The organism is Amazonocrinis nigriterrae CENA67 (genome assembly GCF_016056305.1).
GTDB lineage: Bacteria > Cyanobacteriota > Cyanobacteriia > Cyanobacteriales > Nostocaceae > Amazonocrinis > Amazonocrinis nigriterrae.
Genome location: NZ_JAECZC010000034.1, coordinates 1 through 57671 on the forward strand (window position 1 = coordinate 1; position 57671 = coordinate 57671).

The window sequence follows — 57671 nt, forward strand, 5'->3', positions numbered from 1 at the left end:
CCCGCTCCCCCGCTCCCCTACCCCCAAATCCGATACTGCTGGGCAATGTAGTAAAACAATCGGTAATAGTCTTGAAATTCCTGGCTTGAGCTTCGACCTTGCCAGTAATATTTAACTTGACCTTGAGTTAGTGTCAGCGTCATCAAACTGACTTGCTGACCGACTTCTACAAGCATAACTCCAGATATTCCTTGGGCTGTCTGAAAGTTAGGCTTGATCGCTTTTTCAGAATCTTGGTCTTCGGTTATGGATTTTGGTAGCTGATTAACTGCCCATGCTCGAATTTCCACAGAGTTGTTTTGTGGTGGCACAAAGGCAATACCATCATTATTTTCTGGTGCTGTTAAAGCAGTCCAGTTGCTGGGATATGGAAACTCAAAGCCATAACGGGAATTACTATAAGTCTTCCATGTGATATTTGAAGCGTTAAAATTTGGCGCTGAACAACCCGACACAATTGTGAACAAAGCGTAGATGCAAACCAGCTTGACGTTAGGCAGCGCTTTGCTAACACTTGGAAATTTTGTATAAATATTTTTTCCTAAACTACATGTTTTCACAGTTGTCGATATGCTGTAAGTTTTTGCCAAAGTTAATCTATAAGCAGTTTAGAGAAACTCTACCGCGATTTGATTCTATCTGGAACAAAATTAACTGGTAGTTTTCTAAATAACTCAGTTTAGTGACTGTGACATTCAAACAGAAGTCGGCTTTGTAAATGTATGTAACAATAAAGCCGTCAAAACGTCTTGCTGTCTTGACAACTGAAAAGGCAGCCGATAACGTAATATACATACCCGGGTAAGACCGCCAAAGAGTTATATGCAAGCTAAGCAAAAGGTTACTTTGTATTTGTCGCCAGAACTGCACAGGAAACTGAAGATTCGTTCAGCCGTTGATTCTGAACCAATGTCAGACCTTGCTGAACGCGCCCTCGTATTCTACCTGTCCAACTCAGAGCTAGTAGAAGAAGTGGAAGCTTCTTCATTTGGACGAACTCATCGAGTTTATTCATGTCCAAATTGTGAAAGTTCATTAGTTCTGCGCGATGGAGAGCTGGTTGCTTTGGGTAATCAACCAGGAGTTATAGGTCAAGAACATCTTTCCATTGATGAAATGGAAAAAGATGAAACACATCCCAAGGGTGAGGAAGAGTTGGTTCCTTGCTGATACGAATGAATAATGAATGAGTAGCTGATAATTCCGATTGTCGTTACCAGCAAAGCGATGTCTGTACTGTATAAGGTCTCAAGTAGGTCGATTGTATGAAAGAAGAGCTCAATATCCTAATTCAAGCTCAATACCCTCTAATCTACCTTGTGACCTCCGAGGAAGAGCGGGCTGAGCAGTCAATTTCCGCAATCGCCCAAGTATTAAAGCCCCAACGTCGTATATTTGTTTGGACAGTAACTCACGGCATCGTAGAGTATGGTCAACCCCGGAATGTTACCCAACACAATACTGTTTCTCCAGAGGCAGCTATTGAGTGGATCATCCGGCAGAGAGAACCCGGTATATTTATTCTTAAAGATTTACATCCATTTATTGATGCACCTGCGACGGCAAGGTCTTTACGTGATGCGATCGCTAGCTTCAAAGGTATGCAAAAGAACATCATTTTGATGTCACCTGTGCAGCAAGTACCTATTGAACTGGAAAAAGAAGTTGTTGTACTCGACTTCCAATTACCAGATATGGCTGAGTTGAACAAAGTTTTGACTCACCACTTAGATCAAAATCGCGGACGGCGGTTGACAACGGAGGCGCGGGAAAAACTTCTCAGGGCAGCTTTAGGTTTAACTAGAGATGAAGCTGAGAAAGTATATCGTAAAGCCCAAGTAACTACAGGGCGTTTAACGGAAGAAGAAGTAGATATAGTTTTATCTGAGAAAAAGCAACTAATTCGCCGCAATGGTATTTTAGAATACATTGAAGAAGATGAAACCATTGATGCTGTAGGTGGATTAGAAGAACTGAAAAAATGGCTCAAACAGCGCTCTAATGCTTTCACAGAAAGAGCTAGAGAGTATGGTTTGCCTCAGCCAAAGGGAATGTTAATTTTAGGAGTTCCAGGTTGCGGTAAATCCTTAATCGCCAAGACTACATCCCGGTTGTGGGGTTTACCACTGTTACGCTTGGATATGGGGCGAGTCTACGACGGCTCGATGGTAGGGCGAAGTGAAGCCAATCTGCGTAATGCCCTGAAAACAGCAGAATCTATCTCTCCAGCAATTCTGTTTATCGATGAATTGGATAAATCCTTTGCAGGTAGTACAGGTTCATCCGATTCTGATGGAGGAACATCAAGTAGAATCTTCGGTTCTTTCCTGACATGGATGCAAGAAAAGAAATCTCCAGTATTCGTGATGGCAACAGCCAACCGAGTGGAACGTTTGCCTGGAGAATTCTTGCGGAAAGGACGTTTTGATGAAATTTTCTTTGTGGATCTGCCCACAGCTGAAGAAAGGCAGGATATATACAAAATCCACCTCACCAAGCGCCGTGAAGACATCTCTCGCTTCGATTTGGAGCAATTAGCCAAAATGTCTGATGGCTTCTCTGGTGCAGAAATTGAACAAGCGCTAGTTGCGGCAATGTACGAAGCATTTGCTCAAGACCGCGAGTTCACCCAATTAGATATTATTGCTGCGCTTAAGGCGACCCTGCCGCTGTCTCGTACAATGCAAGAACAAGTTACAGCCCTTAGAGATTGGGCCAGACAGAGGGCAAGACCCGCAGCATCCTCCGTTGCTGAATATCAGCGAATGGAGTTCTAAAAGCTTTCCCTTGCTAACCCAGGGGGAAAGGCTAGCAGAAAATGCTAGCAGTTACGAAAAAAGCCGCATTCAGGTTAGCGCGGCTTCGCCGAAGATAAACCGTTGTCGTTTTTTCTCAATCTTCTCATTGGAGGAAACCCAAATGTCTCACTTTAGCACCCTGCGTACCAAAATTACTGATGCTGAAATCCTCAAAGCTTCCTTGCGCGACCTGGGTATCAGCGTAAAGACTGAAGCTGATGTTCGTGGTTATAACGGTCAGCGCGTTCGTTCCGACATCGTAGCTGTTTTGGACGGCGAATATGATTTAGGTTGGTCTCGCAACAGCGATGGTTCTTTTGACCTAATCGCTGACCTGTGGGGTGTTGCTAAAAAGCACAACCAAACCGAGTTGATTAACTCTATCAACCAAAAATACGCTGTTAACAAAACCTTGGCTGAAGTAAAACAGCGCGGTTTGCAAAACGCCAATGTGAAGTTGGTATTGCAATAACAATTTCTCTGCGCGTTCCCAAAGCTGCACGGGTTAACCATGTAATTAGCGGTTAGCCCGCTTTTTTATCAGGACTGAGATTGATTTCTCAGTCCTGATTTTTATGCTTTGTGTTGCTTGAGAAATAGAACTATGTGAATGAGAGTAAATTTTAGTTCACCTAAACTTAATCATTGCTTATTTTTGTTGAGTTTTAGAGATAATTTTATATACAGTCTAATAAATTTAATTTATCAGCACTTGAGTTTAAAGGTTAAAATGACAAACAAACTAAGATAGGGCGTAAATTATGGGGCTTCAAGAAGAAATAGATAACAAAAGGCAAGAAATCAGATCAGACTCCTATTCTATGTCTATTGGTGAGTGGATTAGTCTTTATGAAAATAACGAAATTGACATACATCCAGAGTTTCAAAGATTTTTCCGTTGGACTAATCACCAAAAGACTAGCTTAATAGAATCTTTGTTATTAGGCATACCGATTCCACCTATTTTCGTCTCTCAAAGAACAGATGGAGTTTGGGATGTTGTAGATGGACTTCAAAGGCTGTCTACTATTTATGAATTCGTTGGAAAGTTGAAAGATGAAAATCAAAATCTTATATCACCTTTAGTATTAGGAGAAACTAAATATCTGCCTTCCCTTAAAGGCAAGGTCTGGGAAGATTCAGATGAATCAGATAATGCTTTAAATCAAGCCCAGCGTCTACTAATTAAAAGGTCTAAAATTGATGTAACCATTTTACTGAAAGAGAGTGATACACTGGCGAAGTATGAGCTTTTTCAAAGACTTAATACAGGAGGTTCAATCGCCACACCTCAAGAAGTTAGAAATTGTATTTTGGTTATGTATAACCGAAATATGTTTCATTGGATGAGAAATTTAAGCCAAAATCAAAAGTTTCAAAATTGTCTTTCACTAACAGACCGTTCATTAGAAGAGCAATATGATATGGAATTATTACTGCGTTTTTTAACATTCCGCAATATGGATGAAAACGAAATCAGGAGTATGTCGGATATCGGGACATTTTTAACAGATAAAATGGTAGAGATGGCACAACGCTCAGATTTTAATTATCACAAAGAGGAAGAAGCATTTGATTTAACATTTGAAATTTTAAATAGCCATATAGGTGAAGAAAGCTTCCGAAGGTACGATGATAAAAAAAGTAAATTTTTGGGAGGGTTTCTTGTTACTGCCTATGAAGTAATAGCATTAGGTATTGGTTACAATTACGAGAAATTAATCAACTCAACAGTTGATATAAAAAGCTTAGTTAAAGGTATTTGGAGTAATCCTGATTACACTTCTTGGACTGGCGCTGGTTCAGATACACGTAGAAGAATTCCAAGATTAGTTTCTTTAGGTCGTAGAATATTTGACGTATGACTAAGCGCGACCTAGATAATCTGGAAAATTTAATTGATAGGCTTTCACAAGATTCTGCTTGGCGTAAAAAAGAGCTTTCGGACTTAAAAACATTAATTGAATCTAAAAGCCTTTCATTTGGAAGGCATAATGCAATTCTTCGCAGTGGGGTAACTATTCTCTATGCACATTGGGAAGGCTTTGTTAAAACATCAGCAAGTAGCTATTTGGAGTTTGTGGCAATGCAAAAGCTGAGGTACGAAGAGCTTTCAAGTAACTTTGTTGCATTAGCAATGAAAGCAAAATTAGATCAGGCAATGGAAACAAATAAGCCAACTATATTTACAGAAGTAACAGAATTTATTATGACAAAGATGGCTGAAAGAAGTTCAATTCCATATAAAAATGTAATTAAAACTGGCTCTAATCTTTCATCATCTATCCTTAGAGAAATAATTTGTATTCTTGGTTTGGATTATTCATTTTTTGAGACTAAACAAGTTATTATTGATGAAAAGCTTTTGAAAAACAGAAACACTATTGCTCATGGTGAATATTTACTATTAGATCGTGAAGCTTACCTTGAATTACATTCACAAGTTATAGAAATGATGGATAATTTTCGTACACAAATTGAAAATTGTGCAGCAATGAAAAGTTATTCTCGTAAATAGCTGAATAACCTATATTAAATGAGTATTAAAATAACTATTGGCTTACTTGTTTAAAAAAAAATAAATACATATTTATTATTTACCTTTGAATCTACCAAATTTGACTTAAATCTAAAACAAACCCAGGAAGTAACGGTTCACCATTCAGGGTTTTAGGGTTATCTAATACCTCAACCGCAGTATTAGGACGATAAATAAAAACTTGGCGTTGCTTTCTATCAATTAACCAACCAAGTTGTGTGCCATTATCAATATACTCTTGCATCTTGTCTTGCAAAATTTGCAAACTATCACTGTGAGAACGCAATTCAATCACAAACTCAGGACAAATTGGTGCAAATTTTTTTCGCTGTTTTGGTGGTATTGCTTCCCAGCGTGTGCGTTTTATCCAAGCTGCATCTGGTGATTTAACTGCACCATTTGGCAAAGTAAACCCACCACTGGAACCAAACCCCACACCTGTACCATCTTGCTTTGTCCACGCCTATAACTGTCCAATTAAGTCAAAATTGCGCTCATCAGTTTCGGAACCAGTAGGGGGCATAATGATTAATTCTCCAGCTGCATTACGTTCGATACGAAAATCCCGATTTAATTGACAAAATTCGTAAAACTGATCGTCAGTCATAGCGATCGCAGGCCACAATTGCAAGACAATAGGTACAATTTCAGTAGCTATAGGTAAGTTTGCAGTCATAATTGCTTTTTGGCTATTTCATCTACCTTCACCATATCTATTCACACTCCCAAGTGGAACGTGACCATAAGTGAAAAAGTTACCAATGCCTAATGCCCCAAGCGGCAGGGGAAGCAACCTCAACCACTCACGAGAAGATAGAGTTCCCCGCCGCTTTCAAAGAAATTTCAGTTTTTCTTTCCACCGAAGTACCCAGATTGTGCCATAATAAGCCGGTCGCATACAGTAGTTAGTCATCAATCGTGCCAGATACCGACTCAATCAACGACCTTGCTGCGGCTTTGCAACAGCCAGCAGACTTAACCTTTGAACTGCCAGATCCCGAAGACGAAGAGATTCCAGAGTCAGATTTTCAAGAGCAGCTTGATGTAGCATGGCAAATATGCGATCGCTTTGACCTGCAAACTGAAATTTGGCGGGGGCGAATTTTACGGGCTATCCGCGATAGAGAGAAAAAAGGCGGTGATGGACGCGGTACGGGCTTTCTCAGATGGCTCAAGGAACGAGAAATTAGTAAAAGTCAAGCTTATGCTTGGATTCAACTGGCTAACAGTGCTGATACACTCTTAGAAGAGGGAAAACTTGACCCCAGCGCTGTAAATAACTTTAGCAAACGCGCTTTTGTGGAAACCTCCAAAGCAGCCCCAGAAGTACAACAGATGGTGAGTGAAGCTGCACAAAAAGGCGATCGCATCACTAGGCGCGAAGTGCGTCAACTCACCGACGAATGGACAGCCATGTCTTCGGAGTTGCTACCGGAACCAGTAAAGGAAAAAGCAGCAGATAACACCCTTCCTCCACGCTACATCGCCCCACTGGTGAAGGAAATGGAGAAACTGCCAGAATCGCACCAAAAATTTATTCAAAAAGAAATTGCTGCTAACCCTGATGTTGATACCCTCAAACAGGTGACAACCGAAGCGCGTCAGTTAGCAAAATATCTCAAATCTGCTGCCCAAGTCCAGGCGCTAGCCCAAGAAGATGTTGATATTGAAACAGCTTTAGAAGAAGCCCAAAGAGTTGGCTGTTTAAGCGTAGCCGCTGACTTGGTAAATCAAGCCTCTCAGATAGAACAAACAATTGCCAAGTTGTACATGACTTGGAAACGCATCAGCAACTTAGCAGATCGGCTGTATGTTGATACTGGTGCAAGTACACCAAATTTGCGATCGCTCCTCAGTTGTATAGAACCCCTTGGTGGTGAAGTCATGGAACTACAACTCACTGGCGCCACAGAACACACCATCCGCCTGCAAATTCAGGAAAGTAATTAGTCAGTGGTCAGGGTCAGTTGTCAGTAATTATTCTCCCCTGCTCCCTTTCTCCCCTGCTCCCCTGCTCAATTCACGGGGCAAGATGCAGGATTGAGGGCTGAACTATGCGGTGTTGCGGTAGGTGCTTGAGCCACTAGGACTACGTTACCATTGCTATCCATCACCCACCCTTGGGCTTCGACAATTTGAGTAGCATTATTGACAGAATCAGCTTTTTGTGTATTACCCTGCTTCTGGTTTACTGGTCTATTGTGGACACTAGTAGCAGGATTCTCATCTTGCCCTTCCAGCGCAATCCAATCTGTTAGTACTGCATCACTTATCAATGCGTCCTTGGGACTAGAAGCTATTCCTCCACGTCCTGTGGTAATAAATGAAGCCCTTGCTATTCTTTGTGCAGAATTGCAGCCAGCGACTATTTTATCTTGAGCATCAACTGCATTTACTGGTAGTTCTACTAATCCTTTACTGGGGTCAACATCTGGTGAGTTGATTTCTACTACGCCACTTAATGAAGGGTTTTGCTGAGAAAAGGCGGTGATGTCGTTTGTTTGCAGGTACTTTGGGTCTAGTTTGTCTGGGTCTTCAGTTTGTAACAGCCTCACCAATTCGGCGCGATCGCGCTGCACAAATCCAAAGATACTATCAGCGTTGATTGTAATTTTACCACCAGAGCCAAGGAAGGCGTTGGCAGTGATATCGCTATTTTCTAAGGGAGCGGCGAAGACTAAACCATCAGGTGCATCAATGGTGATATTACCGCCATTTCCATAAGTACCTAAATTACCTGAATTAGTCGATATTTTACTGTTGCGACGCATTGATAATAAGTCCTGCACCTGTAGCGCAATATTCCCACCCTGACCTGACTGACCATTAGATGTTAGTTTTCCATTGTCAAGAAGTATAAAGTTAGCATTGACATTTAGCTCACCTGCTTTTCCTAGAGCTGGTACACCACCTAGATAGACATATCTCTGTGAAGGTTGACTACTCACAGTGATTGCAGCCCCGTCTCGAACGATCAATTTTCCTGTGGAGATTGTCACTTGTCCAGCATCTCCAGAACCTAAAGTTGAAGCTAACAAGCCACTGGGTAAATCAATTCCTGAAGTTCCAATTAGCTCTACGGAATCGAAGGCGTTTACAGTCAAATTTCCTCCTTTTCCTGTAGCTGGTATTAATTTTCGTGAGTTATTATCTAACACTCCACTAGACTCTGCTGATATTTCTGCGCCATCTTGGATACGTAATCTCCTAGTGTTGATTACAATGTCACCTGCCTTTCCAGCAGCACCAGTTGTACTAAACAATGTACTACGCGAAATAAAAGGTGTAGTAGCAGTACCAATCAACTCTAAAGACTCGGAGGCGTTTACAGTCAAATTTCCTGCTGCACCTTCGCCTCTAGTAGAAGTACCTACTTGTGCGCCATCCCGAATAATCAATTTTTGAGTGGTAATATTTAAGTCTCTACCATTTCCCGCACCTGTAGTCTGACTTATCAAGCGCGTAAAATTGCCACTTAGTTCTACTATTTTGCCTTGTATTTGGATATTACCGCCACTTGTGCCACTAGTATCTACTTGAGATGAAATCTTAGTGTTGTTATCAGTTCGCTGGAGCATTTGAATGTTTTGAAAATTCTGGACACCTTCATATCCCAAACTCCAGCCTTGGTTTGTTGGATTCAGGCTAACTAGACTATTGCCAGCGACACTTCCTAGCTCAATTCGCCCCGACGCAGCTGTTAAATTTCCGCCCTCCAGGACTATATCACCGCCTACAAGTGCCAAGGTTTTACCTGATACCACTTGTAACCCAACAGGTTGCCAGAAGATATTCTTTGTATTGCCATCTGGATTACTGGCTCGAGATTGATTGCGGATGGGAGCGGCAGTTGCTTTGAATTGTAAGCCAATGGGTACACTTACTGTCAGCAAGGCTGTGTTTTGGGTATTTGTAGTACTAAACTTAGTACCATCAGCAAAGTTCAGACTACTCGCAGTACTCGCTACGAAAGAACCTCCGATTTGTAAAGACGCATTACGACCAAAAACAATTCCATTGGGATTAATCAAAAATAGGTTAGCTGTGCCGTCTGCTTTCAGGATGCCTTCAATATTAGAAATAGACTTGCCCGTTACCCGACTAATAATATTTTGAACCCCACTATTTTTAAAGTAAGCTGTACTGCCATCAGGTACAGAAAACTGCTCAAAGCTGTGAAAAAGATTGCCTCCAGCTTTTGTTCCACCTTCAATGTTGATAATATTTTCCTGTATTGTAACTTGAGAATTAATAGGTAAAGTGCTATCCTGTATAACTTGGGCAATAGCAGAATTTACAGAAAAAGCTATTACACCTCCTGTTGCAGATCCTAACATTTTGAGCCATCTCAAAAAAATACTCATACTAGATATCGCTCCTAGGAAAATAAGTTTAAACTTATAAATACAGGTCAATTTGCATGACCATGAAAGACAAATTTACATAAAAAATATTATCCTATATGAATCCGATTTGATTTCTGAAATTATTTGTGTAGTTAGGGAACAGGAAACAGGAAACTCTTAACAGGAAGAAAGGGATGTAGAGGTGTACTGAGTTTTTTCATAAACAAAATATGAATCCTATATACCAAGTCAAGCAGGTATAAGAGGATGTTTGAAAAGTGCTTTTGAATATTTCAATCCTGGCTTTAGGGGAGTAGGTAGGGGCGGGTGTAAGCAGTCAGTCTTTGGAAAGATGAAATTCTTAATCAAACCGTCTGTACAGGAGTATGGTAAAATTAAAAATATAGTAGTTTCAGCTTGGTTGAAAGTTTAAATTTTTGTAAAAAAATTTAATCATTATCAGTTGCCAATAATAGATTAAAAGGGAACAACAATGTTGTGCCCCTTATAATGAAAAACTGTATTTCACTTAATTGTAAATAGCTATAGGAATCTGACTTGATTCATGAAATTATTTGCGTAGGCAGTGAGGAGCCACTGCGGTGAGGCAGCCCCCACCTTGGTGAGTCCAGTCCCCGTCTTGGCGGTTTCCGTCGTTAGCGCAGCGGTAGCGTTAGCGAAGCGGTAGCGAGCTTGCGAGCGCCACCCGGAGGGTCTTGGGGTCTCACGCCACTCCCGCGGCTGTCGGGAGACCCGCCTACAGGGGTAGCTCCACAAGTGGAGCATGTGCCGTTGGGGAGTAGGGAGTGGGGAGTAGCTAATCAACCTTTTCGATGTGTACGGAGTTTTTTCATAAATCAAATATGAGTCCTATATTATGGGTCTGGATATTGTCAACTTATCAACAACTGAAACATTTACTACAAGCAAATGAGGATAAAGTTTCATCAAATTAGTATGAAACAAATCAGCTTTTTGGGTAATGTTATTACTTTTATTATCAATAAGTTGACAATACCGTTACAGCTTCTTAACTAACAACAACCTGTTTGACAAAGAATGCATTCCAAGTGTAATATATGCAGTTCCTCTGGAATTGCTGATACAAACCCTTGGGGTTGATTTTCTCCAGCAGGGTTGCTTTGTTGATTATTTGACAGATCAATATGGCACTGAAACTTCAAGACTCTATCTTCTGATATACCATACTTCCCAAACACTTTATTTACGTTAGAGTTCTTTAGGCTTTCACTAATTGCTTGTTTAACTTCTTCTTTTAACTGCTGTAAGGTTTGAGTATCAAGGACTGTTTGCTGTAAAGTTTTAGATTCCATAAATTATTTTGCTTTCCTTGCAGAATGGTAGACGAATGAAATTATTTTGCGTTCTACTACTTAACTAAAGTTTTATGACTCAAATCTGGCAATTAAGAAAACCAGGATATAGGGTCTAGAGGAGTACGATAGAATTCAAATTCTAAAGCTTCCTCAAATTCACACTAATTATTTATTCAGTCTGACTTACGAGAATTATGCAGTGCTTAACACAACTTCATATTTTTTTGCTGAAAATTCTCAAAGCCTTTATGGACTTTATGAAACTGAGTGCTAGCCGTTCTTTACTTCTAAGGATTTTGTAACTGATACCTCCCTAACTCACCTTTTTGAATCCGGTTTGGATGAGCTTATAGGTTAAAGGCTGCTATTACGCAGATATTTGTTGACTTGTTACAAGTATTTGTTACCCGCATTGCCAAGTTGACTATGTATGCAGCAAGTAGTATGTTTGTCGCACTTAGATTGTTTGAGTATTATCTACTGAATTTATACAAATTTACCACAGTAAAAGTTACAAATTATTACTGAGCTTCTTCATTAATTCTTCATACCTGTGGCAGCAATACCCCGGATAAACTGACGCTGACCGATGAGAAATAGTACCATCACTGGCACCGTGGCAATTGTCACCGCTGCCATCATCAAGGGCCAGTTATTGGTAAATTGCTCCTGAAACTCCGCCAAAGCCAGCTGCACTGTTCTCAATTCTGGGCGTGTTGTGAACACTAAAGGCTTAAATAAATCGTTCCATTCCCCGATAAAGGTGAACAAAAACAGCGTCACCAAAGCCGGGCGTGCTAAAGGTAACATTACCCGCCACAAAATTTGTAATCGGTTCGCCCCATCTATGGCTGCGGCTTCTTCTAATTCCACAGGAATTGTTTGGAAATACTGACATAACAAAAAAATACCAAAGCCGTTGACAGCAGTTGGTAAGATTAGTGCGCCGTAGGTATTGATTAAGTGCCCCCACTTCAACACCAAAAAGATGGGAATCACCAATAACTGAAACGGAATGACTAAAGTTGCCAAAATAACTAGTAGCAGCGCTTGCCTACCGCGGAATTTCAGACGTGCTAGGGCGTAACCTGCCAATGCGGAGGTGACTATTTGAAACGCAGTCACAGCGATCGCGACTAAGGTAGAATTAGCAAACGCCAGCAAAAATTTACCTCGCTGCCATGCTTCGCGGTAATTTGCTAAAGACCAGTTATTTTTGGGTAAAACTTCTAAAGCGGCTCCTGGAGGTGCAAAAGAGGTGAGAAAAACTATAAACAGCGGCAGTAAAACAATAAATCCCCCTAGTATTAGCACACCTAGGCTGAAAAAATCGCCTGATTTGAAATTCCAGTTTGATTTAGACATGAGTTGAGCATCAAAGTATTTATTTCTCTGGTACTAGAGCAGCGCCCCCAGCAACAGCTAATCTATAACATAGTGACTTGTTAAGTTAAATTAAATCACAGTGCTTGTTACCCAAAATTCATGAGGTCAATTAAGCGCTGGTATTAAATGATTCAGGCTTACAGGAGTAAACGTACCATGCCGCAGCTTGCAGCCGAACAGGAAGAAATTGATTTTAAGAGTGAAAAATACAAAGATGCTTACAGCCGCATTAATGCGATCGTCATTGAAGGGGAACAAGAAGCCCATGAAAATTACATCACACTGGCCCAACTGCTGCCAGAACATCAAGATGCGCTAATTCGCTTATCCAAGATGGAAAGCCGCCACAAAAAGGGATTTGAAGCTTGCGGACGCAACCTGGAAGTAGTACCCGATCTAGAATTTGCTCAGAAGTTTTTCGCAGGACTACACCAAAATTTCCAAACAGCAGCGGCAGAAGGTAAAGTTGTTACTTGCTTGCTGATTCAATCTTTAATTATTGAATGTTTTGCCATAGCAGCGTACAACATTTATATCCCAGTAGCTGACGATTTTGCTCGTAAAATTACTGAGGGAGTAGTAAAAGATGAATATAGCCACCTCAACTTTGGAGAAGTTTGGCTAAAAGAACACTTTGAGGAATCCAAAGCTGAATTAGAAGAAGCAAATCGCCAAAACCTTCCCCTTGTCTGGAGAATGCTCAACGAAGTAGCAGACGATGCCGAAACGTTGGCAATGGAAAAAGACGCTTTGGTAGAAGACTTCATGATTCAGTACGGTGAAGCATTAAGTAACATCGGTTTCACTACCCGTGACATCATGCGTCTCTCAGCTTACGGTCTTACAGCCGCTTAAAAAAGTTAACAGTTATGAGTTATGAGTTAGGAATAAAACTCATAACTCCTAACTCCCAACTCCTAACTCCTAACTCTATCCATTACACGCTTTTTACAAAGCACACGCCTAGTACATCACTACATGTTTGGTCTAATTGGACATCTGACTAGTTTAGAACACGCTCAAGCGGTAGCTCAAGAATTAGGCTACCCAGAATATGCCGACCAAGGGCTAGATTTTTGGTGCAGCGCCCCGCCGCAGATTGTCGATCATATTACCGTTACCAGTGTTACTGGACAGAAAATTGAAGGACGGTATGTAGAATCTTGTTTTTTGCCTGAAATGCTAGCCAATCGCCGCATTAAGGCAGCAACACGCAAAATTCTCAATGCTATGGCTCACGCTCAAAAGCATGGCATTAATATAACTGCTCTTGGTGGGTTCTCCTCAATTATTTTTGAAAATTTTAATTTGGAGCAGTTTAGCCAAGTCCGCAACATCAAATTAGAGTTTGAACGCTTTACTACAGGAAATACGCATACTGCCTACATTATTTGTCGGCAGGTAGAACAAGCTTCAAAACAATTAGGAATTGAGTTGAGTAACGCAACAGTTGCTATATGTGGGGCAACTGGGGATATTGGCAGTGCAGTCACGCGCTGGCTAGATGCAAGAACAGATGTTAAAGAACTCTTATTGATAGCCCGTAACCAAGAACGTCTCAAAAATCTTCAAGATGAACTGGGGCGGGGAAAAATCCTGGCTTTAGATGAAGCATTGCCCCAAGCTGATATTGTGGTTTGGGTTGCCAGTATGCCCAAAGGTGTGGAAATAGACCCCAATGTTTTGAAAAAACCCTGTTTGTTAATTGATGGTGGCTATCCTAAAAATTTAGCTACTAAAATTCAACATCCTGGGGTATATGTGTTAAATGGTGGCATTGTGGAGCATTCTTTGGATATTGACTGGAAAATTATGAAAATTGTCAATATGGAAGTGCCAGCACGCCAATTATTTGCATGTTTTGCTGAATCAATGCTCCTGGAATTTGAGAAGTTATATACGAACTTTTCTTGGGGGCGCAATCAGATTACCGTAGACAAAATGGAACAGATTGGTCAAGCATCGGTGAAACACGGATTTAGACCATTGTTGGTTTAGGAAATTGAAAATTGGGAATGGGGAATGGGGAATGGGGAATGGGGAATTGGGTCTAGGATATAATTTCGATTGCCACCAATCTGAAATTGATAATCCCTGATTTATAACCCTTCATATCTTGTTCCCAATTCCTTATCCCTAGTAACTCATACCCACCTGATATGCAGTATCCAATCCTCGTTACTTAGATACTTAATCCCTGACAGCCAACACTTATGCCCCATCTCTCACACCAATTCCCAATTCCCAATTCCCCAATCCCTAACTATGGCAAATAGTGAGCGCAAACCGCTACTGTTAGATTTTGAAAAGCCACTGGCAGAACTTGCAACCCGGATCGATCAGATACGGCAGCTTGCAGAAGAAAATGGCGTCGATGTATCTGGTCAAATTCGGCAACTAGAAACACGCGCCATGCAACTGCGTGAGGAAATTTTTAGTAGTTTATCACCGTTCCAACGACTGCAAGTTGCTCGACACCCCCGTCGCCCTAGTACTCTTGATTACATTCAGTTTATCAGTGATGAATGGATGGAATTGCATGGCGATCGCAACGGCAGTGATGACCCAGCTTTAGTTGGTGGCGTGGGTCGTTTGGGTGGTCAACCCGTGGTGATGTTAGGTCAGCAAAAAGGGCGGGACACTAAGGATAACATTGCCCGCAACTTTGGTATGGCTGCCCCTGGTGGCTATCGCAAAGCACTGCGGTTGATGGAACATGCCAATAAATTTGGGATGCCCATTTTAACATTTATTGATACCCCTGGTGCTTTGCCTACAGTCTCAGCAGAACGTCAAGGTCAAGGTGAAGCGATCGCTTACAATTTGCGAGAAATGTTTTGTCTGGATGTGCCTATTATCTGCACAGTCATCGGTGAAGCCAGTTCTGGCGGCGCCCTTGGTATTGGTGTGGGCGATCGCCTGTTGATGTTTGAACATGCCGTTTATACCGTGATTAGCCCGGAAGGCTGTGCCGCTATCTTGTGGAAAGATGCAGCCAAAGCCCCCCAAGCAGCAGTAGCTCTGAAAATTATTTCCTCTGACCTGAAAAATTTGGGAATTATTGACGAAATATTACCCGAACCCATTGGTGGTGCCCATGCCGACCCCCTGAAAGCCGCCACAACTCTCAAACAAGCGCTATTAGACAACTTAGACGAACTCAATCAGCTAACTTCCACTGAACGACGCCAGCTGCGTTATGAGAAGTTCCGCAAAATTGGCGTTTTTACTGAAGTTGCTCACTAATAGCACCAGAAAATTCAGTGAATAACCCAAAAGCAGTGCTATAATTGCCTATGGCTCTTAAAGATTTTTAACAATCTTATCAGCCGTAGGCATTTACATTTCTAGCAAATCACTCTGTGAAGTAACTCCAACAAATAATTTATTCTGCTGAAACCTGTTAACTGTTCACGGTTGACAGTTAACCATCATTAAAGAACAATTACAAGCGGATACTCCTATTTGTCAGTGACTTAATGGGTGGTTTGTGTAGTATTGAGTAATCTAATTTGAGTAGACAACCTAAACTTCTAGGCAAACACTTGTCGTGTTAGCTGGAGAAAAACAGACGGTAAAAATACCCACACTAAACAGGAATTTTAACAGTTATCACCAGAAATTATCGGATTTTAAGGTTATTTTAATCTACACCTTCCGAGAGATTTTGATAATTGGGTGGCAAAGAGCTTTGGGAATTGCCAAAAAATTGGGAGAGAGCATGAGTGTCAAGCAGAAGCGCGCCTTGATTACCGGGGCGAGTAGTGGAATTGGAAAAGCAACAGCTTTGGCGTTTGCCAAAGCAGGAATTGATGTCGCCTTAGTTAGTCGGTCTAGTGATAAGTTGGAGGCTGTTGCCCAAGCAGCAAGACACGCTGGTGTGGAAGCCAAAGCTTATGCTGTAGACCTAGCTGAAGTATCTTTAGTAGAAAAAAAGATACAGGCGATCGCCAATGATTTTGGGGATATAGATATTCTGGTAAATAATGCAGGCATAGCATATACAGCCACTTTATCTGAAACATCCTTAGAAGACTGGCAGCAAGTAATTAACTTAAATCTCACAAGTGTATTTCAGTGTATTTTGGGAATACTGCCAGGAATGCGCGATCGCAGCACAGGCACGATTATTAATGTTGCTTCCATTGCCGCCAAACAACCCTTTCCCAGTTGGGGAGTATACAGCGTCAGCAAAGCTGGTCTTATCGCCCTATCTCAAACCCTAGCCCAAGAAGAACGCGCCCACGGCATTCGCGTTACTGCCATATGTCCTGGAGCTGTTAATACCGAACTATGGGATACCGAAACAGTCCGTATTAACCTTGACCGTTCAAAAATGTTAACTCCAGAAATTGTTGCTCAGTCAATTCTCCACACCGCATTGTTACCACAGCAAGCGGTCATTGATGAATTAATCCTGATGCCCAGTGCTGGGGCCCTTTGATTAGTCCTTTGTCAGTTGTCAGTTGTTAGTTGTGAGGCAGTGCGCCCTTGCGGTTCCCCAACTTGAAGCAACTGCCGATCTTCGCAGCGTTAGCAAGCCTGCGAGCGTCACCCGTAAGGGTCAGTTGTTAATCTCTTCCACTAACTAATGACTAATGACTAATGACTAATAACTAATGACTAACCTCTAACCAAAATCTAGACCATGACTATTGCTAGTTCCAACGGTGCCAACGGTTCCAATCGCTTTCAATCTCCTTTAATTCCTGACTTGGCAGAAGCCATCAACTCCAGACCAGATCGCAACACTCATGATGGACGCGAACCAAATTTGCATCCGCCTACAGAGGAACACATGGAGCAAATGATGGAAGCCGCCAGGACATTGCTAATAGGTGTTGGAGAAGACCCCGAACGTGAAGGACTCCTCAAAACACCCAAGCGGATGGCAGAGGCAATGCGCTTTCTCACCAGTGGCTATAACCAATCTCTAGAAGAACTTGTTAACGGTGCCATCTTTGATGAAGGACACAATGAGATGGTACTAGTTAGGGATATTAACTTCTTTAGCCTTTGTGAACACCACATGCTACCCTTCATGGGGAGGGCACATGTTGCCTACATCCCAAGGCAAAAAGTTGTAGGCTTAAGTAAACTGGCGCGAATTGTTGAAATGTATTCTCGCCGCTTGCAAGTGCAAGAAAGGTTAACCCGCCAAATCGCCGAAGCAATTCAAACTATCCTAGAACCTGAAGGTGTGGCAGTTGTAATGGAAGCTAGTCATATGTGTATGGTCATGCGAGGCGTACAGAAACCTGGTTCTTGGACTGTGACTAGCGCAATGGTTGGAGTATTCCAAGAAGAACACAAAACCCGTGAAGAATTCTTTAACTTAATTCGTCACCAAGCAGCATTTTTTTAAGTGCTGAGTGCTGAGTGAGGAGTGCTGAGTGAGGAGTGAGGAGTTGGGAGTTATTCTCTTTATTCCCCCATCTCCCCATCTCCCCATCTCCCCATCCCCCTATCAGGGTGGTTTCATACAAAGAAAGAAAAAACTTTGTGCAGTTGATTGGAGAGGGCACGTTGTGCTTGAGGAATAGTTCGGAAACCAAGTTGGCGGGCGATCGTAATGAAAAAGTTGTGTAAGATAGACCAATTGACAGGAGCATTGCCACCACGGCGTGGTGGAAAGTCTTCAGAGAATGTCACATCTCTCACCCAATGCAGGCGATTTTCGATGCCCCAATGCCCTTGAATATCAGCAAGTAACTCTTGAGCTGCGAGACATTGACTACAGATATAGAATTGACGCTCGTAAAATGGTTGACCATCACGCTCACCCTGACGCTCGACAACAACAAAACTTTTGAGTCCAGACCATTTTTTTTGAATTTGTTCAGGAGCAGCAAAAACTTTGCACTCACGTTGGACTAATCGAGAATGAACATTCTCAAAAGTTGTGGCACAGCTGAGTGGAGTCTCTTTTTGTGCTTGGGTTTGAGCCATTTTGTAGAGAGTAGGTTGGTTTTGTTTTAATCCAATTATGTAGTCGTTGCCACCGTCAATGATGAGTGATGCTGTTTTTTTGGCAGTGTAAAGCATCAAGAGTAAAAACTACTTGTTGACCACAAAACTCCGAGATTAATTGTTGTACAATCGCCACCTCACTAATTTTTTTATTAGACATTGGTTGCATCCTCAGTACAATACCCCGCTGATGACTATAAACTGATACTGTACTGATAAAGTTTTGGTAGGACTGACTATAATCTGTCACTGTGCAACGAATGCCTTTACCATCAATTGCCAGTCTCTCATCAGGCATTGGTGAAACAAAAACTGATGCCCAATTATTGAATAAGTCTGTTAACGGCTGAAAATCTACAGTTTTTAGTACTATAAAGGAATGTGGAGTAGGATGGAAACTTGATTGTCGCATCTAGGTTTAACAGTTCAATCAGGCTTTGTTTGTGTATTTTGGTAAAGTCTTCGAGTGGTCGGTAGCCCCAATATCCTGTCATTGCTCCCAGCAAGATCACAAACAGTACCAACCATAATTGATGTCTTCGTCCTCTAATGTGCCGATAGTCTGGCACTTGCTGCAACTGTTCGAGCAGATTATTCATATAAACCGTTTTTCAATTGACGATCGCCTTCTAGAAGCATTGTCATTTTTCTCTGCTTGTATGAAACCACCCTGCCATCTCCCCATCCCCCTATCTCCCTAATTTCTCAAACAACTTGGCTACCTTGGTTAAATCCTTATCTCCTGGTTTGAGTTCTACACCACTAGATAAGTCAATACCGTCGGGTTTTACCTGACTCAAGGCTGTGACAATATTATCTGGTGTTAGTCCCCCGGCCAAAAACCAAGGGCAACCAGGGCTAAATTGTTGTAACATCTGCCAATCTAAAGTTTGACCTGTACCACCTAACTGCTGGGGATGATAAGCATCCAGTAGTAAGGTATCTACGTATTGGGCGTAGTTAGTAGTTTGGTCAAGATGCTCAACAGATCGAATTCTCAAAGCTTTAATAATTTCTACCTGGGGTAGGACTTGACGCAATTGGTCGCAAAATTCTGGAGATTCATCTCCGTGTAACTGCACGCCAGTCAACCCAGAGTTAATCACTGTGTCGCTGATTTCGCTAATGTCAGCATTGGCGAATACACCGATTCTGTCAACATTTTTTGGTAGCTGTGCCACAGCTGCTTGAATTTGCGCTGTGGTTACGTAGCGGGGTGAAGTAGGTACACAAATAAATCCTAATGCAGTTGCGCCCAGAGAGGCGATCGCTACAGCCTGATCTGATTGAGTGATGCCGCAGATTTTAACACGCATAGAAAATAGTGATAAGGGTAACTGAAAAAAAGTCGAATTTTTGCTAATAGTTTTCAGTTGTTTCCTGAGTAACTTTATAATTTTGGAGGTCTAAATTAATTTTGCCATTTAGGAGATACAACCTTGATTGCATCAACTTTACTAGCAGCTGCGGCAAATGTTCCTGCAACCCCCGCATGGAATCCCACAGTAGGTATCATTATTAGCGTCAGCAGCCTAGTGGTTCTTTTGCTTGCTACCAGAATTGAGAAACCCCTCGTTGGCCCTAAGTTTCCTATTCTGCCAGTCAGTGTTCCTACATTCGTCGCTGCTATGGCTTTTGGTCATATTATCGGCGTTGGTATCGTTTTAGGATTGACTAATATCGGTCGTCTGTAAATTGGAGATGTCAAAGACGTTAACGATCGCGTCTTGATGAATCCAAAACCCTGACACCCAATTCGAGTTCTTTCTCCTGCTATGAGACTTTCAGAATGAGTATACCTAGCTTTTGCGTAATCACCAGCTAAGTTTTTACGTAGCTGATACTGACTTAATCTGTTTGTTCATACAGGAGAAAGAATCAGAGCAATAACTAATGATGTGTTGAAATCTTAAGTCAACGTCTACCTCAAAATCTTGTTTACTACCCTAGTTTTCGTAATATTTTAAATATAATTACTTATTGACAAATGTACCAAAGTTAGTCAATGGCGATTTCTATAGCAATCCTATTTAAGTTGTGAAAAATATAAACAAGGAAACGAACCGCAAAGAACGCCAAGGACGCAAAGGGAAAAAGAAAGAGATATATAATTTTCACAAATAATTTAGAACTGCTATATTCGGCCAATACTTAATAAAGCGCTAATTAACGAGTAAAATTTATAACCATTATTCTCATCAACTTTTTCAGGCATTGCCGCAGGTTACGTTAAGGCTTGTTATGGGACATGGTTTTCCCTGAAATCAACGTGAGTTCAGGGTGTTAATTAATTTTTCTATTTTCAAAATGATTAAATAGCTTTAATTGTCTATTCTAGAATTTAGGGCATCTAAATCAACCAAAGTTGATTGTTTGATGTCCAATGGCAAAGTGCTGCTCGTACATAGTATCTAGCTGAAAATTTCAGTAAAAACAACTATCTATAGAGATTTAAATACAACTGTATGTTACCAGTAATAAAAGTCCTAATGCAGCATGGCACAAATAAATATCTAGCAGACAAAGTTAAAAAAGCTAATGCTAAAAGCAATATTTATTTACCATAGCTGCATAGCTGCGTTCATATACTAAATCTTAGGACAATGTGATGCAAACAAATTGGAGAATTGGGTCTTTATTTGGAATCCCGCTATTTTTAGATCCTTTATGGTTTGTCATTTTAGGACTGGCAACCCTCAATTTTGGGGTAGCTTACCAAGAATGGGGAACTGCGATCGCTTGGATTGCTGGTATCAGTATGGCATTATTGCTATTCGCTTCAGTGTTGCTACATGAATTAGGTCACAGTTTGGTAGCGCGATCGCAAGGCATTAAGGTTAACTCAATTACCCTGTTTTTATTTGGTGGCATTGCTGCCATTGAAGAAGAATCTAAGACTCCAGGCAAAGCATTTCAAGTAGCGATCGCTGGGCCTTTGGTTAGTGTTGCCTTATTTTTGCTACTGCGCTTTGTGGCTATTATTATACCTGATACAAGTCCCATCAGTGTGATGGTTGGAGATTTGGCAAGAATTAACTTGGTTTTAGCCCTCTTTAATCTCATCCCAGGCTTACCCCTAGATGGCGGACAAGTATTAAAAGCAGCATTATGGCAAGTTACAGGGAACCGTTTTCAAGCTGTACACTTAGCAGCAAGGGCAGGGCAAATTTTAGGTTATGCTGCGATCGCTTTGGGGTTTGCTGTAGATTTCTTTACTAGAGAGTTAGTAATTGGTTTGTGGATTGCACTGTTAGGCTGGTTTGGTGTCCGCAACGCTAGCAGCTATGACCGCGTAACTACATTACAGGAAACATTATTAGAGGTAGTAGCCGCCAATGTCATGACGCGTGATTTTCGCGTAGTTGATGCTAATCAGACATTACGCAGTTTTGCCGACTCATACTTATTGGATTCTAATGCCCCAGAAGTTTATTTTGCCGCTTCTGATGGGCGTTACAGGGGTATGGTTGCTATTGACGATTTGCGCTTAGTAGAAAGAAGTGAATGGGAAACCCAAACTTTGCAAAGTATTGTCCATCCCTTGACAGAAATACCAACTGTTGCCGAATCAACTATCTTGGCTGAGGTAATTAATAAGTTGGAAAATGAGCAGTTACCCCGCATCACCGTGCTTTCACCTGCTGGTGCTGTAGCTGGTGTAATTGACCGAGGAGACATTGTGCGGGGGTTAGCACAAAAGTTAAACTTGCGGATTACCGATGCTGAAATTAAGCGCATTAAAGAAGAAGGTAGCTATCCGCCTGGTTTGCAGTTGGCGGTAATTGCCAAGTCAACCAACTTGTAATGAGACTGGAACTTATACCAGTTTGCAATTTCCGAATTTTAAATTTTATCTAGGTTTTAAGGTTTGAATCTGTTGCCGAATTTGAAAGAATTGGTATCAGACAAAAATTCAGCCCAAATCTAGCCTAAACTAGCTTTATAAAAAGATTATCAAGGCAGCGATCGCCCCTCATCCTCACTTGAATTGTGTGGAGGCGATCGCTGCCTGTATTGTTATTAATTTCCTCTAATAATCAATCTAATTTGTTAGTGGATTTATCTACAGAAGAAGTTTCAGCAGGGGTCATTAAGTAAAATTTATTTACAATTACCAATTACCTATGACCAAATACCTAGATTATATCTAAATAACTAGCAACGAATGTAAATAATGTCTACTCTGCCCTCATTCATCAAAGAAGTCTTAACTGGTTCGGCAATATTTTTGAGTGTTATTGGTCTTTTCTTAAGTATCTGGATTGTAGTTCCAGTACCTACTGCCTTTTTGCTACCTTTGGGGGTAGGAGCGCCAGAAGTCTGCCATTGGCTACTATTGTTGAATTTCACAGCTTTTGGAGTATCGTTTTTCGGAATACGTAGTCACTGGCTGCAATATGTTGCTTTGGGTATCAGCGGAGTGGGAATTGTGCTGAGTATGCTGCCATTTCTGCAACTATCTGCGACACAACAGCAGATGCAGTTGGCAATGGAAAAAGAATTAGGAAAGGATTATCTCACATCAATTGAACAACATTTTGGGCGATCGCATCGTTTTAGTCTAGTAGACGCGTTTCAAGGCATTCCTACTAGTAAGATTCGTTACACACCTAACATTGAATTTGCATCCCCCGATAGTATACCTCTACGCCTAGATATTTACCGTCCTCTCCAAGTTGGACAATACCCAGGAATTGTTGTCATTCACGGTGGAGGATGGCAAAGTGGCAGTCCCACCACTAATGCCGATTTCAGTCGTTACATAGCGGCTAGAGGCTATACTGTTTTCGCCATTACTTACCGCTATGCACCTACTTATAAATTTCCTGCACAAATTGATGATGTTCGCAGCGCCTTAGCTTTTATCCAGCAACACGCCGCCGAGTATGAAACAGACATCAACCGCATTGCCTTACTCGGCCGTTCTGCTGGGGCACATTTGGCTATGTTAGCAGCCTATCAACAAGATGCCCCACCCATCCGTGCTGTGATTAGTTATTACGGCCCATCCAATTTAGTTAAAGGCTACTACGAACCACCTACACCAGACCCCTTGAATGTACGGTCTGTACTCGAAGCTTTTATAGGAGGTACACCAGATCAACTTCCAGAGCAATATACCAAAGCTTCACCCATTCACTATGCTAATCGCTCAGTTCCACCAACTTTGCTAATTCATGGTGGTCGTGATCACATCAGTCGCATAATTTTCACCAGGCTATTGTTCCAAGCTTTGCAAACAGCTGGTAATCAAGCCATTCTATTAGAAATTCCTTGGGCAGAACACGCTTTTGACTACATCTTTAACGGCCCAAGTAATCAACTGGCACTTTACCATACAGAGAGCTTTCTAGCTTGGGCTTTGTTTGAAAACAAAAATGTCAACAATGGGGTGTAGGGTGTAGGGTGTAGGGAAGAAAGCGTTGAACTGTAGGGTGGGCAATGCCCACAACGTAATAATAAGGGTTTGAAAAATTTTCAGCATTGCCCACCTGAATTTAATTCCAATAAAGCAACTGCTGCAAGATATGAGCCTCCCACGGGAGCGTTCATCGCGCCCGCAAAATATAAAACAAACACTTTCTTCCCCCACTCCCTACTCCCTGTGTTTCTTGAGAGAAACACAAAAACCCCGGCATTAAGTACCGAGGTGAGGGGGAAATTCAAGAGTCGATGGGAAATACCGAAGTCTAAAAATCTTAGCTAACGCTGATACCAACCAAAACTAGAGTGGTGACAAGTAATGTAGCGAACACACCTTGTAAAACATATTTGCGTTGTTCCCAAATGGCAGGGTACTGGGCGTAATACATCTTGGGTTCAGTTGCATAGTTGTTGAGAACGCCGTCTTCGTTAATTGTGGTGTACATAGCTTTTTCTCTTGTTTGTTTCTTTATGTTAAGTAATATAACAAGATTGTTACAAATGGTCAATAGGACTTGACATAAAAAGGCTGATAGCGGTAATAAAAATCGCTTATCAGGAATTAGGTCAAGTAGAAGGGTGTGGGGTGTCTGACTTTTCACGGGAAGTACTGAAATCCTCATCAAGACTGGGGGTAGGGTGTAGGGTGTAGGGTAATTGGTGGAAAGCTCTATCTACCCCACACCCTCTTCGTGACTGACCGAGGAGTAATTTAGCCTAGCGTGTATATTCCTCTTGCGATTGTTGCTGTCTATAACGGAATTTAGCCAAAAAGTTACCAATAATTCAGATTTTCATTGACTACGAACCCAAAATCATTAGCAGGGGTTGCTACTGCATTCCTTCATGATTCCAGCTTTGACTCGTTGAACGGCTGGTATAGTAAAGTGCTGAGTGCTGAGGAGCCAGCCGCACAGTCAGGGTTTCCCGACTTGAGCGGACTGGCGTTGCCGAGTAGAAAGTAAGTTATTTCAAGGCTTCGAGCAATCAGCACTGTCCTAAACTATGCTTTGACTGCTTTATCAGGTTTGTTGTGGTCTTGATTTAAAGTTCGATGGTTGTAGATGAATATAGGAATAATCCAGCCTTACAGTAACGGGTTTTTAGACGTTGTACCAGAGGGTGAAGACAGTGACTATTGGCAGATTGCAGCTATACACATCAATGGTCAAGCCTACTGTCCTACCCCAAGGCTTTATCGAAGTGAAAAAGCAGCATTGGCAAAAGCTGCACAAATTTATGATTGGCTAGCAGACCATTCTCACCAAATCAGTAATGGGATTTACAACTGCTCTGAATTGCAACTCATCTTATGGCAGCAATCAAAATTATCTTAATTAACATTAATAGCTGCTGAGAGGAAGAGGGACTTTTGTGTTAGTTGGTATTAGTGTGATCGCTTGCAAATCAAGCAGCTTTTAAATTTTGATAAAAGTGAAACCCAGCTTTAACCTTACATAATGCTGGGTTTCACAAGATTCAACTAGGCTGATTATTTGGCGGTGTTTGTTCCGGTGGTGCTTCTGCTGGAGGTGCGAGTACCGCATCGGGAGCAATTTCTTCCACGGGAATCGGTGGTTTTTCTTCAGTCTCAGGTTGTGCTGCTTCCACTAATTCGGGAGATGGCGGATGTGGTGGAATCGCTTCGGGTACACTCTCAGTTTTGGCTTCAGTGTCGGTAGTAACTGCTTCTGTTGTCGATTTTTCTGATATAGAAGTAGTTTTGTCAATAATCTCAACAGTCGGTGCCTCTGACAGTACAGAGGTAATATCTTCAGGTTTGGGGGTTGCAGCTGTTTTTTTGCTGACAGTCTGTTGTGCTTTATTTTTCACACCACTGAAGGTACTACCAATAGTCTGTTGCAACTGAGCAAGCCGTTGCGGAAGTGACAACTTATTTACTTGTTCCTGAATGCTAGTTTTCACTGTTTCAGAACTAGGTACTGGGGTTTGTTGTAGCTGTGGGGTTATTTGGCGGCGTAATGAGAGAGTTTGCCAACCAAACCAGACCAACAAAGCCACACTAGCCACATGACCCAGCAACAAACCTCCAGAAATGCGTTGTGCAAACACCCATAATACTAAAGCGTAGAAAAGCCCTACACCACTCCAAATAAAATCATTCTTACGGTGGATTTCTGGGAAGAAAAAAGCTGATATGTAAAGGGCTAAACTACCAAGACCGACCACCAAAGCTAGGACATATGCCAGCATTTTTTGGTTACTCCTTTGACTAAAGATTGGGAATTGGGGATTGGTAATTGGTAATTGGTAATTGGTAATTGGTAATTGGGTATTAGGAAAATTCTTTGCCATTCCCATCTCCCCATCTCCCCATCTCCCCATCTCCCCATCTCTCCATCTCCCCAGTCCCTCAACTAACAATTTTGCAAATTTTGCTTGTCAATTGTTGAGTTAGATACAAATTAAAATTAATTATCTGTGTTAGGTGTAAATTTTTGGCGTTTATCTAACTCTTAATGTCTTCTTTAGGAGAGAAGCGAAAATCTCGGACTACCCTAAAGATAAAAGGATCTGCAAGAGTTAGCCAAACAAATTATGACACTACAAAGCTTTGGTGTGATTGGATTAGCCGTTATGGGTGAGAATATCGCCCTGAACGTCGAGCGTAATGGCTTCCCAATTGCAGTTTACAACCGCTCCCGAGAAAAAACGGATGCGTTTATGGCGCAGCGTGCGCCAGGACGGAACGTTAAAGCGGCCTTTACTTTAGAAGAATTTGTTGCTGCATTGGAACGTCCCCGTAGAATCCTGGTGATGGTGCAAGCTGGTAAGCCAGTTGATGCAGTTATTGCTCAACTCAAACCCTTGCTGGATGAAGGCGATATCATTATCGACGGTGGCAACTCTTGGTTTGAAGACACAGAACGACGCACTCAAGAGTTGGAACCTGCTGGATTTCGGTTTATCGGTATGGGTGTTAGCGGCGGTGAAGAAGGCGCATTAAATGGCCCATCTCTCATGCCTGGCGGTACACAAAGCTCTTATGAGTATTTATCGCCAATTTTCAACAAAATTGCTGCTCAAGTCGATGATGGCCCTTGTGTAACTTATATTGGCCCTGGTGGTTCTGGTCACTACGTCAAAATGGTACACAATGGCATTGAGTACGGTGACATGCAGTTGATTGCTGAAGCCTACGATTTGCTCAAGAATGCTGCTGGACTAGACCATAATCAGCTACATGAAGTGTTCGCAGAATGGAACACTACCGACGAACTCAATTCGTTTTTGATTGAGATTACATCAAATATCTTCCCTTACATTGACCCAGATACAAATCTGCCTCTGGTGGATTTGATTGTTGACGCAGCAGGTCAAAAGGGAACCGGACGCTGGACTGTACAAACTGCCTTGGAATTAGGAGTTTCTATTCCCACCATCACAGCAGCGGTGAATGCTCGGATTATATCTTCAATCAAAGACGAGCGGATTGCAGCATCGAAGATTTTGACAGGCCCCAGTGGCAAGTATGATGGGCAAACTAAGGATTTTATCAATAAGGTGCGGGATGCGCTTTATTGCTCTAAGATCTGTTCTTATGCTCAAGGGATGGCGCTACTTTCCACTGCTTCCAAAACATATAACTGGAATTTGACTTTGGGTGAATTGGCGCGGATTTGGAAAGGTGGCTGTATTATTCGCGCTGGCTTCTTGAATAAGATTAAGAAGGCTTTTGACGAAAATGCAGCATTAGCTAACCTGTTATTGGCTCCTGAATTTAAGCAAACTATTCTCGATAGACAAACTGCTTGGCGGGAAGTAATCATAACAGCTGCAAAACTGGGGATTCCAGTGCCAGCATTTAGCGCATCTTTGGATTATTTTGACAGCTATCGCCGCGATCGCTTGCCCCAAAACCTCACTCAAGCACAACGCGACTACTTTGGCGCACACACCTACTTGCGTCTTGATAAGCCTGGTACTTTCCACACTGAATGGGTACCAATTGCTGAAGCTGAGAAAAAGTAATTTCTCACACTTTTAAATTTTGAGTTGATTTGCAGGTGACTCTGGGTTTCAGGGTCACTTTTTTACGTAGACGCGTAAGCGGCTTGCCGCAGGCTACCGCAGAGACGCAGAGGACGCAGAGGAGGAGGTGGAAAGATGAGGGAGATGAGGGAGATGAGGGAGAATAACAATTAACAACTGACAACTGACCCTTACGGGTGACGCTCGCAAGCTCGCTACCGCTTCGCTAACGTCAGTTGTTCATGGGGGACTCGGGGCCCCCACGACCGAAAGGGAGTGGGGATTGGGGGAGAACCCCCAAGACCACACTGACTCACCACTGACAATTAAGCACTGACATTATGAGTTATTATTTCTCAAATATTTAGCTTTCATTTCTTCTAATTCTTCGTCTATTTGACTTTTACTAGTGGGTTGCGGTTGGGGATTTGCTGGTTGTGGTTTATTATGAGATTTACCTCCTAGCAAAAATTGAGTTTTCATTTCTTCTAGTTCTAAGTCAACTTGACTAGGGGTTTTATTAACAGGTGGTGCAGTATTTTGTGGTGCTTGAATAATCGGTTTTACTGATTTTGCTGGTGTGGCTGCTATTTGTGGATTTTGATTTATATCATTAATAATTTGGTCTGCTGTTTGGTAACGCCGCATGGGGATACTTTCTAGCATTTTGTTGAGAATTTGACTCAACTTGTTGCTGACTGGTGTTTTTAAGTATTGTTGCCAAAGCCAAGTATCGTTATCAATATTATATGAATCGAAGGGCGAACGCTCGGTTAAAAGATGAATACAAGTAACTCCTAAACTGTAGATATCACTGGCAAAAATAGCTCTACCTCTAATTTGTTCTGGTGCTACATATTCGGGTGTACCGATACTTGTACCGGTTCTGTTTAAGGCGGTTCCGGTGGCAGATTTGGAAGCACCAAAATCTACTAAAACAAATTTGCGATCACTGGCACGTAAAATAATATTTTCTGGCTTAATATCGCGGTGAATTACTTGTCTGGCATGACAAAATTGCAATACTGGTAATAAATCATTTAATAATTGCCATATTTGTGCTTCACTAAAAGCACCGTGGTGTGCCAATTCTTGAGCTAAATTTGGCCCGTCGATAAATTCTTGTACAAGATACTGTCTATCATCTTGGGTGAAGTATGCTAGCAGTTCGGGTATTTGCGGATGTTTACCCAATTCATCTAACTGCACTGCTTCTTGGTTAAATAACTCCACTGCCTTTTGTACAGTGTTGGTGCCTTGTGCTTGGGGATAAAATTGCTTAATTACACAGCGAGGTTTTGAAGGTTTATCCTCATCCACAGCCAAGAAGGTTCTGCCAAAACCACCTTGTCCTATGGGTTTAATAGCACGGTAGCGTTCTTTGAGGAGTAACTTAGAACCACAACTCACACAAAACTTGACATCACCGGGATTTTCCGGCTTGGGACAACGAGGGTTAAGACAGTAGCTCATTTGCAGGGTAGCGTGCGATCGCTCTTATATGTCTTTATTTTGCCCTGTTCTCAACCAAAGGGTGTTAATCGAAAATAGTGCAATGTATTTTTCTTGGTGTCTTAGTGCCTTCGTGGTTAAAAAATTGACTTATGAACCACTAAGACACTAAGGCACAAAGGTGAAAAGCCCTTGATTTAACGGGTATAAAGTTTTCTCGTCGAGTTGCAGTTCTATTTTTTCCATGCTGCTTCCTTTGAAAGCATCTGTGCTAGGGCGATTTTATCATTTTTGATCTGGGGTGAATGAGGGAGCGATCGCTACTTCATTATTTTTGATTCATTCACAGAGGTTTCAGTAGTTTCATATAAACCCATCGATGCACTATTAATTTGTGCATTATTATTTGCTTCATTTAGTTTTGCGGATTTGTCTATTTTCTTGTGTACTTGCTCATGCACAAATACTTTAATAACTGAACCTTCAGCAAGAAATGTAATGGTGGGATGTAAGTTTTGAAAAGCAAAAATTACCTGATCTTGATAACCTTGAGTATTTTCACACACCCACACTGACATCATTTTTGCACCTCTTGCCAGTAAAGACTGTAAATGATGATTACCTACGTTAGAACCATGAACTTGAGTTTTATCTCTGATAACTTCTATTGTTACTTCTATTTCATCAGTATCAATAACAGGCAAAAGAGTTACTAGTGTAATCCTATTTTCTTCATCTTTAAAATAAAGTTTAACTTCATTAAGACAAAGTTCATTCCCATCAAATTCTTGGTCTTCAATTGTTGACACATCTATTAGAACTTGCCCAATAGGAAATTCATTGATTGCCATATTTATCACGCTTTTTCCTTGCTTGCTTGAGAATTTTAATAGCAGTTTCCGCGTCTATGTCTCCCCCAGCAGCTAAATTAGCTAAGTCACCAACTTTAAGATTTTGATAATCGCTACGTAACTGATTAACCTGTGCTTGTCCTCCGCCACGTTCACGAATAGCATTAGCGATGATGTCATCCTTAATATTAACAAGATTGCCAAGTTTCTTTAGTCCGCTAGGGGTAAGTTTTACACCCTCCTGCTCATCATTTGTCATTTATATATATCTTCTTCTGGGTCGTTCCACTCTTGAAATCCAGTTTCCGCCAGTTGCATCATTGTGGATGTAAAAACTTCCGTACCAACCATTTTTGATTGACTAAGAGCAGCTTCAGCAGTTTGGACTAAAACCATGTCCTCTAATTCTTTCAGCCTATTAATTAATTTCTCATAGCTTTTGGCAGACATAATTACATGACTAGGCTGTGATTGCTTTGTCAGTAAAACTGGTTCAATAGCAGCCTTGTCAAAAACCTCGCTGTGTTTGTTGAGAGCATCTGTGAGAGTATAAGTCTGCATAGTTAAAGATTTGTTTTGGCTACTTTCGAGATTTTGACTATATTTTAACGAAGCGATCGCCTAATAAGATTCTTATACGGTTGGATAGTCATCATAGAGTCCTTCGTCTTCTAGTGCGTAGCTATTTAAAAAGGCATTATCGGCTACGAGTAATAACAGGATAACTTGGCTTTGGTTGGATTGTTATTATCCAATTACCTGCACCTACACTTTCCACTATAGATTCAGGTAAAGACAACTTCTCTCCTGGTTGAAGTTCAATTTCATAAGTTAAATTCACTACTTTACTTATCATAATTTTTTTGACTCTACCTTTTTTTATTTTAATTCCAACACTCACATCAAGCTTTAAAAAGAAAAATTTTGTCAGCAATCACATTGCCAAATTTTGATAGTCTTGTCTCTGCTACCACTAGCAAGAAACTGACCATTAGGGCTAAAAGTAGCTGAGCTAATGGACTCTGAATGTCCCGTAAACGTTTTAAGGAGTTCTCCAGTTGTACTGCTTCTTGACGAAATAATTGCTCTGCTTTTTCTCTATCTCTGTTACATTGATAGAAAAATTGTTTAATTACACAGTACTGTTTCGATGGCATATCCTCATCCATCGCCAAGAAAGTTTTGCCAAAGCCACCCTCACCAATTGGCTTAATAGTACGATAGCGCTCTTTGAGTAGCAACTTTAATCCACAACTTTGGCAAAATTCCAGATTATCTGGATTTTCAGGTTTACGGCAAGAAGCATTGAGACAATAGCTCATACAGGGGATAGTTTGCAGATTGATTCCACATTAAGTATTCCCATAATTAGCCATTCTAAAACGCTTTGTGTTTAAATCCTCTCTGCGTCCTCTGCGTCTTGGCGGTTCAAAATCTTAACCCAACCTCTCAACCTGACTCCTCATCAACCTTTGCACACTCACCAAAGCCCGATTCAATTCATAATTCCTTCTTTCACAATTCTGCAAATAAGCCTGTTGTTCCTCTTCAATCATCTGCACATCTTGAACCACCAAACCATCAAGTAACTTTTGCGCTGCACCAAACAAACTATCTTTGATAAACCGCCGAAACCACATAGGCAATTTGTGCAATCTCCAAAAGGCATTCAATGAAGTGAAATGAATTAAATAAGCTTTAGTTTGTGTCTCACTCACCGGACACAATAAACAGTAAATTTTAAAATCTTTACCCAATGTAGAAACCCAATGCGGATAAACATAACTGACATCCAATGGTTCAGGATGTAACCGCCGTAAAGCTGGAAAAAATAACTGAGATATAGACCAAATTTTATCTATTTTGTAATAACTTTGTGCTGTATAATGAGCATCTACACGGTGATCATCTTCATCAATATCTTGTAAAACTGCTTCTGCCCAAGCTTGTAAATCCTGATGCAAATGTCCGTGATACATATCCATCAGGTTTTCAATTAAATAGGAATAATGAGCGTTACAATTAATAACTGAAACTGTGGCAATATAATTTAGATGTTCCCATTCTGGTAAACCCAGAGGTTCTATTGATGGTTTCACATCCCCAGGAAATAACCAGATGAAACCGTCTTGTTCTTTGACTGGGTAACGGCGAATTGTGCAATTTGGTAGTTTCTGATTTGCTGCTAAGTAAGGAACTGCTGCACATTCACCCAAGGAATTGAAACGCCAACCGTGATAGGCACATTCCAACTCATTACCAACGACTTGTCCGTGGCTGAGTTTCACTTGGCGATGGGGACAGCGGTCTTCTAAAGCGTGAATTTGTCCTTCGCTGTCGCGGTAAAGTGCGATCGCCTGCTTCCAAAGTACCACACCTACAGGTTTACTTGTCACCTCACTACTACGTGCCACCACATACCAGTGATTTGGGTTAATCCCCAATTGACGCATATCACGACTTTGCACAATTGGAGAAAAAGCAGACATAGATTCATACATCCTTTTTAATGTTAGATTTTAATCTTTAATGCAAATTTAGGCGCAGTTCAATATACCTTATAGGAATTAGTATTACGACCAGACTATCACTTCAGGAAGCTCTAGTTAACCTTGCCCACAAGCTATAAAGTATTTGTAGATGAAACATTAACAATATTGAGAAAAAATCTGTATGGCAAGCTACCAAGAAAGTGTAACTGATAACGAATTCGTCGATGAGTTAATTGCAGAGACAGCCAGTATCAACCATGTGGAGGTAATCGAAAATGTCATCGACACTCTAGAACAAGATGACAGTGCTATGGTTAGTCACCCCCCAGAAGGTGGTTATCTCTGGAAGTTTAAGTACGGTAGTGTAGAAGTGTTCGTCCGTCTTACTGGAAAAAGTGACGAAGACACCATAACAGTTTGGTCGGTGGTACTAAAGTTACCTGCTAAAGACGAACCCAAGTTGATGCGGCATCTTTTAGAGTTAAACTGTTCTAGCACCTTTGAAGCCCGCTTTGGTATTATTGAAGACCAAGTGGTGGTGATTTCCACACGTCCTCTAGCAGACTTGTCTCCTGGGGAAGTTTCACGGCTGATTACCATTGTGGCAACGATCGCTGATGACAATGATGAAGCTTTACAATCTGAGTACGGTGTTGCTTGAACATAGTTGTTAGTGGTCAGTGGTCAGTGGTGAGTTGTCAGTGGTATCAAGTTTTTGATTTAAAACTCCTAACTCCCAACTCCCAACTCCCAACTCCCAACTCCCAACTCCCAACTCCCAACTCCCCATTCCTAACTCTAAAGTGTGGCGACTAATTCCTGTGCTAGAAGCTTCTGGTAATGTGCAGATGGCTATTGACCGCTGGTTGTTGGAACAACACCAGTCTGGAAAACAGCCGCCATGTCTGCGATTTTACACTTGGTCGCCACCTGCTATTTCTCTAGGGTATCATCAACGCCAATATCCTGAATATTGGCAGCATCTAACTTGGAAAGGTGAGAAATTAAATTTAGTGCGGCGACCTAGTGGTGGAAGGGCGGTATTGCATCAAGGTGATTTAACTTATGCTGTGATTACATCTGGTTTTACAGGTAGCCGTGTTGATGCATATCAAAAAATTTGTGAGTTTTTAATCCAAGGATGGCGATCGCTTGGCGTAGAATTACACTATGGTAAAGCTGGGCGGGGTTACATCCACAACCCTAATTGTTTTGGCACCGCCACCAGTGCAGATTTAGTTACAGCAGATGGATATAAACTCATTGGTAGCGCCCAACTGCGAAGTGCTGGAGCTATTTTGCAACATGGTTCAATGCGTTTGCAACCGGATGCAGAATTATTTACTCAAGTATTTGGCGCAGAATCTTTTACAAAACCGCAACTACCCCAAAGTTTAACTGTAGAAAAAATTATTACAGCTTTGACTGCCGCAGCTAGTAATTGTTTTGCTACGGAAATAGAAGTGCAACCCCTCTCACAGATGGAATGGGAGGCAATTTTAAATTAATTTTAGATTTGAGATTTTGGATTTTGGATTACAAGACTTGATCACAAGGCTGTTCTCGGAATTTCAAAGAATGTAAACCCTAAATCTTGATAGCAGCCTCTTTTATGTAACCGGCTACTACACATTCATCAATTAATTGCAAAACAAATGGCCACAGTTGCGGCGCACCTGTTTCTACTGGTGCTACTCGCTTCATAACTTGGTCGCGCCTAATGCTATGAATGCGCCAAGTTCCACCACCGTTTTGCTGGTTGTGCAGTAAAGGTTGTATTCTGTCTAAAGCTGCGGCAAACTTGGCGGTGGGTGTTTCTCCTGCTTCAAACTCATCCCAAAGTGAACGCAATTCCCTAGCTTGGTCTGCTGGTAAAAGTTCAAATAATCGTAACGCTGCTTGAGCTTCTTTTTCAGCTTTATTTTGATTCCCTTGCACATCATAACAAAAGGTGTCACCTGCATCAATTTCTACCAAATCGTGAATTAGCAGCATTTTGATGGCATGGGATATATCAACTCCTTCAGGAGCATATTCTGCCAATGTCAAGGCCATCATTGCAATATGCCAAGAATGTTCCGCGCTATTTTCTCGGCGTGAATTGTCGGTGAGTGAGGTTTGTCGCAATACCAGCTTGAGGCGGTCAATTTCTATGATGAATTGAATTTGTTGAGTTAGACGGTTGATTGACACAGGAATTTTTTAAATACTACCTTACGCAAAATTATATTTGTTTTTCTTTGCGCCTTTGCGTCTATGGGTGAGACATATTCATACTTTCAATCAGCAACGCCAGCTATTTCTAAACTAGCGATCGCAATCACTTCTTGCCAATGTTAATACTATTACAACACTCTTAGATAAGTATTTTACTTTTATATTGGTAAAATTCACAGTCAGTAATCTAAGCCGGAGAAAAGCTATACACGCCTACATAAAAACAATAATTTGTTGCCAACTTTTTTTAAATTAATAGTTGACAAGTATAAAATTATACTTTAATATAATAAACATGAGAAAGGCGATCGCCCCTCGTCCAAGAGTTTGCAACCGCCTTTCTCTAAACCCCTACATTAGGAGTCAACTAATATCATGGCACAAGAAAAAAATTTCGGAGATCATCAAGACTTCCAAAAAGCAGAGTTTCAAGAGAATTTCAACAGTGAAGACTTGGATGCAGCCAACCTCAAGCCATCTCCCGAAAAGCCATTACGCAAAAGAGAACCAATTAAACATTTATTGATTGGTTCTCCCAAAGCCGTTACTAGCACAATTCACTTTTTGCAGATGATTGGCTATGCAAACGTCGGAGATTGGAGTCCACCACAATCAACCGGCAACCCTGACGAAGTGATGAGTATTTTAATCCGTCAGATTTCAGTTTTATAATTTGAACCACAAGCCCGACTTTTTAGACAAGTCGGGCTTTTTGTTTCGCTGATTGCACCCAACCCCTCCCCTTTCCAATACGGTGTACACACAAGTCTTGGCGCAGTGTATCTTAGAACTTACGCACTCAGATCCCCCAACCCCCTTAAAAAGGGGAGCCAGTGCGATCTTGGGGGTTTCCCCCATGAGCAACTGGCGTGGCTTTAGACTTTCCCCCCTTTTTGGGGGGATCAGGGTTTCAGGCTTCAGTGCGTAAGTCCTATATCTGTCCCGCCTCGGAATTTATTCCGAGTTTAAGAGCGCAAGTCCTCTAGTGAGGACTCAAAAAGAAATTCATTCCAGTCCACTTAAGTGGACTTTGGCTATTAGCCTGGAACTTTAGTTCTAGGCGGGATATGGGTTCAGCATGAAAATTTTCGACAAAGTGTGTACACCGTAGGTTCATGTGGTAGAGAGACAAAACATAACTTTGGCGGGTAAGGTCTGAATTAACCAAAATAACCGATAGAATCGTTAAAAATGACTAAATCATACTTAAGCGATTCACATGGCAACGAAATCTAACGTTGAGGTGACGATTTCTCTGGTTGATCTGGGTTTAGATGATGAAGACTTGCAAGAACAAGTAGAAATTTTGCTACCCCAGTTAAAAGAAGTCGATGGCGTAGAAGATGCAAATTTAGTTCCAGTGGAAAACGCCCCCAAGGGTACAAAAAGTATTAGCGGCTTTGTGTGGGGTTTGATCAAGGCTAAAGCAGCTAATATCCCGGCTTTATTTAAATTTTTGAGCGATCGCTTTGGCAACAAACCAATTAAAATCGGGGTCAAGGCACCCGATGGTAGAGAATTGACTGTAGAAGCGAGTAGTCGAGAAGAGTTTGAATTTGCCTTACAGAAAGCACAGGATTTTTTAAACAATAAATCAAACGGCTAATACCATTTTGGATTTTGGATTTTGGATTTTGGATTGTGAAACTCAGTAGGGGCGGGTTCACCGAGATCATCATTAATCATTGATAAAATTTTTAAACCCGCCCCTACCAGTCTTGCATCTGTCGCAATCATTTTTAAAATTAGTGTCACATGGCGAAGCTAGCACTGCTAATTGGGATTAGTGAATATGATGAACCGACATTAACAGCGTTACCAAAAGCTGTAAATGATGTTGAGGCGATGCAGCGAGTTTTGGTAAACCCAGAAATGGGTGGTTTTGCTGCGGATGATGTGACGGTACTGGAAAATCCCGAACGGCAAGTTATGGAAGATGCTATTTATCAGTTGTATGATAATCGTCAAAAAGATGATTTGCTGCTTTTGTATTTTTCTGGTCATGGCGTGAAAGTAGAAAATGGTGACTTTTACTTTTCAACTCGCCGCACCCGAAAAAATCCCCAAGGAAACTTGATCCTCCCCTCAGCTGTAGCCGCTACAAATGTACATAATTGGATGAACAACACTAGGTCTAGGCGACTGGTGGTAATTTTAGATTGCTGCTTTAGTGGGGCTTTTGCTAGGGGTTTGACAGCTAAAGATGGCGGTACTATTGACTTGCAACAACATTTAGGAGGTGAAGGTAGAGCAATTCTTACTGCTTCTACTTCGATGCAATATGCTTTTGAGTCTGATGACTTAAACCTTTCAATTTACACTCATTATTTAGTAGAAGGGATTGAAAAAGGTGCAGCAGATAAAGACGGTGATGGTTTGATTTCGGTGGATGAGTTGCATAGCTATGCTAAAAGCAAAGTGCAAGAAGCAGCGCCGGCGATGACACCAGAATTTTATCCTGTTAAAGACGGTTATCGAATCTTTCTGGCGAAGTCGCCCAAGGATGACCCCAAACTGAAATATCGTCAGGAAGCTGAACAACGCGCCAAGCTAAATCAGGGTAGCTTTTCTGTATTTGCTCTTGAACTATTGGAATCTCAGCGGATTAAATGGGGATTATCACAAGATGAAGCAATAGCAATTCAAGAAGAAGTCTTACAACCTTATCGTGAATACCAGCGTAAACGAAATCAGTATGAACAAGCTTTGATTCTTGCAGTTAATCAAGAAACATATCCCTTTACTGAGGGAGTTCAACAGGATTTACAAGACTATCAACAACATTTAGCACTCAGGGATGAAGATATAGAACTAATAAAACAACGAGTGCTAGCCCCAAAGCAAGCTGAATATGAGCGCCAGCAACAGGAAGCTGAAAGATTACGCCAAGAATTAAAAACAGTTGAATCTCAAAGACAGCAAGAAAGAGAATCAGCTAAAACTGTTTTTCCTCCAAGTTTTCCAACTCAGACTTTTGAATTCGACACCGCTACCCTAACGGTAAAAAGCTCAGGATTTTTAGGTATCGGGAAAAAAACCTATGAAATTAACCGCAGTCAGGGACGCGCCGAATTTTTTATAGAAGACCTTGGTAATGGTGTTGTTCTAGAGATGGTTGCAATTCCTGGCGGTAAATTTTTGATGGGTTCGCCAGAAAATGAGCCAGAACGATATTCTTTTGAAAGTCCACAGCACACCGTCACCATTCAACCCTTTTTCATGGGTAAATTTCCTGTCACTCAAAGCCAATGGGCTGCTGTAGCTGCTCTTGGTAAAGTGAATATTGATTTAGATCGCGATCCATCTTATTTTAAAGGAGCGAATCGACCTGTTGAAAGCGTTTCTTTGAATCAGGCAGTTGAATTTTGTCATCGACTTTCTCAAAAGACTGGGGAAATCTATCGTCTACCCAGTGAGGCAGAATGGGAATATGCTTGTCGTGCAGGCACAACTACCCCGTTTTATTTTGGTGAAACAATTACAACAGATTTGGCGAATTATCGAGGTACTGACTGGGATTATCAGGGAAAAGTATACCCAGGTAATTATGCTCAAGGGCCTAAAGGTGAATATCGTGAGCAAACAACAGATGTAGGAAAATTTCCTGCCAACCCCTTTGGTTTATTTGATATGCATGGTAATATATGGGAGTGGTGTCAGGATGAGTGGCACAACAATTATAATAATGCTCCAGTAGACGGTACTGCTTGGTCTATTGATAATAGTAGCAATAATAACAGACTGCTGCGTGGTGGTTCGTGGGACTTCAATCCGTGGGGTTGCCGCTCGGCGAACCGCTTCTATAACGCGCGTGTCAATAGGAGCCTCAACGTGGGTTTTCGGGTTGTGGTGGTGCGGCGCAGCACTTAGTAGCCCTCTATGCTTTTGCTCTTTAGCACTCTGCTCTTCTTCTCTTTTCCCTTCTTAGCCCTTTCGCGCTTCGCGCGATCAAATATTTTTTATTTTTCATCGGATGAGTGATTTACCCATCATACAAAAAACTTACGATTTAATCAAGTGGTACGTGCCAATTTTAAACCGCCTTCCCAGAAATCATAGGTTTTTACTAGGTAATCGCATTATTACAGAACTATACGAAGTACTAGATATTCTCATCACAGCACGGTACGCTAAACATAAACTAACTCAATTAGAATCTTTGAATAGTAGGCTAGACATCTTGCGTTATCAAACTCGCCTACTTTTAGATTTTAACTTAATTAAAACTGAGCGTTATGAATATGCCCAAAAGCTGTTAAATGATATTGGTAACGATTTGGGTGGATGGATAAAACAACAAAAAAAACAGACGAATGGATGAAAAGATATGGCAACCTTTGGAATGAAATTATAGCATTTAATAATTTACTATCAGCTGCTCAACAAGCACAACGGGGTAAACGTTTCCGAGACAATGTTTTAGTGTTCAACTACAATCTAGAAAAAGAGCTATTTCAACTACAAGAAGAATTACAGTCAAAAAGATACTGTCCAGGAACATACACCACATTTCAAATTTATGAACCCAAACCGCGAATGATTTCAGCGGCTCCTTATCGTGACAGAGTTGTACATCATGCTCTGTGTAATATACTTGTTCCCATATTTGAACGCACATTTATTAGTGACTCCTACGCCAATCGTGTTGGTTTTGGCTCTCATCGCGCCTTGCACCGCTTTACTAAATTTTGCCGTTCGAGTCGTTATGTTTTGCAAGCTGATATTCGTAAATATTTTCCTAGTATCGACCATGAAATTTTGAAATCAATCATATATCGAAAAATAAAATGTCCAGATACACTCTGGCTGATTAACACTATTATTGATCATAGCAATCCCCAAGAACCAGTCCTTAACTACTTTCCACTGGATGATTTACTAACGCCCTTGCAAAGACGATGTGGCTTACCAATCGGTAATCTAACCAGTCAATTCTTTGCTAATGTGTATCTCAATAACTTTGATCATTTTATTAAAGAACAAATTAAAGCATCTCGATATATTCGTTATGTTGACGATTTTGCCTTATTTTCAAATGATCAAGTGTTTTTAGAAGCTGCCAAAAATAAAATAGAAGAATATCTGAGCAGTTTAAGACTGAAAATTCATCCGATAAAAAGCCAATTATTTGAAACAAAACACGGAGCTAATTTTGTCGGATTTCGCATCTTACCAAACCAGATTCGTATACGCAGTGACAATCTACGTATGGCTAGAAAAAGATTACGGCAAATGCTCTTAGACTGTCATGAAGGCAAAATTGAACCCCAAAAATTAGCCCAATCAATACAGAGTTGGGTTGCCCATTTAAAGCATGGTGATACATGGCAATTACGCCAGCAAATATTTAGCAGTTTATTGTGTGACTTACCGTGTTAAATTGAAAAATGGGTTAAGCGATACCGACTGCTGCGTGGTGGTTCGTGGAACAACAATCCGAGGAATTGCCGCTCGGCGAACCGCAACTATAACGCGCGTGACAATAGGAACAACAACGTGGGTTTTCGGGTTGTGGTGGTGCGGCGCAGTACTCTTTTGTGTCAGAACTGGTAAATGGGAATTTATCGGGAGTACCAAAAAAGAGTCCAGGCTTAATCCAGTGAGGTTGATGAAGCCTCCAAATATCAAACCGAGTCGGATAGCTTGGTAGGCTGCAAAGTCGAACAGTTATCCGATTTATCTGATTTTAAGGCTGAATTTGCAAGCGATCGCAACACACCTGATCAAAAATTGCCAAATCACAAAGTTCTGATAGATGTAAATCAAGTCAAGCGCGACGTAAATCAAGTCAAGGACGACGTACATAAAGTCAAGCGCGACGTAAATCAAGTCAAGGACGACGTAAATAAAGTCAAGCACGACGTAAATAAAGTCAAGGGCGACGTAAATAAAGTCAAGCGCGACGTAAATAAAGTCAGCTTCAATCTTCTTTACAAAACTCTAATTATCGGCAAGATTACCAGCACAAAAAAACATTGCATCAGATTTTATGCTACAATATGCTACAAAAGCAGCATCCCACCACATCCTCAACAAACTGAGATGAGTGGGATGCATTACCATTGAAAAGACGGCGTTGCATAAATGCGGGATGAATTTAGATGCTTAACCAAAGTGAAAGATTAATTTTTCGAGCCTTTGCGCCTTTGCGCCTTTGCGTGAAACAAAATTCATCCCATTAATCAGCAAAGCCGAAAAGACTGAAATTGCGACTAGAAACGCAATCAAGTTGAAGACATTGGAAATTCTCACAGATAATAGTGAGAATCAGACTTCTATATTCCCTAACATTAGCACCGTGACAGAAACAGGAAGCTACAAAGATACTGTAAATTTACCTAAGACTAGCTTTGATATGCGGGCGAACGCCATCAAGCGCGAACCCGAAATCCAGAAGTTTTGGGAAGAAAATCAAATTTACGATCGCCTGTCCCAAGAAAATCCAGGCGAATTATTTATACTGCACGATGGGCCTCCCTACGCAAATGGCTCACTTCATCTTGGTCATGCTTTAAATAAAATTCTCAAAGATATTATTAATCGCTACCAACTGCTAAAAGGGCGTAAGGTGCGCTATGTTCCTGGTTGGGACTGTCATGGTTTGCCAATTGAATTGAAAGTTTTGCAGAACATGAAATCAGCAGAACGGCAAAACTTGACACCTTTACAACTGCGGCAAAAAGCCAAAGAATTTGCATTGGCGACGGTAAATGACCAGCGTCAAGGCTTTAAACGCTTTGGTGTTTGGGGTGATTGGGATAATCCTTATTTAACACTAAAGCCGGAATACGAAGCGGCGCAAATTGGCGTATTCGGGCAAATGGTGTTAAAAGGTTATATCTATCGCGGTTTAAAGCCTGTTCACTGGAGTCCCAGTTCTAAAACGGCTTTGGCGGAAGCTGAGTTGGAATATCCTGAAGGTCACACTTCCCGGAGTATTTATGCTGCTTTTGCGGTGACGAGTCTTTCTGAGGCGGTGAAGCCTCTGTTGGCGGAGTATTTGCCAGATTTGGCTGTGGCTATCTGGACGACTACGCCTTGGACTATTCCAGGGAATTTGGCGGTGGCGGTGAATGCTGACCTTGATTATGCGGTGGTGGAAATCTCACGCAGAGACGCAGAGGCGCGGAGTAGTTTTAAGTACTTGATTGTGGCGGCTGAGTTGGTGGAGAGGTTATCTGCTACTCTGGGGGTTGAGTTAGGTGTCAAAGCTACTTTCAAGGGTAAGGATTTAGAACATATCACTTATCTTCATCCTTTGTATGACCGTGAAAGTCCGGTGGTAGTTGGTGGTGATTATATCACTACTGAGTCTGGTACTGGGTTGGTACATACTGCTCCAGGTCATGGTCAAGAAGATTACATTGTGGGTCAGCGTTACGGTTTGTCTATCCTTGCGCCTGTGGATGACAATGGCGATTTTACTCAGGAGGCGGGACGGTTTGCTGGGTTGAATGTGTTGGGTGATGGAAATCAAGCGGTAATTGATGCACTTACTGAAGAGGGTTCGCTGTTGAAGGAAGAACCTTATCAACACAAGTACCCCTACGACTGGCGGACGAAAAAGCCAACGATTTTCCGCGCTACTGAACAATGGTTTGCTTCGGTGGAGGGATTTCGGGAAGAAGCTTTAAAAGCGATCGCTACTGTAAAATGGTTTCCAGCCCAAGGTGAAAATCGCATCACGCCAATGGTGGCGGAACGTTCTGATTGGTGTATCTCTCGTCAACGGGTTTGGGGTGTACCGATTCCTGTATTCTACGATGAAGCAACGGGAGAACCGCTACTAAATGCGGAAACTATTGCCCATGTGCAAGGAATTATCGCCGAAAAAGGTTCCGATGCTTGGTGGGAACTTTCAACAGAAGAATTATTACCAGAATCCTATCGCCATAACGGTCGGTCTTACCGCAGAGGTACAGATACAATGGATGTGTGGTTCGATTCTGGCTCATCTTGGGCAGCTGTAGTTAAGCAACGTCCAGAGTTACGCTATCCCGCCGATATTTATTTGGAAGGTTCCGACCAACATCGCGGTTGGTTCCAGTCTAGTTTGCTCACCAGTGTAGCGGTAAATGGCATTGCCCCTTACAAAACTGTGTTAACTCACGGTTTTACTTTGGACGAACAAGGGCGCAAGATGAGTAAATCTCTGGGGAATGTCGTTGAACCAGCCATTGTGATTTCTGGCGGTAAAGACCAGAAAAAAGAACCCGCCTATGGTGCAGATGTGTTGCGGTTGTGGGTGTCTTCTGTAGATTATACCTCCGACATGCGTTTGGGTAGCAACATCATCAAGCAATTAAACGATATCAGAGGCAAGATTCGCAATACAGCGCGGTTCTTGTTGGGTAGCTTGCATGATTTCGACCCCGAAAAGGATACAGTACCTTTCGAGGAATTGCCAGAACTCGATAAATACATGCTGCACCGCATCAAAGAAGTGTTTGAAGAAGTGACGGAAGCCTTTGACAGTTTCCAATTCTTCCGCTTTTTCCAAACAGTGCAGAATTTCTGTGTGGTGGATTTATCCAACTTTTATTTAGACGTTGCCAAAGATAGATTGTACATCAGTGCAGTTGATGCTTTCCGCCGCCGCAGTTGTCAAACTGTGCTGAAGATAGCTTTAGAAAATTTAGCACGAGCGATCGCACCTGTGTTGTGTCACATGGCGGAGGATATCTGGCAATATCTGCCTTATAAAACACCATACAAATCGGTGTTTGAGTCCGGTTGGGTGCAGCTTGAGGAAAAATGGCATAATCCAGAGTTAGCGGAATTTTGGCAACAAGTCCGGCAAATTCGTACTGAGGTTAACAAGGTATTAGAACAAGCCAGAATAGAAAAGTTAATTGGTTCTTCACTGGAAGCAAAAGTGCTGCTCTATATAAATGATGAGCAGTTACGCACCTCAGTAAAAGCCCTGAATCCAGACAAAGGTAACGGTATCGATGAACTCCGCTATTTATTCCTCACCTCCCAAGTAGAATTATTAGATTCTGCTGAAAAACTGCAAGAAGTTAAATACAACTTGCAGTCAGACAGTTGGGGAATTGGGGTAGTGAATGCAGAAGGGGAAAAATGCGATCGCTGCTGGAACTACTCCACCCATGTGGGAGAATCAGCAGAGCATCCTTTAATTTGCGAACGCTGCGTTGCAGCCTTAGCAGGCGAGTTTTAAAAGTTAGGAGTTAGGAGTTATGAGTTAGGAGTTAGGAGTTAGGAGTTATGAGTTAGGAGTTAGGAGTTAGGAGTTATGAGTTAAAAATTCATAATTAACAATTCATAACTCTTCATATCAAGTCTGCTTGATTACTTATTAAACCCACTCAACCCCACCCCGCTAAAGCTACGCTTTTGCTCACCTCCCCGTTCACGGGGCTATCCATTACCCGGATCTTTCTCAACATTTGTGAGAGTATTCACTCACTTTTTTTCTAACCCTTATTAGTTCGTCGTTAATTCTCAATAAAAACGCAGTTTTAGCGAGAATAATAAGCGCGAATTTGTCAAGTATGTCTAATCCCTCAGTTGATAGGATGGTTATAAAACAAGGGTTTCAAGATTGTAAAGAAAGATGTAACTAATGGATAGGTTCACGGGGAGAGGTTGAGGGTGGGGTCAATTACTCTGAGAATCATAACTAATTAACCGGACTTGGTATAACTCCTAACTCCCAACTCTTAACTCCTAACTCCCAACTCCTAACTGTATTAAAGTTTTTGTAACAACTCTTGAGTTAACTGATTAAAAGCTTTAGAACCGGCTGATTGAGGAGCATTTAAAACAACAGGCATAAAACTATCAACAGCCTTAGCAACATTTACATCAACCGGTATCTGTGCCTTACAAATTTTTTCCACACCAAAATCTTCAACAACACGGTGCATCACTTGTTTGTAGTATCTGCCATTTAACAAATTAGAACTAGCCATACTAAATACAATTCCCAACATTTTGATATCTATCTTCGCTTCTTGTTCATGACTGTCTTTTAATCGTGCAATGCGTCTTTCTAGCAATTGAATACCCACTATAGATAAAGGTTCAGGTTTTGCCGGCAGGATGTAGAAATCACTAGCAGCCAAAGCACTACGAGTTAAAAGATTATAGCCAGGCGCACAATCTAAAAGAATAAAATCATACTCTTCGCGAACAGGTTTCAAGATATTATTTATCAAAACTCTTTCAAACCGATTCCAAACAGTTTCAAAATCCTGTTCACCCAAAGCAGTGGCTTGTTGATGCAGCATTTCTGACACCACAAATTCATCATACAAGTCGATATCACCCGGCAATAAATTCAACCCCGGAAGATTACAAATCTGAGATTCGATAATCTCCTGAATCGTCATTTGACCTTGTGTCCCAGGAATAATAACTTCATCTATCAAATATCTAAACGTCTTACTTTGTTTGCGACGCTTAGCAAACTCCAAAGGCGACATCAGACTCAGCGTGGCACTAATTTGGCTATCTAAATCAAGCACCAGCACCCGTTTCCCGTGATTTTTTGCCAAACAAGTAGCTAAATTAACAGTGATGGTAGTTTTGCCGACACCACCTTTCATATTTGCAGTAGCAATTACATATCCCATTGGTTCATTCCTCTGATGACGCATTCCCATCTAGGTAGCGTACACCCATAGTAAACATTTAAAACTTCCACTAAATTTAATATTTTCCGGAACCTCAAAGAGTCAGGACTGATGGAACTGGCGCAAAAGTATAGATGCGGAATTTGATACCACTTCACGAAATACCTAATTTAGTAGAGACGTTCCGCTGGAACGTCTCTACAGGCGATTCATGTGTTGCAGATATTTTTGGAAATAGTATAAGTAAAATTGTCTACAAGCCCATCTTTACTATCGTGGAAGCGTCGAAGTCAAAACTTTGTTTTGACAACTTAAAATCTACTCATCATCCACATCTGCAAATATAGATTCTAAATTCCGATAACCGCTAACGACCCGCACAATTACAACACTATCTTCAAAAACTTGATAAAAAATAATGTAGCCATCCAACGGTATTCCTCTCAGCTTGGGGTCAAACTGGGCAGAACTTCGTCCTATGTTCGGGAATTGAGCTATGTTTTGACATTTCTTATTAAATTCTCGAATAAATCTTTCCCCAGCGTTGATATTGCGACCTAAAAAATAATCCAAAATCTCATCTAAATCTTCACTTGCTTCCTTAGCAATAAAGTATTCCATTATCCTTGAGTTTCACGGGCTTTACGTAATTTTTCCTCTAGTCGTGTCATCACCACTTCAGCATCTACTACGTCTTTTCGTTCTACAGAAGCAAGCCCAGCAGCCAGTTTTTTCTTAGTTTCTTCCTCCCATTCCTGATAGCCCTTTTCCCATTCCTCCAGCAATTTCAATGCTTTAACAATCACATCTTCAGCATTTTCATATCTCCCTGTAGCAATTCGGGCTTGTATAAATTGCTCGTATTTTCCTTGAAGTTGGATGTTCATGAGTTAATTATATTGAATAAGCTGATCAGCGTTACTTCCTCGATTCAGGCAATCAGATTATAGCAATTTGGGTTAGTCTAAGTTGACGGTATGCGGATATTTATTGCTAACAAACTTTGTAAGCGATGCAGTTGAGCGCCGATTTGGTACAATAAATCACCTTTGCCTAACAGATAAGCAGCGGCTGTTTGTGTACCACCCAAAACAATTTTTGAATCTGCTTCGCTAGCAGTTCGTAAAGCAACTCGTCCTGGTAAATTTGAGCGAATAATCGGTGTCACAACTTTTGCCTCTGGGCGTTGAGTAGCAATAATTAAATGAATACCAGCTGCTCGTGCCATTGCTCCCAAGCGCTTTATACTTTGTTCTAATATTATACGGATTTCTTTTTCTGCCATAAAATCGGCATATTCATCAAATATGCAAACAATACGAGGTAAAGGCTTGGAAGAACGTTGATTGTAAGTGCTTAAATCAGCACAACCAGCTTTTTCAAACTGCTGGTAACGCGACTCCATTTCTATGACTAATTCTTCCATGAGTTCGGTAGCGCGATCGCTATCTTTAACCACCGATGAATATAACCAACGCATATGTTCAAACTCTGGAAACGTCACTCGCTTGGGATCAACCAGAGCGATTTTTAAGTTTTGTGGAGCGTGGCGATAGAGTAAACTAAGGAGGAGCGATCGCAAAAACTCACTTTTACCACTACCAGTAGTACCACCAACCAAAAAGTGACAAGTATTCGGATCAGATAAATCAGCCTCTAGCAACTGTCCCTCTAAATTAACTCCAATTGCAATTTTGACAGGTGCGGTTGGAGGTAAAAATTGTGGCTGAATATATTTTTCAAAACTAGCAATTTGCCTATCCAAACGAGGTAAATCAATACTGACATAACCAGCCTGCGGTGCAATTAGAGGCGGATTAGCTAAGCCTAATTGTACTTGTAAATCATTAGACAAACGCAGAATTGAATTAACACTCACACCGAGATGTGGCTTCAATTTGACTCGGATAAAAGCTGGCCCAACAGCAGCGCCTTGATAATCAACTTTGATTTTAAAAGATTGCAAAGTAGCAGCTAACTCTTCCCCGATGACATCAGCTTCGGGTGATGGCGAATTAGGTTTTGTAGATTCCTCACCCCTTTCTAAAGGAGGTTGGGGAGGTTCGACGCGGGTATCAACAAAAAAAGTTTGACACTTTTGCTGCTGCGGACAAATTTCGCACAAATGAAGCTGAGTTGTTGGTGGTGGCGGGTTGGGATGAGGTGGTTCCCAAGTTAGCCATTGCTGCATCTGTAGTAGTTTGTAGGGAATCAACTGATGCACCGCATTTTCTAGCTGTTCCCAAGAATAATGATATTCTTTAAACTCTGGCAAAACACAGTAAACTGCTGAGTCCACAGCTACCTTTTTATTTTGCCATAGCATATAACTATAAAGCGCAATTTGGGCTAATTGCGCTGATGGATCTACAGGCTGATAAGTTTTAAATTCAACTACACAAAGACGCTTTAATTCAAAATTGAAGATTAAGCAATCAAATTCACCTCCTACCCTTTGCTGTGTTCCGTCGGGTAGATTAAAGTAATATTCAATGCTACGTTCTTCACAGACAAAGGTGTTACTAATAACTGTTTCTGCACTGCAATAGCGCCTATTGATTACCAGTAATTCTACAAAGCGTTTGATTAGTCCTTGTAATCCTTGCCAAACTTGGAGTAAAGCTGATGCTTTGCTTGCATCTTTTTTAATTATTGCTTGCAAATAAGGATAAAATTTTAATTGATAAAATAACTGTTGCATTTTAGAGGAAATATCCTCTACATTTAAATTTGATGCAGCTAGCTGAAAACAACTTTTAAATTGTGGTTCAGCAATAGCTAGGCTGACAAATTCGTCAGCTAAATGATGAAAAGCGTTACCAACACCTACAGCAGTATTTGGTGGAAAAAATATGGCTTTGTCCCCAAACTGATGATTGAGGTAGAACAGACGGGGACACTCAAAAGCAACTCTGACTTTAGTAACTGTTAAAGATGAATTTTCAGATTTATTGGTTGACTGCTTTGAGTTATTTTTTAACATATCAAAAATATTATTTATAGTATTGGGGTTAGAAATTTCCAGTAAGCGGCGATGCACAGCAGCCAGATAAACTGTATCCATCGCAGCGTATTTTAGCTGCTTATTACTTAGAGGACGCTTTCCCCAGTCACTTCTTCCTTCTTCTGCATCTACATTGGTAAATTGACAGAGTTCTGCTGCTAAGGTTTTAAGTTTTAAGTTAGAAACTTGTAGGCGTTGACGAGTAATTTTTCTGGCAAGCTGTAAAGTACAGGTGACATTCTTAGCTAGTTGTCCTCCTAAATACTTCAGGTCAAAACTAGCATTGTGAAAGACTTTTTCAATTTGAGGATTAACCATGATTTGGTTAATAAAATATGTTGCCAAATCATATTGATTAAGTACGTCAAGAATGTAAGCAAATGTATCTGTTGAGTCTATTGGTTCAACCAATACCTGAATCAGTGATAGTTTTGGTGAGGAAGTAAAGCAATTAGCAACTTCAGTATCTAACCACAGCGTTTTAGCTATTACTAATTTAGATATTAAACTTTTAATTTCTGTTGCTTCTGTAAGGTAGTGCATTGAGTAAAATTAACCGATAATACGGATAATTAGGCGATAAAACAAATTAATTGGTCTTGCAATTTATCTTTTGGATTAATAATTTTTACTTTCTTCTCTTCACACAATAGTTTAATCAAGAGTTTAACATCAGTTTCTTTAACAGCAGGAAACTGGACAGAAGACTGTGTAATTAAAGTTGGTACTCCCATAAAGCCTTGAGTTTTGATGAGATTTAACAAAAAATCTTTAACTGGTCGTAAATCTTCTTTTTTACCATTTCCATTATCTTCGTTAGGTTTTTGTTTTGTAACAATTCCTAAATCCTGCAATAAAATACAATTATCCAAAATTTTTGATTCACACATTAAAGATTGTAGCTTGTTTAAAGTAATAGTCTTACCTGCAATAACTAATTCCTGAGCAAGTGCAGAATTAACCAAACTATGGTAAGTTGCTAAATAGTAAACAGCAGTTAAATTTGGTCGAATATGGATATGATTAGTAGCAGTAAAAATCTGTTGATAGATTTGATAACCTTTGAGCTTTGGTTCTCCCACTCTTCCTAAGCGAATTAAGTACAAACGTTGGCATAGATTTTGCTGAATAACTTTTTGGCAAGCATTCATTATATTGAAGAAGCCATTCATGCTTGCATCTTCTGTCCAGACTACCCCTATTTTGTCTCGCTTACCCGGCTGTTGATAACTCAAAGAATAGCTTGCATATGCTCCAGGAATGAGTTTAGGTTTAATTGCATCTACTTGTGATATCTCTAAAGCTTCTTGAAGCATTCGTATGAGGTCAGGTGCAGCTAAAAAAGATATTTTACTTATCTTAGACTGAATTTTTGTATACTCTTGCTGCCAAATTAATTGAAATTCAGCCTTTTCTCTTTCGTGAGGATCAATAGGTTTAGAAATTTCCTTTTTTGGTATTTTAATCTCTAACGTCTTACTTTCATTTTTTGACTGTTCTCCTCTTGGTGTTTGTATATTAATCACTACAGTTTCATCTAAAAGCGAAACTTTATATTTTTGATACTCCAATCTACCAAGAATCAAAGCATTTCGTGGCATAGTTTTACCACCAGGAAAATTTTCCTCTAACAATTGTCTCTTTAAGGGAAAAATAGGTGAATCAGGCTGAGATTCAGCTTCCTGATGTAGTGGTTTTAATCGATAAGACCAAAGTGCTTCTGCTTGGTTTAAATTGATATATTTTAATGATACTTGTCGCTCAATTCTAGCTCTATCTGATTGTTGAATGTTGTGATAACACTGCTTCCAATAACTTGTACCTATAGTTAAGATAATTAAGAAATTTTTGAGATTCTCATTGTGAATAGTAGTATTAATGTTAAATATAGGTTGAGGATTAGAAATCCAATTTGGCAAAGTTTCAACCTGGTCAAAACATAGGACGATCGGTTGAGTTTCAATAGAAATTCTGCCAAAATTTGCTAAAATATTTTTAGCTGCATCCTCTGAATTAATACAGTGTTTAACTCTTAAAGCTTGCATTGATTCCTCACTCAAATCATCTCCTCTTAACCACTCACAAGCTATAGAATAATTCTCTGGATCTGTGAGTTCATACAGTACTCCAAAAAATACATCAGGATTGTAAATACTTACTTGTTGATAATTACTCTTGAGATGTTTAATAAACTTTTGGCGGTCATTTAACAATAATTTCCAGAAACTTTCATTAAAAATTCGTTTTTTTAGACTGCTTTTCGTGAAAGCAGATAAGCTTTTCAGCCACAGAATTAACTGGGACTCTTGTTGTCCATCTGGTATTTGAATTAAACTATCGACTGTATTACGTAGCACATGACGCCACATATAATCATTATCGACCCAAGGCCCTATATAAGCAAAAAAAGCTTTTGAGTTAAAGGTGCGTTTTAGTCTACCTAAAATATAGCTTTTCCCAGAACCAGAATCACCCACAAGTAAAACTGTACGACTACAGTTATCTCTAATTACTAAATTGAGAAATCCTTCAATTTCCGTTATCGCCTCTTGATGAATAGACTCAACCACAGAGTCTAATTCTTGATGTTGACTCCAAAAATTACCTACTTTCAAATTTACCAGGTCAAACGGATTAACCTCGCGTTTAATAATGTCGTTGATAGATGCCATAATTAATGAGAGTGAATGAGCAAAGTTATTTTGGCAAAAAGACTCTAAGTATTGTTAGTTCACACTGATAAAGAACAGCGAACCACCTACATTTTGTGAAATTCCCGCATCAATTTGTTCTGTAGTGTAGGGTGTCGGATCTAATAGAGAACTGAAATCAATCTGATCATCTTTTTGCAAACGATACAAAGCCTGATCTAATTCATCCCTTAACAGAGGCGGTTGTAACTTTTGCCGTAGATGGAAAATGGGTAAATAATTATCTGTACCTAATTCTCGGTCTAGTTTTTCAATAATTTCTAAAATTTCTTCATCACTGATTTTTCCGTCAGTGATATTCACGCTGGGTAGTGGAGTAGAAATTGTCTGTGGCTGAACCCGCAAGGTTTTGCGTAAAAACCGCAAGTAATTATTTAGTAAATCTAGGGTAATGTTTGCCTTACCTTGAGGATCATAATCATCCCGTAAATACTCAACTCCTCTTTGAGTCAGCCAAACCTCAACTTTATTCCTAGCTTTTTTGATTTCCGGTTCAATCAAACCCCGTTCAGTTAGGGTTTTCAATATTGCCTCTTTATCAGCAGCTTTCAGCGATGAAATCTTGATGTTGCTGGGTGTAATTTTACCTGAAGCTTGACTAACCTTCTCCAGCACCTTGAGTTCTTTCTCTGTGATAGGTAACTCGCCTGAGCCAAGTTTCAAAAGCGCTTGTCCAGCAGGTAAAATCTTGACTGCCGCAACCTCACGCGAATAGTCTACCAGTTCGCGATCGCCTAAATTCTGCAAAATCTTGTCCCTACCTCTAGTACTGCTGAAAGCACTCAGACTTGCTCGATAATTGGGAAATCCTAATAACTTTAACAGGAACTTTAACTCATCAGTATCCATACTGTAATGCTTCTATTTGCTTTAGCACTACTTTAACTTGTAAAGCAATAATTTACACACTTTATTTAACATAGCTACACTTAACCCCAGTCATTTACGACCTCTATTCAGTATTTTTACCCAGTCCTTTCTGCAAACCCTATTTATTTTTGCGTTCTTCCTTTGCGTCTCTGCGCCTTTGCGTGAGACAAAAAAATGGGCAATTCATAAAATTGCCCACAAAATTCAACAACTGAAATCGAAATAACTTATCTCTTCAACTTCCCTAACTATTCAGCTTCTTCTCCACCAACTCATTAGTTAGTTTCGGATCAGCACGTTTACTAGTCTTTTTCAGAACTTGTCCCACAAAGAAACCCTTGAGATTAACATTACCGTTGCGATACTTTTCTAATTCTTTGGGATTAGCAGCAATCACTTCATCAATAATCGGTTCCAACACCGTAGGATCAGTAATTAACTCTTGTCCAGCAAAAGCTTTTTCAGGAGAAACCCCCGTCAGTAAATCTGCTAACTTTTCTTTCGCTTGGGCGTTACTGATTTTACCCTTTTCAATGCGAGTGATCACATCAGCCAGATTCGCAGGAGTTAGCGCAATTTCAGTAATATTAAGCTTTTGCTTATTGAGATATGCCGCAATATCTTGAGTAATCCAGTTAGCAGCAGCTTTCGGATTTGCTCCGGCTGCGATCGCTCCCTCAAAATACTCAGCTACGGCACGCTCTTCTGTCAACACCCGCGCATCATAAGGCGAAAGCCCCAATTCACTTTCATAATGATGGCGTTTTTGGGCTGGTAATTCTGGTAATTGACTGCGCCACTTATCTAATTGTTCGCTTGACACCTCAATGGGTGCTAAATCTGGTTCGGGGAAATAGCGATAATCGCTAGAACCTTCCTTAACCCGCATACTAATTGTGCGTTGCGAACCTTCTTCCCACAACCGAGTTTCTTGTATAATACGCTCGCCTGCTTCAATAGCTGCAATTTGCCGTTCAATTTCGTACTCTATAGCTCGTTGAATGGCACTAAACGAGTTCATGTTTTTAATTTCTACCTTAGTGCCAAACTCTTTTTGTCCCACCGGACGCACAGAAATATTGACATCACAACGCAGAGAACCTTCTTGCATGTTGCCATCACTGACACCGATATAGCGGACAATGCGGCGTAACTCTTCGGCATATTCAGCAGCTTCTTGTCCGGAACGCAAATCTGGTTCTGAGACAATTTCCACCAGCGGTACACCTGCGCGGTTGTAGTCTACCAAAGAATAAGTAGAACCAGACAAGCGATCGCTACCTGCGTGGACAAGTTTGCCTGCATCCTCTTCCATGTGCAAACGCGTGATCCCAATGCGTTTGCGAACAGGATTACCATCAGCATCGACTAACTCAATTTCTAACCAGCCATGTTCCGCAATCGGTAGGTCATATTGAGAAATTTGGTAGTTTTTGGGTAAATCAGGATAAAAATACTGTTTACGGTCAAATTTGCTATATTTAGCGATTTGGCAATTCAGCGCCAAACCCGCCTTGACAGCATACTCTAGTACTTTTTGGTTCAGTACAGGTAAAACCCCAGGTAAACCCATACACACCGGGTCAATATTAGTATTCGGGTCAGCACCGAATGCTGTGGAACTGTTGGAGAAAATCTTAGTATTGGTACTCAGCTGACAATGGGTTTCTAAACCAATAATCGCTTCGTACTTGGTTTTAACGGTAGTAGCAGAAGTCATATCACTATTTTGGCATAATCCTTATTTAGAGTACTATTCTAGCGGTGTCCTGAGTTGGCAGGGGTGCAGGGGAGATGGGGAGCAGGGGTGCAGGGGAGATTGGGGAGATTGGGGAGATTGGGGATAAAAACAACTGACAACTGACAACTAACAACTAACTCTTAACCGAAGCCTGCGCTTCACAGTGCAATCTTGTCGCTATGCGGAACATTTCTTGACCTGTGTGTAAATAACGTTCATCGTAGTTTAAGGGAAAGTAACCCAACTCATCCAATCCATCTCCTACTTGACTGAGGCTGTAGTAAAGATGAGCCGCTGTTCTCGCCAGACTGGGGGGATTTGGTAGAGAACGAAAAGTAATTTGTGCCTGCTTGAGGTCTTCTCGACAGGTTTTTAAGTATTCTTGAAATTGGTCTAATAATTCATCGTCAAAGGGATCGGCGGCTAATTCATCCATTTGTTCTTCTAGGGAATAGAGAATGTTACAAAGCAAGCGGTTGACTGGTTGATAAACTCGCCGCAGCCATTCCTCGATTTGCTCGTCTGCATCCTTTCCTGTTTGCCTTCTTGCTTGGTGATGCTTTTGAGCGGATGCTGTACGTTGTTGACGGCGATCGCTATTTAATCTATTAGAGCCATTCCGCAGTTGTTGGTCGTAACTATGGCGATTTTGACTGTCGCCTAAAACTTCGTATGCAGCATTAATCCTGATAATCTGTTCGTTATCCGCTGTATCCTGATTGCTATCAGGATGAAATAATTTTACCAAGCGGCGATAAGCTTGCTTGATCTCCGCTTGGCTGGCATTGGGACTAACTTTGAGTGTGTCGTAGTGGTTAAAATTTTGTTTAGAATCGACCATTCATCCAAATTTATCGTTAGCTGACGCTAGCGGCTACCTTTGCTTCCAGGTCTTGGAACAACGGTGTACTCAAATACCTTTCTCCAAAACTGGGTTGAATCATCACAATTAAGCATCCCTGATTTTCTTTGCGTTGGGCAACGCGAATGGCGGCACATAAAGCTGCTCCGGTAGAAATACCAGATAGTAGTCCTTCTTCTCTTGCCAAACGCCGACTGTAAGCGATCGCTTCTTCATCGGTGACGCTAATCACTTCATCGATCATTTTCATATTTAGCACTTGGGGAATAAAGCCAGCGCCAATTCCCTGGATTTTGTGCGGCCCCGGTCGTCCCCCAGATAAAACTGGGCTATTGGCTGGTTCGACTGCGATCGCCTTAAAGCTCGGCTTGCGTGCTTTAATCACTTCTGCTACACCTGTGATCGTACCACCTGTACCAACTCCTGCTACAATCATGTCAACTTTACCATCGGTATCTTCCCAGATTTCAACAGCTGTGGTTTCACGATGTACTTGTGCATTAGCTGGGTTGCGGAATTGTTGCAACATATAGGCATCTGGCGTATTGTCCACTATTTCCTGCGCCCGTCGAATTGCCCCACTCATGCCTTCGATTCCGGGTGTGAGTTCTAGTTCCGCTCCATAGGCTCGTAACATTGCTCGTCGTTCGCCACTCATCGTCTCTGGCATTGTCAAAATTAAACGATAACCTTTAGCAGCAGCTGCCATTGCTAAAGCAATTCCTGTATTGCCAGAGGTCGGTTCTACTAATACTGTTTTTTTAGGAGTGATTAACCCCTCCTCTTCTGCGGCGTTAATCATGCTTACCCCAATCCGGTCTTTAACTGATGCCGATGGGTTCATGCTTTCCAGTTTCACGACAATCTCAGCCACACATCCTTCTTCTTGAGGGATACGGCTCAATTGCACCAAAGGTGTACGACCAACAAGTTCTGTAATATTACGAGCAATCCGCATAATTACTCCTTAGTTAATAGGAATTAGTCAACAGTCAACAGTAGTCATTGAACAACTGACAACTGACAACTGACAACTGACAACTGACAAAGTACTAAATGTAGTACATAACATCTAACTGCTGTCGGGAATTTCGTTTTTCACACAAATCCTGAAGCGTGTATTTTTGCAACACTGAATTTGCTGCCTGACAAGCTTCTAGCCAGATTTCATCCACAACAGCACTATCTAAATTTTTGCGGTTAATGGGTTCCTCACATGGCCTAACATCTAACCCTTCCAAACATTCTATAACTTGTAAAAGGGTGATTTTCCAAGGTTCCCGCGATAACAAGTAACCACCTTTTGAGCCGCGTTGACTCTTAACTATACCCGCACGCCTCAATGTTGCCAGTAGCTGTTCGAGATAGCGATCAGGTATATTTTGTTGTGCGGCAATTTGTCGAATTTGCATCGGTTCGCCGCTTTCGTAATGAGTCCCCATCTCTAACAAGGCAAGAAGAGCGTATTCAGATTTACATGATAGTTCCACAGGCAGTAATAAGTAATTAAGTAATAAGTTAGGAGTTAGGAGTTAGAAGTTAAAAATTAGGTTGTGAATGCGTGCTATTTTATACTGTTAAATTTATAAAAAACTCGCTTAGAAAAAGTCACTCCTGGGAAAGTTAGAAGTTTCTAATTCTTAACTCAGCACTATTAACTCTTAACTCTTAACTTCTAACTCCTAACTTTTCTAGTATACTCCGGTTCTTTACTGGGGTTTTTTATGATTTCTATCAAAAATAAAAAGCCCCGCCATCAGGCGGGGAGGAATTAAGCTTAAAATTGTTAAGTGAGTTGTAAGGCTCTAGAAGGTAAAGGTTGTTCTGAGGGTACCAATAATTGCATCATCGTTATCGCTGTTTTGACCAGGAGAAGTCAAGTAGATAACGCCTGGGGTGATTGAAACGTTATCAGATACGCGATACTTGTAGAAGCCTTCAATTTGGTATGGTACATCTCCACCATTTCTGCCGGTAAAGCCTGGACGGTTAAGAGCATAGGGAACTGCACCAGCAAAAATACCTAATACGTTACCCTTCTTACCAAAATCAGGTAAAGCTACACCAGCACCGTAAGACCAAGCTTCATAGTCGTTACCAGAACCTGAGGGGGTGACATCATGGTAAGATACGAAGCCACTAATTGACAATTTGTCGCTGGGTCGGAATGCTGCGGATATACCGTAAGAATTACTTGAAGTTGGGGTATCCAGCCTATTAGCTGCTTCAGTACCTACTAGAGGAAGGTTATTACCATTGAAACCACCTGCATCAAATAGAGAACTACCTTGACCATTGTATCCGTGGACGTAGGTTGCAGCTAAGGCGATGCGATCGCCAACACTAAAGTTCAACTGTCCTAATGCAGCATAGTTACCATCGAACAAACCTGCACCATCAGCAGGATTATTAGCTTCTGATGCCAAGTAACCTACGGTGAGAGAGCTTGGTCTGAGGATACCGCCGCCTTGACCAAATGGTATATTCAGCGCTAGACCAGCACCGCCACCAATACGGTAGATGGGGTTTTCTGAAGAGAAGGTAGACAACGCGCCATTACCGCCGTCAGTTTTGTCAAAGAAGTAGGGGTTGTTAACAGCAGCATATTGACTGTGTTGTCCGCCAGCCGCAGCAAGGTAAACTTGGGCTGGGCCAATGGGAACTTCATAGGTCAACCTGTCTATCTTGATGCTGTTGTTGGTTGAGCCACCATTGACTTGAAATGTTTGTAAGCCTTCGCCATCAGCAGCGGTGTTGATCTGACCGCCAGCACCGTCTTGGATGTTAAAGGGAGTTGTATTACTAGCAGCCAGACGGGTGGTCAACACGTCTCTACCAGTGAAGCTGGTTTGCAAACCTAGACGAACTCTGTCTTGGAAGACGGTATTGTTGGTGTCACCTGTGTCACTGCCAAAGGCGTCAGTCACTGCAAAAACAGCTTCACCGACTAGTTTGGTGGTAGTCGAGAACTGGTTTGCTTCCAATTCAGCAGTACGAGCTTCTAAAGAATCTACACGACCGCGTAGTGTTGCTAGTTCTGCGGAAAATTCTTCTTGTAACCGCTGTAAAGTTGCTAAGTC

Annotated in this window: 55 protein-coding genes and 2 pseudogenes (1 of these 57 running past the window's edge); 26 read left to right on the top strand and 31 right to left on the bottom strand. The window is 41.2% G+C overall.

Going from position 1 to position 57671, the window contains the following annotated elements:
- Positions 1–17: 17 nt before the first annotated feature.
- Together I8748_RS17820 and I8748_RS34645 are read right to left on the bottom strand one after the other, a co-directional pair.
- Positions 18–560, bottom strand: a complete 543-nt coding sequence (locus I8748_RS17820; RefSeq protein WP_318781237.1) for a hypothetical protein — start codon at positions 558–560, stop codon at positions 18–20.
- A 37-nt stretch (positions 561–597) separates the two neighbouring features.
- The gene (locus I8748_RS34645; RefSeq protein ID WP_214662634.1) at positions 598–795 is read right to left on the bottom strand and encodes a hypothetical protein; all 198 of its coding nucleotides are present in this window, start codon (positions 793–795) and stop codon (positions 598–600) included.
- 27 nt (positions 796–822) lie between these two features.
- Here I8748_RS34645 and I8748_RS17825 point away from each other — a divergent pair, with 27 nt between their 5' ends.
- From I8748_RS17825 to I8748_RS17845, 5 genes are all read left to right on the top strand, one after another.
- The gene (locus I8748_RS17825; protein ID WP_198125910.1) at positions 823–1170 is read left to right on the top strand and encodes a hypothetical protein; all 348 of its coding nucleotides are present in this window, start codon (positions 823–825) and stop codon (positions 1168–1170) included.
- A 95-nt stretch (positions 1171–1265) separates the two neighbouring features.
- On the top strand, positions 1266–2777 hold the full coding sequence (ycf46, locus tag I8748_RS17830) for a stress-responsive protein Ycf46 (protein WP_198125911.1): 1512 nt from the start codon (positions 1266–1268) through the stop codon (positions 2775–2777).
- A 142-nt stretch (positions 2778–2919) separates the two neighbouring features.
- Positions 2920–3270: a DUF1257 domain-containing protein gene (locus I8748_RS17835; protein ID WP_011321426.1), complete on the top strand. Its 351-nt coding sequence runs from the start codon at positions 2920–2922 to the stop codon at positions 3268–3270.
- Between the two features lie 289 nt (positions 3271–3559).
- On the top strand, positions 3560–4663 hold the full coding sequence (locus I8748_RS17840; RefSeq protein WP_198125912.1) for a DUF262 domain-containing protein: 1104 nt from the start codon (positions 3560–3562) through the stop codon (positions 4661–4663).
- The gene (locus I8748_RS17845; RefSeq protein ID WP_198125913.1) at positions 4660–5316 is read left to right on the top strand and encodes an MAE_28990/MAE_18760 family HEPN-like nuclease; all 657 of its coding nucleotides are present in this window, start codon (positions 4660–4662) and stop codon (positions 5314–5316) included. Before I8748_RS17840 ends, I8748_RS17845 begins: the two co-directional genes overlap by 4 nt.
- Before the next feature lie 91 nt (positions 5317–5407).
- On the opposite strand, the pseudogene I8748_RS17850 reads toward I8748_RS17845, so the two are convergent.
- Positions 5408–6013 (bottom strand): annotated as a pseudogene (locus tag I8748_RS17850) (Uma2 family endonuclease).
- 242 nt (positions 6014–6255) lie between these two features.
- On the opposite strand from I8748_RS17850, the gene I8748_RS17855 reads away from it, so the two are divergent.
- Positions 6256–7287, top strand: a complete 1032-nt coding sequence (locus I8748_RS17855; RefSeq protein ID WP_198125914.1) for a hypothetical protein — start codon at positions 6256–6258, stop codon at positions 7285–7287.
- A 65-nt stretch (positions 7288–7352) separates the two neighbouring features.
- On the opposite strand, the gene I8748_RS17860 is transcribed toward I8748_RS17855, so the two are convergent.
- The 3 genes from I8748_RS17860 to I8748_RS17870 form a co-directional block, all read right to left on the bottom strand.
- Positions 7353–9701, bottom strand: coding sequence for a two-partner secretion domain-containing protein (locus I8748_RS17860; RefSeq protein WP_198125915.1), 2349 nt, complete (start codon positions 9699–9701; stop codon positions 7353–7355).
- 1016 nt (positions 9702–10717) lie between these two features.
- Entirely contained in the window at positions 10718–11017 is a 300-nt protein-coding gene (locus I8748_RS17865) for a hypothetical protein (RefSeq protein ID WP_198125916.1), read from the bottom strand.
- Between the two features lie 540 nt (positions 11018–11557).
- Positions 11558–12385, bottom strand: coding sequence for a carbohydrate ABC transporter permease (locus I8748_RS17870; protein ID WP_198125917.1), 828 nt, complete (start codon positions 12383–12385; stop codon positions 11558–11560).
- A gap of 177 nt (positions 12386–12562) precedes the next feature.
- Here I8748_RS17870 and I8748_RS17875 point away from each other — a divergent pair, with 177 nt between their 5' ends.
- The 5 genes from I8748_RS17875 (at position 12563) to folE (ending at position 17771) form a co-directional block, all read left to right on the top strand.
- On the top strand, positions 12563–13261 hold the full coding sequence (locus tag I8748_RS17875) for an aldehyde oxygenase (deformylating) (RefSeq protein ID WP_198125918.1): 699 nt from the start codon (positions 12563–12565) through the stop codon (positions 13259–13261).
- Positions 13262–13384: 123 nt separating this feature from the next.
- The gene (locus I8748_RS17880; protein ID WP_198125919.1) at positions 13385–14404 is read left to right on the top strand and encodes a long-chain acyl-[acyl-carrier-protein] reductase; all 1020 of its coding nucleotides are present in this window, start codon (positions 13385–13387) and stop codon (positions 14402–14404) included.
- 267 nt (positions 14405–14671) lie between these two features.
- Positions 14672–15652: an acetyl-CoA carboxylase carboxyltransferase subunit alpha gene (locus I8748_RS17885; RefSeq protein WP_198125920.1), complete on the top strand. Its 981-nt coding sequence runs from the start codon at positions 14672–14674 to the stop codon at positions 15650–15652.
- A 475-nt stretch (positions 15653–16127) separates the two neighbouring features.
- A complete protein-coding gene (locus I8748_RS17890) occupies positions 16128–16850 on the top strand; it encodes an SDR family oxidoreductase (protein ID WP_198125921.1) in 723 nt (240 codons plus the stop codon).
- Positions 16851–17054: 204 nt separating this feature from the next.
- On the top strand, positions 17055–17771 hold the full coding sequence (gene folE / locus I8748_RS17895) for a GTP cyclohydrolase I FolE (protein ID WP_198125922.1): 717 nt from the start codon (positions 17055–17057) through the stop codon (positions 17769–17771).
- Positions 17772–17884: 113 nt separating this feature from the next.
- On the opposite strand, the gene I8748_RS17900 is transcribed toward folE, so the two are convergent.
- From I8748_RS17900 to I8748_RS17915, 4 genes are all read right to left on the bottom strand, one after another.
- On the bottom strand, positions 17885–18451 hold the full coding sequence (locus I8748_RS17900) for an ISAs1 family transposase (RefSeq protein ID WP_198125923.1): 567 nt from the start codon (positions 18449–18451) through the stop codon (positions 17885–17887).
- The gene (locus tag I8748_RS17905) at positions 18411–18674 is read right to left on the bottom strand and encodes a hypothetical protein (protein WP_198125924.1); all 264 of its coding nucleotides are present in this window, start codon (positions 18672–18674) and stop codon (positions 18411–18413) included. Before I8748_RS17905 ends, I8748_RS17900 begins: the two co-directional genes overlap by 41 nt.
- Positions 18675–18699: 25 nt before the next feature.
- A complete protein-coding gene (locus tag I8748_RS17910; protein WP_198125925.1) occupies positions 18700–18975 on the bottom strand; it encodes a transposase family protein in 276 nt (91 codons plus the stop codon).
- Positions 18976–19065: 90 nt separating this feature from the next.
- A complete protein-coding gene (locus tag I8748_RS17915; protein ID WP_198125926.1) occupies positions 19066–19692 on the bottom strand; it encodes a phosphoribosylanthranilate isomerase in 627 nt (208 codons plus the stop codon).
- Positions 19693–19815: 123 nt separating this feature from the next.
- Here I8748_RS17915 and psaK point away from each other — a divergent pair, with 123 nt between their 5' ends.
- From psaK to I8748_RS17930, 3 genes are all read left to right on the top strand, one after another.
- A complete protein-coding gene (gene psaK / locus I8748_RS17920; RefSeq protein WP_198125927.1) occupies positions 19816–20070 on the top strand; it encodes a photosystem I reaction center subunit PsaK in 255 nt (84 codons plus the stop codon).
- A gap of 914 nt (positions 20071–20984) precedes the next feature.
- Entirely contained in the window at positions 20985–22181 is a 1197-nt protein-coding gene (locus tag I8748_RS17925) for a site-2 protease family protein (RefSeq protein WP_198125928.1), read from the top strand.
- Between the two features lie 369 nt (positions 22182–22550).
- Positions 22551–23774, top strand: coding sequence for an alpha/beta hydrolase (locus I8748_RS17930; protein WP_214662635.1), 1224 nt, complete (start codon positions 22551–22553; stop codon positions 23772–23774).
- Between the two features lie 301 nt (positions 23775–24075).
- On the opposite strand, the gene psb34 is transcribed toward I8748_RS17930, so the two are convergent.
- Positions 24076–24246, bottom strand: a complete 171-nt coding sequence (psb34, locus tag I8748_RS17935; RefSeq protein ID WP_198125929.1) for a photosystem II assembly protein Psb34 — start codon at positions 24244–24246, stop codon at positions 24076–24078.
- 618 nt (positions 24247–24864) lie between these two features.
- Here psb34 and I8748_RS17940 point away from each other — a divergent pair.
- Positions 24865–25137, top strand: coding sequence for a hypothetical protein (locus I8748_RS17940; protein ID WP_198125930.1), 273 nt, complete (start codon positions 24865–24867; stop codon positions 25135–25137).
- Between the two features lie 142 nt (positions 25138–25279).
- On the opposite strand, the gene I8748_RS17945 is transcribed toward I8748_RS17940, so the two are convergent.
- On the bottom strand, positions 25280–26014 hold the full coding sequence (locus I8748_RS17945; RefSeq protein ID WP_198125957.1) for a Ycf66 family protein: 735 nt from the start codon (positions 26012–26014) through the stop codon (positions 25280–25282).
- A 345-nt stretch (positions 26015–26359) separates the two neighbouring features.
- Here I8748_RS17945 and gndA point away from each other — a divergent pair, with 345 nt between their 5' ends.
- A complete protein-coding gene (gene gndA / locus I8748_RS17950) occupies positions 26360–27793 on the top strand; it encodes an NADP-dependent phosphogluconate dehydrogenase (protein WP_096557830.1) in 1434 nt (477 codons plus the stop codon).
- A gap of 339 nt (positions 27794–28132) precedes the next feature.
- Here the strand turns inward: gndA and I8748_RS17955 are convergent, their stop codons facing one another.
- From I8748_RS17955 to I8748_RS17985, 7 genes and pseudogenes are all read right to left on the bottom strand, one after another.
- Positions 28133–29266, bottom strand: a complete 1134-nt coding sequence (locus I8748_RS17955) for a serine/threonine-protein kinase (RefSeq protein WP_198125931.1) — start codon at positions 29264–29266, stop codon at positions 28133–28135.
- Between the two features lie 299 nt (positions 29267–29565).
- On the bottom strand, positions 29566–30096 hold the full coding sequence (locus I8748_RS17960) for a DUF6334 family protein (protein ID WP_198125932.1): 531 nt from the start codon (positions 30094–30096) through the stop codon (positions 29566–29568).
- Positions 30083–30355, bottom strand: coding sequence for a hypothetical protein (locus I8748_RS17965; RefSeq protein ID WP_198125933.1), 273 nt, complete (start codon positions 30353–30355; stop codon positions 30083–30085). The genes I8748_RS17960 and I8748_RS17965 overlap by 14 nt, the downstream gene beginning before the upstream one ends.
- The gene (locus I8748_RS17970; RefSeq protein WP_198125934.1) at positions 30352–30657 is read right to left on the bottom strand and encodes a type II toxin-antitoxin system Phd/YefM family antitoxin; all 306 of its coding nucleotides are present in this window, start codon (positions 30655–30657) and stop codon (positions 30352–30354) included. The genes I8748_RS17965 and I8748_RS17970 overlap by 4 nt, the downstream gene beginning before the upstream one ends.
- A gap of 136 nt (positions 30658–30793) precedes the next feature.
- Complete coding sequence (locus I8748_RS17975) at positions 30794–30952, bottom strand: hypothetical protein (RefSeq protein WP_225896461.1); 159 nt, start codon at positions 30950–30952, stop codon at positions 30794–30796.
- Positions 30953–31148: 196 nt separating this feature from the next.
- Positions 31149–31418: pseudogene (locus tag I8748_RS35170) on the bottom strand (4-Cys prefix domain-containing protein); the annotation flags it as partial.
- Positions 31419–31532: 114 nt separating this feature from the next.
- The gene (locus I8748_RS17985) at positions 31533–32585 is read right to left on the bottom strand and encodes an aromatic ring-hydroxylating dioxygenase subunit alpha (RefSeq protein ID WP_198125935.1); all 1053 of its coding nucleotides are present in this window, start codon (positions 32583–32585) and stop codon (positions 31533–31535) included.
- A gap of 184 nt (positions 32586–32769) precedes the next feature.
- Here I8748_RS17985 and I8748_RS17990 point away from each other — a divergent pair, with 184 nt between their 5' ends.
- Together I8748_RS17990 and I8748_RS17995 are read left to right on the top strand one after the other, a co-directional pair.
- Positions 32770–33249, top strand: coding sequence for a YbjN domain-containing protein (locus I8748_RS17990; RefSeq protein ID WP_198125936.1), 480 nt, complete (start codon positions 32770–32772; stop codon positions 33247–33249).
- A 187-nt stretch (positions 33250–33436) separates the two neighbouring features.
- Positions 33437–34096 (top strand): lipoate--protein ligase family protein, encoded by a 660-nt coding sequence (locus tag I8748_RS17995; RefSeq protein ID WP_214662638.1) that lies wholly within the window; start codon positions 33437–33439, stop codon positions 34094–34096.
- A gap of 79 nt (positions 34097–34175) precedes the next feature.
- On the opposite strand, the gene I8748_RS18000 is transcribed toward I8748_RS17995, so the two are convergent.
- The gene (locus tag I8748_RS18000; protein WP_198125937.1) at positions 34176–34781 is read right to left on the bottom strand and encodes an HD domain-containing protein; all 606 of its coding nucleotides are present in this window, start codon (positions 34779–34781) and stop codon (positions 34176–34178) included.
- 399 nt (positions 34782–35180) lie between these two features.
- On the opposite strand from I8748_RS18000, the gene I8748_RS18005 reads away from it, so the two are divergent.
- The 8 genes from I8748_RS18005 to ileS all read left to right on the top strand — a co-directional run bounded on the left by I8748_RS18005 (position 35181) and on the right by ileS (position 43986).
- Positions 35181–35477: a hypothetical protein gene (locus tag I8748_RS18005; RefSeq protein ID WP_214662636.1), complete on the top strand. Its 297-nt coding sequence runs from the start codon at positions 35181–35183 to the stop codon at positions 35475–35477.
- Between the two features lie 547 nt (positions 35478–36024).
- On the top strand, positions 36025–36411 hold the full coding sequence (locus I8748_RS18010; protein ID WP_198125938.1) for a sugar ABC transporter permease: 387 nt from the start codon (positions 36025–36027) through the stop codon (positions 36409–36411).
- Between the two features lie 149 nt (positions 36412–36560).
- Positions 36561–38675 carry a caspase, EACC1-associated type gene (locus I8748_RS18015; protein ID WP_198125939.1) on the top strand — a complete coding sequence of 705 codons (2115 nt, stop codon included), beginning with the start codon at positions 36561–36563 and terminating at the stop codon, positions 38673–38675.
- A gap of 103 nt (positions 38676–38778) precedes the next feature.
- Complete coding sequence (avd, locus tag I8748_RS18020; protein ID WP_198125940.1) at positions 38779–39126, top strand: diversity-generating retroelement protein Avd; 348 nt, start codon at positions 38779–38781, stop codon at positions 39124–39126.
- Complete coding sequence (locus I8748_RS18025) at positions 39123–40184, top strand: RNA-directed DNA polymerase (RefSeq protein WP_198125961.1); 1062 nt, start codon at positions 39123–39125, stop codon at positions 40182–40184. The genes avd and I8748_RS18025 overlap by 4 nt, the downstream gene beginning before the upstream one ends.
- Positions 40185–40358, top strand: coding sequence for an SUMF1/EgtB/PvdO family nonheme iron enzyme (locus I8748_RS18030; RefSeq protein ID WP_198125962.1), 174 nt, complete (start codon positions 40185–40187; stop codon positions 40356–40358).
- 90 nt (positions 40359–40448) lie between these two features.
- Positions 40449–40871 carry a hypothetical protein gene (locus I8748_RS18035; RefSeq protein WP_198125941.1) on the top strand — a complete coding sequence of 141 codons (423 nt, stop codon included), beginning with the start codon at positions 40449–40451 and terminating at the stop codon, positions 40869–40871.
- A gap of 232 nt (positions 40872–41103) precedes the next feature.
- The gene (gene ileS / locus I8748_RS18040) at positions 41104–43986 is read left to right on the top strand and encodes an isoleucine--tRNA ligase (RefSeq protein ID WP_198125963.1); all 2883 of its coding nucleotides are present in this window, start codon (positions 41104–41106) and stop codon (positions 43984–43986) included.
- Between the two features lie 532 nt (positions 43987–44518).
- Here ileS and I8748_RS18045 read toward each other — a convergent pair.
- The 11 genes from I8748_RS18045 to I8748_RS18095 form a co-directional block, all read right to left on the bottom strand.
- Positions 44519–45403 (bottom strand): ParA family protein, encoded by an 885-nt coding sequence (locus tag I8748_RS18045; protein ID WP_198125942.1) that lies wholly within the window; start codon positions 45401–45403, stop codon positions 44519–44521.
- A gap of 318 nt (positions 45404–45721) precedes the next feature.
- On the bottom strand, positions 45722–46024 hold the full coding sequence (locus I8748_RS18050; RefSeq protein WP_198125943.1) for a type II toxin-antitoxin system RelE/ParE family toxin: 303 nt from the start codon (positions 46022–46024) through the stop codon (positions 45722–45724).
- A complete protein-coding gene (locus I8748_RS18055; protein WP_198125944.1) occupies positions 46024–46290 on the bottom strand; it encodes a type II toxin-antitoxin system ParD family antitoxin in 267 nt (88 codons plus the stop codon). Before I8748_RS18055 ends, I8748_RS18050 begins: the two co-directional genes overlap by 1 nt.
- 77 nt (positions 46291–46367) lie before the next feature.
- Positions 46368–48950, bottom strand: coding sequence for a DNA translocase FtsK (locus tag I8748_RS18060; protein ID WP_198125945.1), 2583 nt, complete (start codon positions 48948–48950; stop codon positions 46368–46370).
- Between the two features lie 29 nt (positions 48951–48979).
- Positions 48980–51079 (bottom strand): P-loop NTPase family protein, encoded by a 2100-nt coding sequence (locus I8748_RS18065; RefSeq protein WP_198125946.1) that lies wholly within the window; start codon positions 51077–51079, stop codon positions 48980–48982.
- A gap of 54 nt (positions 51080–51133) precedes the next feature.
- Complete coding sequence (locus I8748_RS18070) at positions 51134–51967, bottom strand: transcription factor RcaD (protein WP_198125947.1); 834 nt, start codon at positions 51965–51967, stop codon at positions 51134–51136.
- Positions 51968–52232: 265 nt separating this feature from the next.
- A complete protein-coding gene (gene gatB / locus I8748_RS18075) occupies positions 52233–53708 on the bottom strand; it encodes an Asp-tRNA(Asn)/Glu-tRNA(Gln) amidotransferase subunit GatB (RefSeq protein WP_198125948.1) in 1476 nt (491 codons plus the stop codon).
- A 154-nt stretch (positions 53709–53862) separates the two neighbouring features.
- Entirely contained in the window at positions 53863–54570 is a 708-nt protein-coding gene (locus I8748_RS18080; protein ID WP_198125949.1) for a J domain-containing protein, read from the bottom strand.
- A 16-nt stretch (positions 54571–54586) separates the two neighbouring features.
- The gene (gene cysK / locus I8748_RS18085; RefSeq protein WP_198125950.1) at positions 54587–55549 is read right to left on the bottom strand and encodes a cysteine synthase A; all 963 of its coding nucleotides are present in this window, start codon (positions 55547–55549) and stop codon (positions 54587–54589) included.
- Between the two features lie 94 nt (positions 55550–55643).
- The gene (locus tag I8748_RS18090) at positions 55644–56081 is read right to left on the bottom strand and encodes an RrF2 family transcriptional regulator (RefSeq protein WP_198125951.1); all 438 of its coding nucleotides are present in this window, start codon (positions 56079–56081) and stop codon (positions 55644–55646) included.
- A 315-nt stretch (positions 56082–56396) separates the two neighbouring features.
- Positions 56397–57671, bottom strand: the 3' portion of a protein-coding gene (locus tag I8748_RS18095; RefSeq protein WP_198125952.1) for an iron uptake porin. Its footprint extends 480 nt past the window's final position; only the last 1275 of its 1755 coding nucleotides appear in the window; its start codon lies beyond the right edge, outside the window; it ends in the stop codon at positions 56397–56399.

Coding starts and splice junctions, on each gene's coding strand:
- I8748_RS34645 (WP_214662634.1), bottom strand. CDS start 795: ATGTATATTACGTTATCGGCTGCCTTTTCAGTTGTCAAGACAGCAAGA.
- I8748_RS17825 (WP_198125910.1), top strand. CDS start 823: ATGCAAGCTAAGCAAAAGGTTACTTTGTATTTGTCGCCAGAACTGCAC.
- ycf46 (WP_198125911.1), top strand. CDS start 1,266: ATGAAAGAAGAGCTCAATATCCTAATTCAAGCTCAATACCCTCTAATC.
- I8748_RS17835 (WP_011321426.1), top strand. CDS start 2,920: ATGTCTCACTTTAGCACCCTGCGTACCAAAATTACTGATGCTGAAATC.
- I8748_RS17840 (WP_198125912.1), top strand. CDS start 3,560: ATGGGGCTTCAAGAAGAAATAGATAACAAAAGGCAAGAAATCAGATCA.
- I8748_RS17845 (WP_198125913.1), top strand. CDS start 4,660: ATGACTAAGCGCGACCTAGATAATCTGGAAAATTTAATTGATAGGCTT.
- I8748_RS17860 (WP_198125915.1), bottom strand. CDS start 9,701: ATGAGTATTTTTTTGAGATGGCTCAAAATGTTAGGATCTGCAACAGGA.
- I8748_RS17865 (WP_198125916.1), bottom strand. CDS start 11,017: ATGGAATCTAAAACTTTACAGCAAACAGTCCTTGATACTCAAACCTTA.
- I8748_RS17870 (WP_198125917.1), bottom strand. CDS start 12,385: ATGTCTAAATCAAACTGGAATTTCAAATCAGGCGATTTTTTCAGCCTA.
- I8748_RS17875 (WP_198125918.1), top strand. CDS start 12,563: ATGCCGCAGCTTGCAGCCGAACAGGAAGAAATTGATTTTAAGAGTGAA.
- I8748_RS17880 (WP_198125919.1), top strand. CDS start 13,385: ATGTTTGGTCTAATTGGACATCTGACTAGTTTAGAACACGCTCAAGCG.
- I8748_RS17885 (WP_198125920.1), top strand. CDS start 14,672: ATGGCAAATAGTGAGCGCAAACCGCTACTGTTAGATTTTGAAAAGCCA.
- I8748_RS17890 (WP_198125921.1), top strand. CDS start 16,128: ATGAGTGTCAAGCAGAAGCGCGCCTTGATTACCGGGGCGAGTAGTGGA.
- folE (WP_198125922.1), top strand. CDS start 17,055: ATGACTATTGCTAGTTCCAACGGTGCCAACGGTTCCAATCGCTTTCAA.
- I8748_RS17900 (WP_198125923.1), bottom strand. CDS start 18,451: ATGCTTTACACTGCCAAAAAAACAGCATCACTCATCATTGACGGTGGC.
- I8748_RS17905 (WP_198125924.1), bottom strand. CDS start 18,674: ATGCCTGATGAGAGACTGGCAATTGATGGTAAAGGCATTCGTTGCACA.
- I8748_RS17910 (WP_198125925.1), bottom strand. CDS start 18,975: ATGAATAATCTGCTCGAACAGTTGCAGCAAGTGCCAGACTATCGGCAC.
- I8748_RS17915 (WP_198125926.1), bottom strand. CDS start 19,692: ATGCGTGTTAAAATCTGCGGCATCACTCAATCAGATCAGGCTGTAGCG.
- I8748_RS17925 (WP_198125928.1), top strand. CDS start 20,985: ATGCAAACAAATTGGAGAATTGGGTCTTTATTTGGAATCCCGCTATTT.
- I8748_RS17930 (WP_214662635.1), top strand. CDS start 22,551: ATGTCTACTCTGCCCTCATTCATCAAAGAAGTCTTAACTGGTTCGGCA.
- psb34 (WP_198125929.1), bottom strand. CDS start 24,246: ATGTACACCACAATTAACGAAGACGGCGTTCTCAACAACTATGCAACT.
- I8748_RS17940 (WP_198125930.1), top strand. CDS start 24,865: ATGAATATAGGAATAATCCAGCCTTACAGTAACGGGTTTTTAGACGTT.
- I8748_RS17945 (WP_198125957.1), bottom strand. CDS start 26,014: ATGCTGGCATATGTCCTAGCTTTGGTGGTCGGTCTTGGTAGTTTAGCC.
- gndA (WP_096557830.1), top strand. CDS start 26,360: ATGACACTACAAAGCTTTGGTGTGATTGGATTAGCCGTTATGGGTGAG.
- I8748_RS17955 (WP_198125931.1), bottom strand. CDS start 29,266: ATGAGCTACTGTCTTAACCCTCGTTGTCCCAAGCCGGAAAATCCCGGT.
- I8748_RS17960 (WP_198125932.1), bottom strand. CDS start 30,096: ATGGCAATCAATGAATTTCCTATTGGGCAAGTTCTAATAGATGTGTCA.
- I8748_RS17965 (WP_198125933.1), bottom strand. CDS start 30,355: ATGACAAATGATGAGCAGGAGGGTGTAAAACTTACCCCTAGCGGACTA.
- I8748_RS17970 (WP_198125934.1), bottom strand. CDS start 30,657: ATGCAGACTTATACTCTCACAGATGCTCTCAACAAACACAGCGAGGTT.
- I8748_RS17975 (WP_225896461.1), bottom strand. CDS start 30,952: ATGATAAGTAAAGTAGTGAATTTAACTTATGAAATTGAACTTCAACCA.
- I8748_RS17985 (WP_198125935.1), bottom strand. CDS start 32,585: ATGTCTGCTTTTTCTCCAATTGTGCAAAGTCGTGATATGCGTCAATTG.
- I8748_RS17990 (WP_198125936.1), top strand. CDS start 32,770: ATGGCAAGCTACCAAGAAAGTGTAACTGATAACGAATTCGTCGATGAG.
- I8748_RS17995 (WP_214662638.1), top strand. CDS start 33,437: ATGGCTATTGACCGCTGGTTGTTGGAACAACACCAGTCTGGAAAACAG.
- I8748_RS18005 (WP_214662636.1), top strand. CDS start 35,181: ATGGCACAAGAAAAAAATTTCGGAGATCATCAAGACTTCCAAAAAGCA.
- I8748_RS18010 (WP_198125938.1), top strand. CDS start 36,025: ATGGCAACGAAATCTAACGTTGAGGTGACGATTTCTCTGGTTGATCTG.
- I8748_RS18015 (WP_198125939.1), top strand. CDS start 36,561: ATGGCGAAGCTAGCACTGCTAATTGGGATTAGTGAATATGATGAACCG.
- avd (WP_198125940.1), top strand. CDS start 38,779: ATGAGTGATTTACCCATCATACAAAAAACTTACGATTTAATCAAGTGG.
- I8748_RS18025 (WP_198125961.1), top strand. CDS start 39,123: ATGAAAAGATATGGCAACCTTTGGAATGAAATTATAGCATTTAATAAT.
- I8748_RS18045 (WP_198125942.1), bottom strand. CDS start 45,403: ATGGGATATGTAATTGCTACTGCAAATATGAAAGGTGGTGTCGGCAAA.
- I8748_RS18050 (WP_198125943.1), bottom strand. CDS start 46,024: ATGGAATACTTTATTGCTAAGGAAGCAAGTGAAGATTTAGATGAGATT.
- I8748_RS18055 (WP_198125944.1), bottom strand. CDS start 46,290: ATGAACATCCAACTTCAAGGAAAATACGAGCAATTTATACAAGCCCGA.
- I8748_RS18060 (WP_198125945.1), bottom strand. CDS start 48,950: ATGCACTACCTTACAGAAGCAACAGAAATTAAAAGTTTAATATCTAAA.
- I8748_RS18065 (WP_198125946.1), bottom strand. CDS start 51,079: ATGGCATCTATCAACGACATTATTAAACGCGAGGTTAATCCGTTTGAC.
- I8748_RS18070 (WP_198125947.1), bottom strand. CDS start 51,967: ATGGATACTGATGAGTTAAAGTTCCTGTTAAAGTTATTAGGATTTCCC.
- gatB (WP_198125948.1), bottom strand. CDS start 53,708: ATGACTTCTGCTACTACCGTTAAAACCAAGTACGAAGCGATTATTGGT.
- I8748_RS18080 (WP_198125949.1), bottom strand. CDS start 54,570: ATGGTCGATTCTAAACAAAATTTTAACCACTACGACACACTCAAAGTT.
- cysK (WP_198125950.1), bottom strand. CDS start 55,549: ATGCGGATTGCTCGTAATATTACAGAACTTGTTGGTCGTACACCTTTG.